45 protein-coding genes (1 of these 45 running past the window's edge) are annotated in these 57,671 nt (G+C 39.5%); 20 read left to right on the top strand and 25 right to left on the bottom strand.

The features are described from left to right. The 5 genes from K1X82_01850 to K1X82_01830 form a co-directional block, all read left to right on the top strand. A protein-coding gene (locus K1X82_01850; GenBank protein ID MBX7180827.1) for a T9SS type A sorting domain-containing protein crosses the window boundary here: on the top strand, positions 1 to 340 show its final stretch. The gene continues 1,589 nt to the left of window position 1, outside the view; only the last 340 of its 1,929 coding nucleotides appear in the window; the start codon falls outside the window, past its left edge; its stop codon occupies positions 338 to 340. Positions 341 to 742: 402 nt separating this feature from the next. Then, positions 743 to 2,512 (top strand): patatin-like phospholipase family protein, encoded by a 1,770-nt coding sequence (locus K1X82_01845; protein ID MBX7180826.1) that lies wholly within the window; start codon positions 743 to 745, stop codon positions 2,510 to 2,512. Positions 2,513 to 2,821: 309 nt separating this feature from the next. Continuing rightward, positions 2,822 to 6,169, top strand: coding sequence for a hypothetical protein (locus K1X82_01840; GenBank protein ID MBX7180825.1), 3,348 nt, complete (start codon positions 2,822 to 2,824; stop codon positions 6,167 to 6,169). A gap of 829 nt (positions 6,170 to 6,998) precedes the next feature. Next, positions 6,999 to 7,760 carry a 1-acyl-sn-glycerol-3-phosphate acyltransferase gene (locus K1X82_01835; GenBank protein MBX7180824.1) on the top strand — a complete coding sequence of 254 codons (762 nt, stop codon included), beginning with the start codon at positions 6,999 to 7,001 and terminating at the stop codon, positions 7,758 to 7,760. Positions 7,761 to 7,765: 5 nt separating this feature from the next. Then, a complete protein-coding gene (locus K1X82_01830) occupies positions 7,766 to 8,680 on the top strand; it encodes an LD-carboxypeptidase (protein MBX7180823.1) in 915 nt (304 codons plus the stop codon). Positions 8,681 to 8,760: 80 nt separating this feature from the next. Here the strand turns inward: K1X82_01830 and K1X82_01825 are convergent, their stop codons facing one another. From K1X82_01825 to K1X82_01805, 5 genes are read right to left on the bottom strand one after another with little or no spacing between them, the layout of a single operon-like run. Then, positions 8,761 to 9,804 carry a histidine kinase gene (locus K1X82_01825; protein MBX7180822.1) on the bottom strand — a complete coding sequence of 348 codons (1,044 nt, stop codon included), beginning with the start codon at positions 9,802 to 9,804 and terminating at the stop codon, positions 8,761 to 8,763. Beyond that, on the bottom strand, positions 9,801 to 10,472 hold the full coding sequence (locus K1X82_01820; GenBank protein MBX7180821.1) for an ABC transporter ATP-binding protein: 672 nt from the start codon (positions 10,470 to 10,472) through the stop codon (positions 9,801 to 9,803). Before K1X82_01820 ends, K1X82_01825 begins: the two co-directional genes overlap by 4 nt. Before the next feature lie 10 nt (positions 10,473 to 10,482). Continuing rightward, entirely contained in the window at positions 10,483 to 11,748 is a 1,266-nt protein-coding gene (locus K1X82_01815) for an ABC transporter permease (GenBank protein ID MBX7180820.1), read from the bottom strand. Between the two features lie 9 nt (positions 11,749 to 11,757). After that, positions 11,758 to 12,855, bottom strand: coding sequence for an efflux RND transporter periplasmic adaptor subunit (locus tag K1X82_01810; GenBank protein ID MBX7180819.1), 1,098 nt, complete (start codon positions 12,853 to 12,855; stop codon positions 11,758 to 11,760). Next, a complete protein-coding gene (locus K1X82_01805) occupies positions 12,852 to 14,168 on the bottom strand; it encodes a TolC family protein (GenBank protein MBX7180818.1) in 1,317 nt (438 codons plus the stop codon). The genes K1X82_01810 and K1X82_01805 overlap by 4 nt, the downstream gene beginning before the upstream one ends. Before the next feature lie 253 nt (positions 14,169 to 14,421). Here K1X82_01805 and K1X82_01800 point away from each other — a divergent pair, with 253 nt between their 5' ends. Beyond that, entirely contained in the window at positions 14,422 to 15,561 is a 1,140-nt protein-coding gene (locus K1X82_01800) for an endonuclease/exonuclease/phosphatase family protein (protein ID MBX7180817.1), read from the top strand. Here K1X82_01800 and K1X82_01795 read toward each other — a convergent pair. Further along, positions 15,558 to 15,980, bottom strand: coding sequence for a hotdog fold thioesterase (locus tag K1X82_01795; GenBank protein ID MBX7180816.1), 423 nt, complete (start codon positions 15,978 to 15,980; stop codon positions 15,558 to 15,560). The genes K1X82_01800 and K1X82_01795 overlap by 4 nt on opposite strands. Before the next feature lie 190 nt (positions 15,981 to 16,170). Between K1X82_01795 and K1X82_01790 the strand changes: the two genes are divergently transcribed. Continuing rightward, positions 16,171 to 18,561: a TonB-dependent receptor gene (locus K1X82_01790; protein ID MBX7180815.1), complete on the top strand. Its 2,391-nt coding sequence runs from the start codon at positions 16,171 to 16,173 to the stop codon at positions 18,559 to 18,561. A 524-nt stretch (positions 18,562 to 19,085) separates the two neighbouring features. On the opposite strand, the gene K1X82_01785 is transcribed toward K1X82_01790, so the two are convergent. The 6 genes from K1X82_01785 to K1X82_01760 all read right to left on the bottom strand — a co-directional run bounded on the left by K1X82_01785 (position 19,086) and on the right by K1X82_01760 (position 25,184). Then, entirely contained in the window at positions 19,086 to 20,285 is a 1,200-nt protein-coding gene (locus tag K1X82_01785; GenBank protein ID MBX7180814.1) for a hypothetical protein, read from the bottom strand. A 142-nt stretch (positions 20,286 to 20,427) separates the two neighbouring features. Continuing rightward, the gene (locus K1X82_01780) at positions 20,428 to 22,026 is read right to left on the bottom strand and encodes a hypothetical protein (GenBank protein ID MBX7180813.1); all 1,599 of its coding nucleotides are present in this window, start codon (positions 22,024 to 22,026) and stop codon (positions 20,428 to 20,430) included. 77 nt (positions 22,027 to 22,103) lie between these two features. Continuing rightward, positions 22,104 to 22,916, bottom strand: coding sequence for an energy transducer TonB (locus tag K1X82_01775; protein ID MBX7180812.1), 813 nt, complete (start codon positions 22,914 to 22,916; stop codon positions 22,104 to 22,106). Positions 22,917 to 22,921: 5 nt separating this feature from the next. Then, a complete protein-coding gene (locus K1X82_01770; GenBank protein ID MBX7180811.1) occupies positions 22,922 to 23,551 on the bottom strand; it encodes a biopolymer transporter ExbD in 630 nt (209 codons plus the stop codon). Between the two features lie 94 nt (positions 23,552 to 23,645). Beyond that, positions 23,646 to 24,266, bottom strand: coding sequence for a biopolymer transporter ExbD (locus K1X82_01765; GenBank protein ID MBX7180810.1), 621 nt, complete (start codon positions 24,264 to 24,266; stop codon positions 23,646 to 23,648). Between the two features lie 90 nt (positions 24,267 to 24,356). Continuing rightward, on the bottom strand, positions 24,357 to 25,184 hold the full coding sequence (locus K1X82_01760) for a MotA/TolQ/ExbB proton channel family protein (protein MBX7180809.1): 828 nt from the start codon (positions 25,182 to 25,184) through the stop codon (positions 24,357 to 24,359). 213 nt (positions 25,185 to 25,397) lie between these two features. Between K1X82_01760 and K1X82_01755 the strand changes: the two genes are divergently transcribed. Then, positions 25,398 to 26,051 (top strand): SprT-like domain-containing protein, encoded by a 654-nt coding sequence (locus K1X82_01755; protein ID MBX7180808.1) that lies wholly within the window; start codon positions 25,398 to 25,400, stop codon positions 26,049 to 26,051. 169 nt (positions 26,052 to 26,220) lie between these two features. Here K1X82_01755 and K1X82_01750 read toward each other — a convergent pair whose 3' ends face one another. The 7 genes from K1X82_01750 to K1X82_01720 all read right to left on the bottom strand — a co-directional run bounded on the left by K1X82_01750 (position 26,221) and on the right by K1X82_01720 (position 37,219). Continuing rightward, positions 26,221 to 26,925, bottom strand: a complete 705-nt coding sequence (locus K1X82_01750) for an ATP-binding cassette domain-containing protein (GenBank protein MBX7180807.1) — start codon at positions 26,923 to 26,925, stop codon at positions 26,221 to 26,223. Further along, positions 26,918 to 27,862 (bottom strand): hypothetical protein, encoded by a 945-nt coding sequence (locus K1X82_01745; protein ID MBX7180806.1) that lies wholly within the window; start codon positions 27,860 to 27,862, stop codon positions 26,918 to 26,920. Before K1X82_01745 ends, K1X82_01750 begins: the two co-directional genes overlap by 8 nt. Then, complete coding sequence (locus tag K1X82_01740) at positions 27,859 to 28,341, bottom strand: GAF domain-containing protein (GenBank protein MBX7180805.1); 483 nt, start codon at positions 28,339 to 28,341, stop codon at positions 27,859 to 27,861. Before K1X82_01740 ends, K1X82_01745 begins: the two co-directional genes overlap by 4 nt. 318 nt (positions 28,342 to 28,659) lie before the next feature. Then, on the bottom strand, positions 28,660 to 33,060 hold the full coding sequence (locus K1X82_01735; GenBank protein MBX7180804.1) for a hypothetical protein: 4,401 nt from the start codon (positions 33,058 to 33,060) through the stop codon (positions 28,660 to 28,662). Between the two features lie 539 nt (positions 33,061 to 33,599). Further along, the gene (locus K1X82_01730; GenBank protein MBX7180803.1) at positions 33,600 to 35,576 is read right to left on the bottom strand and encodes a PAS domain S-box protein; all 1,977 of its coding nucleotides are present in this window, start codon (positions 35,574 to 35,576) and stop codon (positions 33,600 to 33,602) included. 54 nt (positions 35,577 to 35,630) lie between these two features. After that, positions 35,631 to 36,146, bottom strand: a complete 516-nt coding sequence (locus K1X82_01725) for a hypothetical protein (GenBank protein MBX7180802.1) — start codon at positions 36,144 to 36,146, stop codon at positions 35,631 to 35,633. A gap of 332 nt (positions 36,147 to 36,478) precedes the next feature. Further along, positions 36,479 to 37,219, bottom strand: a complete 741-nt coding sequence (locus K1X82_01720; protein ID MBX7180801.1) for a hypothetical protein — start codon at positions 37,217 to 37,219, stop codon at positions 36,479 to 36,481. A 138-nt stretch (positions 37,220 to 37,357) separates the two neighbouring features. Between K1X82_01720 and K1X82_01715 the strand changes: the two genes are divergently transcribed. The 7 genes from K1X82_01715 to K1X82_01685 all read left to right on the top strand — a co-directional run bounded on the left by K1X82_01715 (position 37,358) and on the right by K1X82_01685 (position 43,697). Continuing rightward, positions 37,358 to 37,939 carry a hypothetical protein gene (locus K1X82_01715; protein MBX7180800.1) on the top strand — a complete coding sequence of 194 codons (582 nt, stop codon included), beginning with the start codon at positions 37,358 to 37,360 and terminating at the stop codon, positions 37,937 to 37,939. Between the two features lie 622 nt (positions 37,940 to 38,561). Further along, a complete protein-coding gene (locus K1X82_01710; protein ID MBX7180799.1) occupies positions 38,562 to 39,341 on the top strand; it encodes a helical backbone metal receptor in 780 nt (259 codons plus the stop codon). A 66-nt stretch (positions 39,342 to 39,407) separates the two neighbouring features. Continuing rightward, entirely contained in the window at positions 39,408 to 40,727 is a 1,320-nt protein-coding gene (gene ahcY, locus K1X82_01705) for an adenosylhomocysteinase (protein MBX7180798.1), read from the top strand. Positions 40,728 to 40,799: 72 nt separating this feature from the next. Beyond that, positions 40,800 to 41,546: a type III pantothenate kinase gene (locus tag K1X82_01700; GenBank protein ID MBX7180797.1), complete on the top strand. Its 747-nt coding sequence runs from the start codon at positions 40,800 to 40,802 to the stop codon at positions 41,544 to 41,546. Further along, a complete protein-coding gene (locus tag K1X82_01695; protein MBX7180796.1) occupies positions 41,518 to 42,909 on the top strand; it encodes a hypothetical protein in 1,392 nt (463 codons plus the stop codon). Before K1X82_01700 ends, K1X82_01695 begins: the two co-directional genes overlap by 29 nt. Continuing rightward, positions 42,875 to 43,444: an LPS export ABC transporter periplasmic protein LptC gene (gene lptC / locus K1X82_01690; GenBank protein MBX7180795.1), complete on the top strand. Its 570-nt coding sequence runs from the start codon at positions 42,875 to 42,877 to the stop codon at positions 43,442 to 43,444. Before K1X82_01695 ends, lptC begins: the two co-directional genes overlap by 35 nt. A gap of 22 nt (positions 43,445 to 43,466) precedes the next feature. Beyond that, complete coding sequence (locus tag K1X82_01685) at positions 43,467 to 43,697, top strand: hypothetical protein (protein ID MBX7180794.1); 231 nt, start codon at positions 43,467 to 43,469, stop codon at positions 43,695 to 43,697. Here the strand turns inward: K1X82_01685 and hxpB are convergent. The 6 genes from hxpB to K1X82_01655 all read right to left on the bottom strand — a co-directional run bounded on the left by hxpB (position 43,666) and on the right by K1X82_01655 (position 51,493). Next, positions 43,666 to 44,334, bottom strand: coding sequence for a hexitol phosphatase HxpB (hxpB, locus tag K1X82_01680; protein ID MBX7180793.1), 669 nt, complete (start codon positions 44,332 to 44,334; stop codon positions 43,666 to 43,668). The genes K1X82_01685 and hxpB overlap by 32 nt on opposite strands. A 33-nt stretch (positions 44,335 to 44,367) precedes the next feature. After that, positions 44,368 to 45,450, bottom strand: a complete 1,083-nt coding sequence (locus tag K1X82_01675; protein ID MBX7180792.1) for an acyloxyacyl hydrolase — start codon at positions 45,448 to 45,450, stop codon at positions 44,368 to 44,370. A gap of 1,237 nt (positions 45,451 to 46,687) precedes the next feature. Then, positions 46,688 to 48,670 carry a PAS domain S-box protein gene (locus tag K1X82_01670; protein MBX7180791.1) on the bottom strand — a complete coding sequence of 661 codons (1,983 nt, stop codon included), beginning with the start codon at positions 48,668 to 48,670 and terminating at the stop codon, positions 46,688 to 46,690. 5 nt (positions 48,671 to 48,675) lie between these two features. After that, complete coding sequence (locus K1X82_01665; GenBank protein MBX7180790.1) at positions 48,676 to 49,122, bottom strand: response regulator; 447 nt, start codon at positions 49,120 to 49,122, stop codon at positions 48,676 to 48,678. Continuing rightward, a complete protein-coding gene (locus tag K1X82_01660) occupies positions 49,119 to 50,873 on the bottom strand; it encodes a PAS domain-containing protein (protein ID MBX7180789.1) in 1,755 nt (584 codons plus the stop codon). Before K1X82_01660 ends, K1X82_01665 begins: the two co-directional genes overlap by 4 nt. Before the next feature lie 2 nt (positions 50,874 to 50,875). After that, complete coding sequence (locus K1X82_01655; GenBank protein MBX7180788.1) at positions 50,876 to 51,493, bottom strand: hypothetical protein; 618 nt, start codon at positions 51,491 to 51,493, stop codon at positions 50,876 to 50,878. A gap of 256 nt (positions 51,494 to 51,749) precedes the next feature. On the opposite strand from K1X82_01655, the gene K1X82_01650 reads away from it, so the two are divergent. The 5 genes from K1X82_01650 to K1X82_01630 all read left to right on the top strand — a co-directional run. Then, positions 51,750 to 52,298, top strand: coding sequence for a hypothetical protein (locus K1X82_01650; GenBank protein MBX7180787.1), 549 nt, complete (start codon positions 51,750 to 51,752; stop codon positions 52,296 to 52,298). Between the two features lie 586 nt (positions 52,299 to 52,884). Continuing rightward, entirely contained in the window at positions 52,885 to 54,072 is a 1,188-nt protein-coding gene (locus K1X82_01645; protein ID MBX7180786.1) for an FIST C-terminal domain-containing protein, read from the top strand. 26 nt (positions 54,073 to 54,098) lie between these two features. Beyond that, entirely contained in the window at positions 54,099 to 55,202 is a 1,104-nt protein-coding gene (locus K1X82_01640) for a hypothetical protein (protein ID MBX7180785.1), read from the top strand. 470 nt (positions 55,203 to 55,672) lie between these two features. Then, positions 55,673 to 56,296: a response regulator transcription factor gene (locus K1X82_01635; GenBank protein ID MBX7180784.1), complete on the top strand. Its 624-nt coding sequence runs from the start codon at positions 55,673 to 55,675 to the stop codon at positions 56,294 to 56,296. Next, on the top strand, positions 56,274 to 57,671 hold a 1,398-nt coding region (locus K1X82_01630; GenBank protein ID MBX7180783.1), incomplete at its 3' end, for a 7TM-DISM domain-containing protein. The genes K1X82_01635 and K1X82_01630, both read left to right, overlap by 23 nt.

Raw genomic sequence — 57,671 nt, 5'->3', positions numbered from 1 at the left:
TTCATGCTACCGTTTGCGTGTTAATGTGAGCAGTTCTTCTTTCCGTACCATCGAAAATGCTGATGAAGAATCCATGGATGTGGTTGCTATGGACGAAGTAAGTTTATATCCTAACCCTAACAATGGTAACTTTATTGTAACTATTCTAAGCGATAACGAAAACGATGTGAATATCCGGGTAAACGATATTACCGGAAAAACCATCTATACCGGCCGTTTTAACTCAACTAAAGGGGAAAACAATTTCAACCTGGATTTGCAAGGTCAAGCCAAAGGAATTTACTTTGTTGAAGTAAATCATGGTGAAACCAAAACTATCAAAAAATTGATCGTAGAATAATCTTGCATTTCCTTATCAAAAAAACCCGGTGAAGTCCTTCACCGGGTTTTTTTTTGGGAATTAACCAAAATAAAACCATTTTATTCCGGATTACGCATTAGAAATGCATAAACGAGTAAAGAAGTTGTTATCAATTTGTTTGTCCAAATTGATAACAACTTCTTTCCCGAAATTTATTCGGGAGGGGTAAACCCAACTAAATCAAGTAGTTCGGATTAAAAAGCCTCCAATAGCTTAATTTGGAAATAATCAAATACCATGAGATAAATACCGATACTAAATCTGTATAAAAGGAAGCAAAAAAAAGTACTTGTAAAATGTAACGAAATGGCTAACTTAATGCCCGATTTGCAGACAAAACTCTGCTTTCTTTCTATTAAACCCTATTAATAACCATTAGCTATGTCCGAAACAAACCCTCAACAGCCTGGGAAAAAATTCCAGATTGGATTAACCATGGCCGGTGCCATCAGTGCCGGAGCTTATACCGCAGGAGTAATTGACTATTTATTAGAAACGCTGCAACGCTGGGAAGAAGTGAAGGGCAAACAAGCTGATATGCCTTCACATGAAGTAGAAATCCCGGTAATAACAGGCGCTTCTGCCGGCGGAATGACGGCGGTAATGATAGCAAAGGCATTATATCAGGAAACAAAACCGGTAGAAAGAGAATTAAAACTAGAAGAGAACTCTTCCAATATTTTGTACGACTGTTGGGTAAACCTTACTGAATCGGTTGGTTCTCCGGTGATGTTGGATCAGTTATTGTCATTAAAAGACTTACAGCGATATGAGAAAATTCCATATTACAGCAAGTTGAAGTCATTGTTTAATTCCAGTTTTATTGAGAATATTGCCAATAAGCATATCCCAAATTCGGCAAGCAATCATACACCGGCCGGTTTTGTTCCAAAAGATTTGGAATTGTTGTTAACCTTAACCAATATTCAGGGATTTAAGTTTGTGGAGAAGTTTAATCCTACTTCAACTAGTTCTACCCAAATGTCAGGGGTGTATAAAGTGGTTAAGCATGCTGATTATGGTAATTTTGTAATAGGTAAGAATAGCTATGCCAACGATGGTAGAATACCGATTGATTTTGGGGCACCTGATCCGCAGGATTTAAACACTTTACGGCAATGTGCTATGGCAACCGGTGCTTTTCCTGTGGGTTTGAGCTACCGGGAGGTCAAGCGCAAAGTGCAGTATATCAAGGACAATCCATGGATCAATCTCGACCCTTCAATTCCCCTGGAAGTAGGGAAGGATCAAACTCACAATGCCTTGATGGTAGATGGTGGAGCTATAAATAACGAACCCTATAAAATGGCTATCCGCTTGCTTAATAAACGCCGTTTGGGAAACAAATCGGAGGATTACCTGTCTGAACCACTTCGGAATGCGGCCATACTCATGGTAGATCCTTTTCCAACAGAAGAAGAAAATGAGAGCAAGCCCAATTTTGACCCCGGTTTAATGGGAATAATTCCGGCTTTGGTTAATGCTATGCAAGAGCAACTGCTTTATTCCTCCACCAAGGGAAATGAATTTTATAGAGAAAGTCAGAACAATCGACCACTTTACCTGATTTCTCCAACCCGAAAAGATAAGAATGCCCAAACAATCGTTGGTAACAAAGCCATTGCCTGTGGAAGTTTGGGTGGTTTTGGCGGTTTACTGAGCAGAGATTTCAGGCAGCATGATTTCTTTTTGGGAAGAAGAAATTGCCAGCGCTTTTTGCAAAAGTACTTTGTGGTAGAATGGAAAGATGAGTATCATACGAATCCGAATCTGTTTGAGAATGATTATTATCAACTAGTTTTATCGGGATATAGCGGAAAAAAGGAAGCGGTTGAACGCTATAAAGTGTTTAATGAAGGAAAGTGGTATGTTCCAATAATTCCTGATACCAAATACAGCAGGGCAGAAGAACAAAATAAAATGGAGGTAAAACAACCGGAATGGAAGAAAATTGACTTTTGCAAGGATATTTACCGGATAAAACCACAAATTAAAAAGCGACTGAAAACGGCAACTTACGCGGCTTTTGATCCGGGATTGTTTGTAAAAGTAGCTATTAACCTGGGATTTGGAGTACTTGGTAATACAGTGAGCGATATGGTATTAAAGCATATCAAGAACGAGCTTGAAAGTTGGGAATTATTGGAGTGATAAGCGGCAACAATTGGTTTGAAAGACGGCAGTATGGGTTTGCACCATCGGGCAGGGATAGAGGCAAGTAGCCCACAGAACCCCAACGGCGCTAGCCTTGGGGGGCGAGGACTACAGCCGAAAGCCCGGTGACTTTTGCCCTGGTGGAAAGCTTTGGGGTTCAGCGATTTTTTTTGGGCAAAAGGCAGCCCGCCAAAGCAACAAACCAAAAAACCTGTTAAGAAATCTGAAAACGAGCAAAACCTTGATTGTTCAAACCAACAGCAGGAAAGGCAATTCCAAAATTTATTACCTTAGCCTCCTTTTATCTTGCGTGTGAAACTGCTTGGTCGATTTTTTTATGCTAGTTTATTAGGTTTGCTCAGCCTGCAGGCCAATGCCCAGTTTTACAACGGGTCGCAAATGACTTTTGGTAAGAACCGCCTCCAGTTTAATGAATTTCTCTGGCAATTTTACCGGTACGAACATTACGATATTTACTTCTATTTGGGTGGTAAAGAATTGGCCATTTATACGGCCAAAACCGCCGAAAAATCAATGGTGGAAATTCAAAAACGCTTTGATTATACCATTGACGAACGCTTGCAATTTATTGTTTACAACAAACTCTCCGACCTGAGGCAAAGCAATTTGGGTCTAAATACCGATGTTACCTATAATACCGGCGGCCTCACCCACCTGGTAGACGGTAAAATGGTTCTGTATTTCGATGGGGACCACCGGCATTTGGAAGAACAAATCAGGGCCGGAATTGCTCAGGTAATGATTGGACAAATGATGTATGGTGGCAGTATTAAAGATGTTATCCGAAACTCAGCCTTTTTAAACCTTCCCGAGTGGTATATGAATGGGTTGATATCGTATATTTCAAAAGACTGGAATGCCGATATAGAAAACCAGGTCAAAGACGGAATCGTTTCCGGAAAGTTTAACAAACTGAATCGTTTAAGCGGGGATCAGGCCACCTATGCCGGGCATTCCTTGTGGAGCTTTATTGCCGATAGTTACGGAAAATCGGTTATTTCCGATATCCTTTACATGACCAGAGTGAGCCGGAATGTGGAAAATGGATTTAACTTCGTTTTGGGCGTTCAATTGAAAACCCTGGTAGAACAATGGCAAGAGTATTACAAAAAACAATACATCGAGCCATTAAAAAAATTGGAAACTCCTCAGGGCAACCTGGTTTTGAAACGCTTCAGGAAAGGTAGGGTTTATCAGAATTTGAAATTGAGTCCGGATGGACAAAAAGCGGCGTATGTAGTGAATGACATGGGTTTGTACCGGATTTTCATAAAGAATCTGGATTCTAAAAAACGCCAGAAAAAGTTACTGAAACAAGAATACCGAAGTGTACAAAAAACCGATTACAGCTATCCACTTTTAGCCTGGCATCCAAGTGGACAACTACTAAGCTGGATTACGGAGAAAAAAGGTAAAATTCTGCTTTCGATGTACAATGTTGATACCCGAGAAATTGATACTCGCCCCTTGCATAACTTCGATAAAATACTGGATTACTCCTATTCGGACGATGGTAAAAAGTTTGCCTTTTCGGCTGTTCAATTTGGCCAAAGTGACATATTCATCTACGACATTATTTCCAATACCTATCTCCAGGTTACCAAAGATTCCTGGGATGATTTGTATCCAAGGTTTATCAATAAAAGTCGTGAAGTAGTATTTAGCTCCAACCGGGTGAATGATACTATAAAACCAAAAGATTCGTCTATTGTTCACCGCGATGCCAACCTCGATTTATTCATTTATGACTACAAAACCAAAAGCCAGGTTTTAAAGCGGGTTTCTTCAACCAAATTCGCCGATGAAATAATGCCTATTGCTTACGACACCTCCCACTTTGCCTACATCAGCGATGCCAACGGAATTCAAAACCGCTATTTAGCCCGAATCGACAGCACCATTGCCTTTATAGATACCATAACCCATTACCGTTGGTTCACCACCTCCTACCCTATCACCAATTACCAACGCAACCTCTTGCAAATGGATGCTGCCCCCAAAGCCAATGTGTTGGGTGAAGTATACTTTGAAAACGGTCGCTATAAATTGTTTACCAAACCCATTTCGAGCGATAAAAAAGAAGAAGTAAAACTAAGTTCCAACTTCTTTCGATCCAAGCAAGAAAAAGATTCTAAACGGGAAACCAAGAAAAAAGAAAAGGTTCAAGCCAAACCCACCCCGGTTGAAAAACCCAAAATTGAACCACCCAAAACTAAGTCCAATCCCGATGAAATTGATATAGACAATTACGTTTTTACCAATGAAACCTATGCCCCAAAGAAAAAGGCCGGTGTGGAACTAATCCGCGACTCCATCAATGCCGTTAACCAAACCAATAACCCGGCAGGCAGCGGAGACAGGTTGTCTAAACGCAAAGAAAAAGATAAACAAAAACACGGAGCCTCCGGACTTGCAGAAGATACCATCACCTTTAAATTAGCTAAACAACGCCCCTATGAAATCCGGTTCTCAACCGACTATGTGGTAACCCAATTAGACAATTCTTTTACCTCCAGCTCCTATCAGCGTTACACCGGTGGAGGCGCCGTTTATTTTAATCCGGGAATCAACGGATTGTTTAAGTTAGGTGCAAGCGACCTGTTCGAAGACTATAAAATTGTTGGTGGTTTTAGACTGGCCGCCAATCTAAATTCCAATGAATTTTTTCTAAGTTGGCAAAATCTCAAAAAACGCCTCGATAAACAGGTGTTTTTCCATCGCCAGGCCTTTTCAAACCCCGCAGCCAATTACCCTAACAAGGTTCAGTCTCACACCCTAAGCTATATCTTGCGTTACCCATTTACTGAGAATTCGGCAGTTAAAGCCACCATTCTGGGTCGCCACGACAGGGTTGCCTACCTGAGTGTAGATGAAGCCAATTTGCGCAAACCGAACGACAATAGCTATTTGGGTGGTGTAAAACTGGAATATATTTTCGATAATACCATTTCAAGAGGCCTAAACCTTTACCAAGGGGCACGTTACAAAATTTTTGGGGAGTTCTATCACCACCTCAACAATACCAATTATTTCGCTGTGGTTGGTGCCGATTTCAGACACTATACCCGCATTCACCGAGATTTGATTTGGGCTAACCGGGTAGCCGGAAGTTCAAGCCTGGGAAATGAAAAACTGCTGTATTACCTGGGCGGAGTAGACAATTGGTTAGGTACCAAGTATGACAATTCTATTCCGGTGTCCCAAACCGAAAATTACCAATACCAGGCCATTGCTACCAATATGAGAGGTTTCTACCAAAATATTCGAAATGGAACCAATTTTGCAGTTATCAATTCCGAAATTCGCTGGCCAATTTTCCGTTATTTGGTTAATAGGCCTATCAAATCCGACTTCATCAACAATTTTCAATTGATTGGGTTTGGCGATGTTGGAACGGCTTGGAACGGATTAACCCCCTACTCTGATCGAAATACCTTTAATACCAAAATTATTCAGGACGGATCACTCACCATTAAGTTAAAAAACACGACCGACCCCTTGGTTTATGGCTTTGGTTTCGGTGCACGAACTAAAATTTTAGGCTACTTTATTCGAGCCGATTATGCCTGGGGTGCAGTGGATGGCATTATTCTAAAACCCATATTTTACCTTTCTCTTAGTATGGATTTTTAGTCTGAAACAACACAAATTCGCTCACTTTATTTTTCTTTAATTGTATGTTGGCGGGCCCCCTTCACGCCTACCAACTACCTGCACAACCAATGTACAGGCAAATGGCGTTCGGGTCACGCTTTCGGCTGTAGTCCTCGTCCCCCTAGGCTATCGCCGTAGGTGTCCTGTGGGCTACTTGCCTCAATCGTTGCCCGGGGTGCAAACCCAACCGGTGTAACTATGAAATGGGCTTGGGATGGTGAATGAACGTGGTTTTTTGGGGGAGGTTTACTTCCACTTGGCCTTGTTTGCAGCGGTGGCAATGGAGAAAGGCGTTTTTTAATGCCAATCGGAGATTTCAATTGCTGCGAAAGCTATTAGAAAGCACCATGCTAATTACCTGCACCACCACGTATAGCTTGCACCCGGGTTAGGGATTGCAGTGGAAATCCTTTTTGTCGAGGCACGAGCAAAAAGATTGGAACGGAAAGCCCGACCCGTTAGGGGAACCCCCCAAAAAAGCACCAACTTGAACCTGCCATAATTTGAATGTAAACATCGGATCCGGTGGGTTTTGAAAAAAATAGACTTAAGGCTTAATTACCCACCTGATTGTGCTGAATTTGGATTTAATACCGATTGCCAATCTGCAATAGGCCAATGATGCATGCCAAAACTGCCAAACAGCTATTGCATCGGCATTTACCACTGTAATTTTCAAACTAGTTCTTGGAATATTTTTCAAATAACATTGGTAAACAGGAGTATAAAAAGCAAATTACTTATTCTTACTCCTGAAGCAAGGCTGTATGGTATGACTGAATTTATGTATTATTGCTAGATAATAGTTATGCAACCAGTAAAGAATTTTCTTCGTTTCCTGTATACCTTTTGGGGTCTTTTCATATTTATTGCCTTTGTAGCTACCTCCTACCCGCTGGCATTGGTGGCATATTGGATTTATGGGAAACGTAGTTTTTTTAAGCTTTTTCCATGGTACCAGGCTTGGAGCAATGCCTGGATTTTTTTGATGGGGATGAAACTGAAAGTGGAAGGATTGGAGTATTTTAAACAACGCAAAGATTATATAGTGGTAGGAAATCATTCCTCGTCCTTGGATATTTTTGCGATGGCATCCGGCATACCAATACCGTTTAAAGCGATGGCTAAGAAGGAGTTAAGTAATATACCGGTGATGGGTTTTTTGTTTAAGGTAGGCTGTGTCAATGTGGATAGAAACGATGCAGAAAGTCGTAAAAAAAGCGTGGAACAGGTAAAGCGAGAACTTCAACAAGGGTTTTCCATATTAATTATGCCCGAAGGAACCCGAAATACCGGACCTAATCCCCTGGGACCTTTTAAAGAAGGGGCTTTTAGGATTGCAATAGAAATGCAGGTTCCTTTGTTGCCGGTGGTACTATTTAATGTTCGCACCCTGATGCCACACCCCACCTTGCTTATTCAAGGTCCGGGTACTATTCATGTTAAATTTTTGGAACCTATTTCGGTGCTAGGTTTAACCGAAGCTGATGTACCGATTTTGAAACAAAGGGTTTATGCTCAACTAGAACAAGAGCTTTTAACCAATGATCCGTATTTTAAACAGCCCTGACTACCATGTACCATTTGATACCTTCCCTAAAAAAAGGGGATAAAATTGGCATTTGTTGCACTGCTCGATTTGTTACTAAGGAAGCCATTCAACCCTGCTTGAATACCTTGGAAGAATGGGGTTTTGAGGTAGTATTGGGCAAGTATATTTTTGAAAAAGACCGTCAGTTTGGAGGCAATGACACCCAACGAACCCATGATTTACAGGCTTTCCTGGATGACCCGGAAATAAAAGCGGTGTTGTTTGCAAAAGGTGGATACGGCACTGTGCGAATAGTAGATGGATTGAGTTGGGATGGATTTAAAAACAATCCCAAATGGTTATGTGGCTTTAGCGATATTACTGTATTACATGCCCATGTTCATCAACAAGTTGGATTACCTAGTTTACATTCGCCAATGTCGCTGAATTTTCAGCCCAATTCGGTAGATGTAGAGGCATTACAACGATTAAAAGATTTTTGGGAAGGTAAAGGATTGGAAGCGATGATAGCTAAACCCCATTCCAACAACCGGTTTGGAAGTTCAGAAGGGGTATTGGTTGGCGGGAATTTGTCAATACTTTATTCCATTTCGGGATCCGATTCAGAATTGGACCTGGATGGAAAAATTCTATTCCTGGAAGATCTGGATGAGTACCTGTATCATATTGATCGTATGCTTTGGCAACTGAAACGGGCAGGGAAATTGAAAGGGTTGGCAGGACTGGTAGTTGGAGGGATGAGTGAGATGAAGGACAATGCAGAGCCATTTGGGCGAACGGTTGAAGAGATTGTTCGGGAAGCTGTGGGCGAGTATGGTTATCCGGTGGCATTTGGTTTGGAGGCCGGACATATATTCCGGAATTTGCCATTAGCACTGGGTTTGCCTGTACAATTAACTGTAAACGAAGCGATTACAACCCTGAAGTGGAAAAACTAAAACCAAAAACAATCAATTGAAATGCGAATTGATTGGAAATACTTCCAGTGAATTTGTGAACTTGTTGTCAGGCGCGCAAATCAAAACGGAATTTTTACTTCGAAATTCTGATTACTTTCATCAATTTGAATGGTGGCATCCGGCACCAGATAGGAATACAATTCTCGCAATTGGTTAAGACCTACTCCATTGCTATCGGTCAAACCTTGTCTCTTCTGTTTATTGTTACGAACCGATAAATAGGATTCGTTAGCTTGAATTTCAATACGTAACGGATACTCTTTGTGGATTTCGTTATGCTTAATAGCATTATCTATTAGCATTTGCAAGGTAACCGGAGCGATGAGTTTATCGAGGCAAGAAGGAGGAATATCAAATTGAATTTGCAGGGCTAAGCCATACCGAATATGGAGTAAGGAAACATAATGTTCAACGAATTCCAATTCGGTCTGAAGGCTTACCTGGTTATTGGAGCTATTTTGCAGAACATAGCGATACACCTTGGAAAGATGTCCCAGGAATTGGGTAGCTAATTGGGGGTTATTATGAATTAGGCTATCGAGCGAAGCCAATGCATTGAAAAGAAAATGTGGATTTACTTGATTTTGCAGGTGGTGAAATTGCATTTCGGATTTTTCCACTGCGAGGGCATGTGCTTGTAATTTCAGTCGGGTTTTTTCTTCAGTAGCCGCTTGCCAATGGGTAAAGAATTCGAAAGCATAAAAAGCGAAATTCATCAGAAGCAGCATCATGAAAACGAGGGTCAGACCCAGAATATACAATGGAGGGGTAATTTCTACCGGAGCATAGGGTTTGGTTAGTTGTGCGCTAACAATGAAAATAGGCATAAACAAGGTGGTAGATACAACCACTTGAGTTAAAACTCTCATCACTGGGCGATTCTCGAAAGGTAATATTCGAGATAGCTGTTTGTTGATCCATTGAACCACATTCCAAATCACAGACATAACTACAAATTGTATGGGCAAGCCAATCAACATGATATAAGCCGGGAAGCGACTAAAAATAGGGTAATGCAAAAAAATTGCAATCCGAATTAAAGTTACCATCAGGCAGAGCAAGAAAATTCCGATGTAGGGGTAATATTTACGGTCTAATTTCATTGGCGAATAATCAAACCATCACTCATTTCGATAATGCGGTGGCCTTTTTCAGCAAACTCATTGTCGTGGGTAACGGCAATGATGGTTTGATTGTTATTTTGGGTCAATTCCATAAAGATATCAAAAACCTTGGTTGAATTTTTTTTATCCAGATTTCCGGTTGGTTCATCAGCCATGATAATGGTTGGGTTATTGATAAGAGCCCTGGCAATGGCTACCCGTTGTTGTTGTCCGCCGGAGAGTTTACTGGATTGTTTCAATGCAAATTCGTCCATGCCCACCATTCGCAGTTTTTCGATGGCTTGTGATTCAATTTCTTCCGTGCTAAACTTTCCGAGTTTTAGGGCAGGAATCATGACATTTTTAAGTGCGGAGAATTCGGGTAACAGGTAATGAAATTGGAAAACGAATCCCAGGTGTTGGTTTCGAAATCGGGAAAGTTCGTTTTGACTAAGTCCGGTAACTACTTTTCCATTAATTTCTAATTGTCCTTGGTAATCGGTGTCCATGGTAGACAGGATATAGAGTAGCGTTGACTTACCGCATCCTGATTTACCGACTATGGAGGTAAAGGTTCCTTTTTCGATACCGAACGAAATACCTTTTAGTACCTGGAAGTCTTCCGGTTCATGGAAGTATTTGATGATAGAGTTAGCTTGAAGTACCATGGTAAATAGGTTAACCTCTTAAGATTTCAACCGGATCGATTTTGCTTGCCTTGATGGAAGGGAAGTAACCGGCAAAGAGGGTTGTAAGGAATCCAAAAAATACGCCTGCTGCATAAAACATGGGGTCGAAATTAACCGGGAAGGTTTCAATTTTCAGAATACTGCCTTCCGGGAAAGGAGTAATGGAGATGAGGTAGCAAAAGAAGTAGCCGATACTAATACCAAGAATTCCACCCAACACACCGATGATGATCGATTGGAGTAAAAATATGGTAACTATGTCGCGTCCTTCGAAACCGGTAGCTTTTAAAATGGCAATATCTTTCATTTTATTGATGATATGCATATTCATGATGTTGTAGATACCGAAACCGGCAACTACCAGGAGGGTAATAGAAACTACAGCGGTCATAACATTTCGAATCTTATCACCGGCAAAGAAAGCAGCGTTGGCTGTTTCCCAATCTTCTGCTTTGTACCCAAACATATTTTCGAGTTGTTTGGCAAAAGGTTTGGCTTGGGTATAATCTTTCATTTTTAAGTGAATATCGGTCACATAACCCGGATCGCGTTGCAGGATTTTTTGCACAGTAGCGAGGGAAGCATAACTTCGGGTATCGTCAACCGTGGCAATTCCAAAACTAAATGTTCCAACAACCTTTAGGAGCAAGGTGTTTCCGAAAGGAGTGGTGATGCTAATGCGGTCACCAATTTTTGCATTTACTTTTTTTGCCAGTCCGGTTCCTAAAATGATTCCTTCCGGATTGAAGAGTAGTCCTTCGATGGATCCGGTTTCCATTTTATTGGTTAGGTTATAGAGTTTGTTTTCTTTAAGGATATCGGTACCACAGATCATTCCGGATATCTGAATAGGACCGTTGTTATAGAAAACCTGGGTTGTTACCTGTGGAGAAACGCCATACACATTGGGCATTTTTTCAATGATTTTGGCAATTTGAATACCCTTATAGATTTTAGGTAATTCGTTCTTGGGTCGTTGATGATGAACCACTACCAATTCATTGGTTTTACCTTGTTTTCTCTGAAGCTCTTCCAAAATTGCCACCCTATCGGTTTTTACAGGGTTGTAAAGTCGAATATGCGGAGAGCCGTCCAAGGCTAAATCGTTTAAAAAGTGGTTTACTCCGGTCATGAAGCTAATCATTACCAGGAACATAGAAATCCCAAAGGTTACACCCAGCATAGCCACAATGCTTTGCTTTTTACGGGCAAGCAGGTGGGTTTTGGCAATCGAAAAGGATAGGGCTAAGCTCATATTTTCCTGTTATTGATTAATCACCACATCGGTTTCCGGACTAAGGCCTTCGAGTATTTGAACAAACTCCATGTTTTCCAGTCCTTTTTTAATTTTCACCATTTTTTTCTCTTTGCCTTGAAGAACCAGTACCGAATCGCCGGGAAGTATGGCTTTCTTGGGTAAGGTTAGAACCTTTTCAGCCTGATTAACAACAATGTTGGCTTCCAGGTTGAGCCCATAAATTTTTACCGGCAAGGGGTCAATAAATACCACATCCACCCGAAAGGATTGTTCTACTTTGTTCAGTTTAGGAAAGATTTTATTCACTTTGGCTTGATACACCTTCCCCGGAAAGGCATCGAGGGAGATGAAAGCTGTTTGACCAATTTTAATTTTTTCGAAATCACTTTCATCCACACTTAATTTGGCCATAAACTTATCTTTTTCACCAACCAATGCGATAGGTTCGTTGGGTTTAATGGCATCTCCAACTTGTTTATAGATTTCGAATACCAAACCATGGATAAAGCTTTTTACTTGTTCATCGCCTTGTTGAAGGCTTATAACTTTGTAATTGCTTTCAGCTTGTTGAAGTTCAAGGAAGGTAGAATTTTTCAAACGAGCCCATTGTTCTTTTAAGGAATTTAAATCGTTTGAGGAGGCTTTGAATTGGAGTTCTATTCGTTCGAATTCAGCTTTGGAAATGGCATTTTGGGCCAGGAGGTTTTTATAGCGAAGGTATTGAACACTATCGTTGGATAGTTTTGTTTTAGCTGTTTGAATTTTATATTTCAAATCCATAAATACCGGAGCGTTTTCCTTGGCGTTTTCTTGGGTAATTCGGTAAATATTGGCTGAAGCATTTTGTTGCGCATCACGGGTATGGGAACTCAATTTAAACAAGGTTTGTCCTTTGGAGATGCTATCCCCTTCCACCACAAAGGCTTGTTCGAGGTAGCCGTCAATATTGGCCAGCACTTTGTATTCATGTTCCGGATACAGTGCGCCGGAGGCATACACCGCTTCGGTTAAAGGTTGAAATTGAGGGCGAATGGTTTGGTTTTTGTTTTTGCAAGCAGCAAGTCCGAGAAAGGACAACCAAATCAGATGGTATTTAGTATTCATTGGTTTTCGAATGAATTAAGTTGTAACAAATTGGAGTAAAGTATTCCGTTGTAATGGTTTTGCCAAAAGTTAATTCGGGCAGTTGAATTTTCATAAAATATATTGAAGTATTCATCAATTCCCATTAAGCCTTCTTGGTATCGAACGAGGGCAATTCGAAGGTTCTCTGCCGCCAGTTCCATTTTCTTTTTCAGAATACCTTCTTTTTCAATGGCCTGTTTAAGTTCATTGGACCAATCTTGATGCTCCTTTTGCAATTGGTCGTAAGCTATTTCTTTTTCTAATTCTGCACTTCGTATTTGCCATTTTGCCGCTTGTCCACTCAGGTGTATAGCCCCACCTTGAAAAATCGGGAAATCAAGTTTCAAACCGATGGTACTATAATCGAAAGAAACGGTGCTGTTGGAAAAGAACTTACTATCTTGAGCCTGGTAAACATATCTACCGCCGATTGAAAGCCTAGGCAGTCTGGCAAGTTGTCGCTCCAGGTATTGACTTTTCGAAACTTCGTAAGCCACGGTTTTCAATTTAAGCAATGGGCGATCGGCATCTTTTCCCAGGCTTTCCGTAGCTTGTAAAGTTTGAATCTCCTTGCCTGGCTTTTGCTGGAATACTGAATCAGAAGCCGGAATATGAAGCAGCAATTTAAATGCTTCATAATTGTTGCCCAGTGCAAAGCGATTGGCTATCAAGGCTTCTTCGATGCCAAGTACCAGAACAGAAGATCTATTAAATTCGGAAGGATTGCTTACATCGTTTTTGAATTTGGATTCCGCAGCATTTTTCAATTCGTTGGCAATAGTTTGATTCTCTAGGTTTAGATCCATTAGTTGTTGAATCATTTCGGTTTGGTACCAAAGCCGAATCAGACTGATTTTTACATTTTCCCAGGCCAAATCAGCATTATTAGCTGCCTGTTTGCGTTTTAGAGCGGTTGTTTTTAAAGCGGCCCATTTATCAGCTTGAAACAATGGCCAGGAATAATCTAAACTGCCTGAGGCTACATAAGGCAATCCAAATGCCACTTTCGTATAACCCTCTCCGCCTCCAAAAAGCTTATTTGGAATAACCTGTGCAGGCATTTTGGTATAGTAATCGAAGGAACCTCCCGCACTCAGACGAGGCATCACTTGTGAAATGGAAAGAAGTTGGTCTACCTTGGCCAATTGTTCACTAATTTGAGCCGACTGTAAGTTCAGATTGTTTTGTTTAGCTAAGTCCAAAGTTTGTTTCAGGCTGATGAGCCGGGTTTGTGCGACTCCTGAAAAGGTAGTAAGTAGTAGCGTCCAAATAAGCAAAATCCAATGTTTCATGTATGGAAATTTTCTGCAAAGGAAAGTCCGTGGCTTGGATTGAAAAATGATTTAACAACGAAGCGGAAATACCAGTCATGGAAACGGAATCCTTCTACTTTGGGTAAATCAAGACTCTTAGATTAAGGTTGGTGGAGAATAAATTCAAGGGGAATTAATTTAGAATTCCCAACAGAAACAAGGTTGACAGAAAGTTTTAATTCGAAAAAGTTGTTTTCTACAAATAAACTATGTTTGTTGCCTGAAAGCAGGTATGTCAGAAAACCCCGGGAAACGTAAGCTATCCTTATTCAACAAAATTATGATGGTTATCAGTGTGCTGATTTCCACTGCATTGTTGTTGACCATGGCATCTTCCTATATCAGTCCTTTAAGTTTTTGGCCCGCCTGGTTTTTGGCTACCGCATTTTCGATTCTGGCAGGTTTGGAGTTGGTGGTATTGCTTTATTGGCTAATTGTATTGCGTTGGCCATTATTAATTCCTATTCTTTGCTTATCGATTAGTTTAATTCATTTCAATCGATTAATCCAATTCAGGCTGCCGCCAACCGAAGAGGAGATTCTGGCTGCACCCGGAATTAATGTCTTATCGTATAATGTGCATTTGTTTGATTGGTATAATTGGCGCAACCCCTGGGAAAAGCGAAACAAAATACTTGATCAGATAAAATCGGCAAAACCTGATATCATTTGTTTTCAGGAGTTCTTTAATAGCCCCAAAGACAAATTTATCACCTTAGATTCGATTATGAAGCAAAATGGGCTCAAGCATTTCTACTTTGAGAAGTATGTATTAAAACAGCCTTTTACCGGATATGGAATGATGGTTTTCAGTCGATGGCCTATTGTTAACAAAGGTCGATTCGAGTTTGAAGATTCGAGAGGGAATGCGGCTTGCTTTGCGGATTTACTAATTAATGAAGACACCATTCGGGTTTATAACCTTCACCTGGAAAGCAATCGATTGAAAAAAGAGGATTACGAATTTATCAGTGATGTTGGCAATGGAAAATCTGATGTAAAATCCAATGGCTGGAAGAATTTAGCCAGGAGATTAAGAAATGCTGCCAAGGTTAGAGCAAGGGAAGCAGATACTGTTGCCAGCCACATAGCTCAAAGTCCGCATCCGGTAATTGTTTGCGGAGATTTTAACGATTCCCCAACCACCTATACTTACAACAGGCTATCGACTGGTTTAAAAGATGCTTTTATTCAAAAAGGGGTAGGTATAGGACAAACCTATGTTGGCACAGCTCCATCGTTTCGGATTGATTTCATTTTACATGACCCTCAATTTGAAACTACTGTTTTTGAAACCCATCCGGAAGAACTAAGTGACCACCACGCCATTTCGGCCAAAATAAATTTGAAAACCAAACCGGAATCAGACTAAGCAATTGGTAAAATGGCCATAGTTATTCGCGAGGTACAAACCAATTTGCCTTCTTCGTTTTTTATTTCTATTGCCCATACATGAGTTGATTTGCCAAGATGGACGGGTTTGGCTGTACCATGTACAAAACCTTCCTTTACCGATCGGATATGATTAGCATTGATTTCAAGTCCGACACACCGAAATTTCAATGGATCCACCACCAGTCCGGCTCCGGTACTTCCCAAAGTTTCAGCTAAAACAACAGATGCCCCTCCGTGCAATATACCAAAAGGCTGACGAGTTCGGTGATCAACCGGCATCTTGGCTGAAATTGAATCCGGAGTTAATTCAGTAAACTCAATTCCCAGGTGGGTATTCATATCCTCCGCCTTAAATTGTTTAATCATTTCAATGGTATAGTTGTCAAACCAAATCATATGTTCCAAATTTTGACAAAAATAAACGGAAGGTTCGCATGACCATTCAATTTGGGAACAATTATGAAATAGAGAAACTTGCCGGTATTTCAGGAACACCATCCTCCATGTGAATCCTGCAACAAGGTAGAAAAAGCTGTTGAGATAATTCTTGCAACTGAAAGGATAGCCCAAACTTTAACAAGACTGATTGGAAAACCCGTTTATCTTTGCCGACTTATTGCAAAAGAACGTGTTGCGCAAACTAGCCTTTTTACTCTCTTTCTTAGTTCTTTCCTTGATTGGATGGGCTCAAAATACCGGAACCATCCGAGGTATTGTTTATGAAAAAAGCACCAACGAAACTTACATTGGTGCTGCAGTTCAAATTCAAGGAACTGCTATTTATTCTGTAACCGATAACTATGGTAACTTTAGTATCAATAAGTTAGCTCCTGGCAAATACACCTTGGTGCTAAAGGTGATGGGATTCGAAGACATCGTTCAGGAGATTGAACTAAAGGCAGGTGAATTGAAAACAGTCAAATTGTATTTAGTTGTTAAATCCAAAGAATTAGGAGAAATTAGGGTAAGTGCTGAAAAGCAGGATGCCAAAATTCTGACCCAGGTTTCGGTTACTAAAATCACTCCAAAAGAAATTTCCAAAGTGCCTTCTGTTGGCGGAGAACCTGAATTTGCTCAGTATTTACAAATTCTTCCGGGGGTTACCTTTACTGGTGATCAGGGCGGACAACTGTATATCCGGGGAGGTTCACCTGTTCAGAATAAGGTTCTGCTGGATGGTATGATTATATACAACCCGTTTCACAGCATAGGTTTGTTTTCTGTGTTTGATGCGGATATCATTCGCAATGCCGATGTATACACGGGAGGTTTTGCAGCCAATTACGGAGGTAGGATTTCTTCCATTATGGATATTACCACCCGGAATGGTAATAGCAAACACCTAAGTGGGAAGATTTCAGTGAATACCTTTGGCTCCAAATTATTGTTTGAAGGCCCTTTTAAAAAACAAAAAGAAGGTAGCGGATTTAGCTCTTTTTTACTTTCTGCTAAAACCTCTTACCTCGATCAAACCTCTAAGTTTTTGTACCAATACAATTTTAATGATACCAAGGCAAAACCTTTTAACTTAGGTAAAGACACCACCGGTTTGGGTATTCCCTATAGTTTCAATGATTTCTATGCCAAAATTTCTACCCAAAGTAACAATGGTTCCAGGTTCAATGTCTATGGATTTTCTTTTAACGATAAGGTTAATTACAGCGCAGTAACCAATTTTAAATGGAATTCCTATGGTGCAGGAACAGACTTTTTAGTGATTCCGGCAGCGGCACCGGTGTTGATTAGCGGAAATATTTCGTATTCAAATTACAAAATTAACCTAACAGAAACCACCCTGCAAAATCGATCCAGCCAAATAAGTGGATTTAATGTAGGTTTGAATTTTACCCAAATTAAACGGGCTAGCGAAATTAAATATGGCTTGGAAGTGGTAGGATTTAATACCGATTTCAACTATTTCACTCCGGCAAACCGTTTCATTCAGCAAAAGGAAAGTACCACCGAAATTGCAGCCTTTGTTAAATACAGAATCAATATTCGTAAACTGGTTTTAGACCCAAGTTTCCGTTTCCATTATTATGCCTCCCTCGGAAATGCTTCTTTGGAACCCAGACTTAGCGCCAAATACAATATCACCGATTGGTTAAGGGTTAAATATGCAGGCGGCTTTTATTCTCAAAACTTAATCAGCGCCAACAGCGATAGAGATGTAGTGAATTTGTTTTATGGCTTCTTAAGCGGTAGTGATAACTTGCCCTCCGAATACAGAGGAAGAGAAATTAAATCAAGGCTGCAAAAAGCTATTCACAACATTTTCGGATTTGAAGTTGATCTGGGTGAACGAGTTAGCTTAAATATCGAAGGCTATTACAAACTCTTTACCCAACTTACCAGTTTAAACCGTGACAAACAATTTGACGATACCGAAGTATATGCTGACGAACCGGATGTATTGAAAAAAGACTTTATCATTGAAACCGGTAAGGCCTATGGTTTAGACGTATTATTCAAATACGAGTATAAACGCTTGTATGTTTGGTTAGGTTATAGCCTAAGCCGTGTTACACGAAGCGATGAATTCCGTACCGATTACAACCCCTTTTTCGACCGCAGACACAACGTAAACTTTGTTACTTCCTATAACTTTGGTAAAGATCTGGCCTGGGAAATCGATTTTCGCTGGAACCTGGGTTCAGGTTTTCCAACAACTCCTACTCAGGGTTATTTTGAAAATTTGAACTCCGGCAACGGCATCAATACCAATTTCAATACCTCCAATGGTTCAATGGGTATACTTTACGGGGAATTAAATACTAAAAGACTTCCTTGGTACCACCGATTAGACTTTAACATTAAACGTCGCTTTGTCTTCAAAAACGACTCCCAACTTGGTATTACCTTGGGTTGCACCAACTTGTATAACCGGGAAAACATCTTTTATTTCGATCGAATTCGGTACAAACGTGTGAACCAATTGCCTATCCTTCCTACCTTAGGTATTACTTATAGTTTTTAATTCGAAAGAGTCTTTTTCCTTAACCCACCGGGTAGTCCTATCCAAGTCAACAAAAGCCGGGTTCATAGCTTGACTAGGTTATTCCGCTTAAGTCTTTGGTAAGGATTGTTTATTTTTTAAAATTCCTAGTATGCGGGCCCCCTCCGCCTAACTACCATTTTGCAAATTTATAACCACCCTGCACAGGCGTTCGGGTCACGCTATCGGCTGTAGTCCTCGGCCCACTTGGCTAGCGCCGCGTGAGCCTGTGGGCTACTTGCCTCTATCGTTGCCCGAGGCGCAACCTCAACCATTCTATTCTTTATCAATCGTATCTTTTGACTATTACAGATTTGCAATCGGTATAAATTATGCCTATTGGACCTAAGGTAGAGTCCAATTTTTTTTCAATAAAATTTAAGAATAAAATTAATACATAAAATTGGACTAAACATAATGTCCATTCGGTATTAAATAACATTGGTAATAAAAGCGGGAACTGCGTTTTAACACAGTTCCCGCTTTCGGTTATATATGTCCGGGGTTTACCTTTTAACTTTGGTGTTGTTGGTTCTACCTCCGGTTGGTTCGGTTGGTGTTGCTGTTTGCATTTTGGTAGCACCGCTTCTTCCCGGTTGAGTCCTTGGCTGTTCGGTTCTTACCGCTTGGCTTGGTTGTTGTCTTTGAACAGTGCTTGGAGCCTGGTAACCCGCATTTCTGGAGTTGCTTGGTTTACGTGTTTCTTGCACATTCGATCTTTCCAGGTTTTGGGTGTTTTGAGGACGTTGGTAGTTATTTTCCATTCTTCCTTGTGGAGCTGCACCTTGAACCGGTTGTTGAGTTCTGGATTGTGCAGGTAAAGCAAGGGTATTTTGTTGGTTAGCTTCTCTTACTCCTATGCTACCCGGAGTAGCACTGCGGCTACCTTGGTAATTTACCACACTGCTTGGGCGAGTTTGGGTTGGGGCTTTGGCAACGGTTGGTCTATAGATACTCACCTGGTTTTGAGAAACATTGCTACGACCGGGTTGGGTACTTTCCCTTACACTAACTGTGTTGATACGAGCTCCACTAGCTCTTTCCACTTCCATTTTTGGAGGTCCAACCGGTGTTGAACGGTGACCATAATAGGTGTTGTTAGTATTGTTGTTATAGTAGTTGTTGTTAAGAATGGTAATGTTGGTTACATTGTTAACAGTAACATTGTTGCCCATATAGATGGAGTTTCCATTTCCTACATAGTGGTGGTGGTTATGCCAATGTCTTTGTCCGATATAACGTGTAGGAACAAAACACCAGTAGTTTACCGGAGGACAATAATTGGTTGCGTATCCATAATTAGGACCCATGGGTGCCCAACCATAATTGCCACCATAGCTTCCCCAGGCTACCCAAGCCGGAGCCCAATCATAACCTGGAATCCATAACCAACCGTAATAGTTGTCGTAGGTCCAGCTACCATAGTGGAAGGTTGCCCAACCCCAGTTATAATTTGAATTCCAGAACCATCCGGTTTCGGTATACATCCAATATCCTTCTGAATAATAGGGTCTAAAGTTTTGTCCGGCCTGTGGCATCCAAACATACCCATAACTTGGGTGAGGCATCCAATAGCCATAAGGTGATAATTGGTCATAAAACACTTGAAAATTGATGCTGTATTGAGCTTGAGTTTTTTCAACCTGACACCAACTAAGTATTCCGGTAAGGATGGTAACCAATGCTAAAAGTCTAAATCGTTTCATGATTTCTAAGTTTTGAAATGACTTAGCCAATTCGCGTGCCAAACTTTATTTCATGCTGTTAAAACCCATACGATTTTTGCTAAAAATATGCGCTGAATGTCTTGCTATAAAAGGAGTGCAGCGAATTAACAAATAATTTTAATCAGAAATCCTGTACCAGGTTATACAAGCTGGTTTGAATGCCTGCATAGAAATACTGGATTTTGGAATTTGTAGAGCCATAGCTTTCCCAGCGGTTATTAATTCCAACTTGAATGTTAAGGTTATAGGCCGGATTAATAATAAATCCAATTCTGAAATCGGCATAGGCCAGACTTGCCTTTTGTCCTTGAAACCAAGCCTTTCCAACTTTTCCACCCTGGTCTCCATCAAAAATGCTACGTCCAAAACTAATTCCGGCAATACTATCTCTACCATATTGGCAATATAAACCTTTGGCTTCCACCCAGAATCGGCCATAGCGATAAGATAAAAAGCTGAGCACTTCTCTAAAATTTGCCCCTGTCGGATGAGTCAAACTTTGATTGTAATGGCTCCAAACATTGCCTGCCCGATTGGAGGAATAGGTATACGGAGCACATTGATTAAATTCTACCTGCCAGAAGAAATTGCGAATAAAGAGGAAGTCATACATTTTTAAGCCGCCCTGAAAAGCAAATTTGGGAGAGCTTGGTATCGTATCTTGTTGGGTACTACCGCCTAAATCATCCAACATAAACTGACCATACAGATGGGTACGGTTAAATACCTTTAATTTTACATTTAAGCCTAAATTGGTATTGTTTCGACCAGCCAATCCATTTTGTGCCCAAGAAGAAAACAGGATTGGATTAGCGAAGTTGTAACTGACTTTGGCTAAACTCTTTCCTTCCCAAATGGTTCCTTCAAAAATTCCTATCTGAATACGCTTTCCCAAATTGAAACCCAGGTAATGAACACTTAAGAATTTTTTTGCAAAGGGTTGTTGAGGATCGGCTTGTGTAATTCCATCTTGCAATTGGGCCATTAATACATAATATTTGAGCTTCCAAAGGTTGGCAGTAAATTTTAAGAAGGGGTAGTTAAATGAATTGTCACTTAATAAAAAGGAGCGGTAACCTTCTCCTATGAAGTTCTTGTCATTTCCAAACTGGATATTTAGTTTGGGAATAGGAGACCAACTCACATATCCGGAGGCTATACCATAATCGTAACCATTGGTTTTAAAAGGCTTGTATCGTCCAAAATTAGGAACCACCTGGTATTTTTTAACATAATCGGCCAGGTAAGGGAACAGTTGAGACTGGGTTTCGAGATAAGCAGCGTAGAAAGCAACCGTTTTTCCTATGGTACCTTGCACCATCAATCCTCGAGTGTTGATGGTATAGGTTTGAGCAGGATTAACCGCCAGATCCTTTCCATATTGCAAGTTAACCAAGGGAGAAACCGCCAAACTGAACTTGGCAGAATCCAATTGCAAAAGATGTTTGTGAAGCAATTTACGGCCGATAAAAGTTTTACCGAATCGGGATTGTTTATACCGTCGTCTCAGGATGGAATCGGTATCCATTACCCGATTCATATCTGCTATTCGATAGGGTTTGATTGCAGTAAAAAATTGCTTAGAACTATCGTTTATCAGGTTTAGGTATTCTTCGGTACGGTAATACAGTTGGTGATTAAGTGGCAGAAACAATTCCTGGGCACTTGCTGTAAGGCTACAACAGAGCAAAACAATACCAAGAAGCAAACGTGTATTCACAGAGGCGAAGGTAACGAGTTTGATTAAAAGAAAAAAGCCCCCGAAGTTCGGAGGCTTTTCTCGATATCAGTTACGAATTAGTTAAGTACGAAACGGATAGGTAAGGTAAACTGCACCCTAACCGCTTTACCGGTTTGGCGACCGGGAGTCCATTTAGGAAGTGATTTAATTACACGTACAGCTTCGGTATCCAAGTCTTTGGATTGGGCACCACGTGCTACGCGAACATCAACAACTTCACCATTTTGGTCAACCACAAATTCTACGTACACGGTACCTGTAATTCCATTTTCTTTAGCGATTGGAGGATACTTAATTGACTTCATGATGTATTTCATCAATTCTGCATCACCGCCTGGAAATACCGGTGGTTGTTCAACGATTTTAAAGGTTTCTACAGGTGCCGGTTCTTCTACTACTTCATTGCCTTTCCCTGTTTCCAAGAGGCTCAAATCAACCCCGGTTTCATCACCTTCCTGAGTGGTAGTTCCGGCATCCACTTCCTTCATTTCTTCCTGTGTGGGAGGAGTTTCTTCTTCAGGAACTTCTTCAACAATTACCGGAGGGGTAAATTGTACAGTGGATTTAAGGGGAGGTGGTGGTTCGGCCGGTGGTGGTGGTGGTTCTTCTTTATCCAAGGGTGGTGGCTCTTCCAGGGTAGTAACCTCGGTCATTTTTAAATCCTGCTTTTCAGGAATAATGCCGGAGATAACCCGAATAATAACAGGCAAGCTCACTACAAAAGTGAAGAACAAGATGGCTAAAAGTAAGGCTAGGCCTGTAATTTTACCATTTTTCTTACGGATTTCATAAGCACCGTAAGCCTGGTTGCGGTCTTCAAAGACGATATCAACCCAGTTGTCGGAAAATATTGAATTTTTTGATGCCATGGTGCTTAATTTTGAGTTGGTACTGCTGCATCAACAGCTTGTTTTTCAATATCATTTAACTCAACCACTGCAAAAACCCCAATATCACAGATCTGCATTTCATCGAGAATGTCAATCATGTTTTTGTAAATCGATTTATCGGAAGGTTTAATTAAAACCAGTGGACCGGATTTATCACCTTTTGCTTCTTTGATACCTTTTTTGTATTCCTCTTCATTGATTTTACCTTCCTGGAAATCTTTCCTCAAGGTTGTACAAGCATCATGAATCTTTCTGTTCTTTTCCAATAGAACCTTACGGATTCCATCTTTTCCAAAGTTGGTTGTTTCAAAGGTAAGATTATCAGGTAAACCGGAATAATAGAAAATATTTCCTTGGGGACCAAGAATCAAGGTTAAGGCCCTATCTTTTGGAAATTTGGTTGTTTCTTCTTCTGTCAATGGTTTATCCGGTTTTACCGGCATGTTAATCTCCATTGTTTTAGGCTTACTCATGGAAGTGGTAAGCATAAAAAACGTAATCAGAAGAAATCCAAGGTCCACCATGGGCGTAAAGTCCACCCGGGTGCTCATTTTCTTGCCACGGGGTTTGCCACCTTTCTTGTGACCACCGCCGCCGCCGTCTATTTCTGCCATGGGATTTAGATTTTAAATGTTATTAAACTATTTTTACTTGAGATGCTTGTTGAAATTGATTTCCATAAATCAACGTAACAAAATCTCTAAAATTTTATTCGCTTCCGGTTTTACGTGGATCAGCTTCCATGCTGGTAATAAAGTTGAAACGGTTCACTTTCTTATCCTGCACTACTTCAATGATGCGTTTGATAACAGGATATTGGGTGTCCATATCGCCTTTAATTGCTACACGGATATTGTTATTGGTTAACCTGGCTTGCCAAATCCAATCGCCCAATTCATTGTTAAGGGAATCCATTGGGATACCCGGACTAGTTTTATTGAATTTAGAACGTTGATCGGCATTCAAAGCCAAGTATTGTTTTAGCTGATTAAATGGAACTCCAAATTGGTCCACAAGAGAAAACTGTTTAATTTCCTCCGGAGTAAAACTTACTCCGCGTTGTGCTGCCATTTTTTGGATAAGTCCTTCCCGGTTGTATTGTCCGTCGATCCCAAAGAATACCCTACCATTTCCATCTACCGAAAGTATCATTACATCCTGTTCAGGAAGTACGATTTCGGAGACTGAAGATGGGGTATCCACAATGATGGGCTCGTCGGGCTTAAACTTGGTGGCCAACATGAAGAAGGTCAATAGCAGGAACGCTACGTCCGTCATCGCTGTCATGTCCACCGAAGTGCTCTTACGAGGTACTTTTACTTTTGGCATTTTTGCTTGGTTTAAAACCCTTTCTTCAAAGGTTTATAAGTAATTAATTGGAAAAATGGCCGGCCACCGCTGCGGATGGCCGGTAAACAATTACTTGTTGTGCGAAGCTTCAAATGTTTGTACAATGCTGAAACCTGCCTCGTCGATGGTATAAGTAATAACGTCGATTTTACTGGTAAATACGTTGTACATAATAATCGCTACAGCCGAATTGGCAATACCAAGAGCCGTATTGATAAGGGCCTCAGAGATACCATTTGCAAGAGCTACTGAGTCAGGAGAACCTGCAGTTGCCAGAGCCGAGAACGCACGAATCATACCTAATACCGTTCCCAAAAGAGCGATAAGAGTTGATACCGATGCCATCGTAGCAATGATGCTTAAGTTTTTCTCTAATCCCGGCAATTCCAATGAAGTTGCTTCTTCAACCTCTTGCTTAATAGCCGTTACTTTTTGCTCTTTGTCCATGGTGGTATCTTTCTCTACTTCTTTGTAACGAAGCAAGCTGGATTTAATAACATTGGCCAAAGAACCTTTTTGCAAATCACATGCAGCAATGGCTTGATCAATTTGTCCACCGTGTAACAAAGATTTTACTTTGTGTACAAATGCTTCAGATGATTGTTTACCTCCCGCTAAAGCAATCGCAATAAAACGCTCAATAGAAAAAGTTATGTTCATCAAAATCAAAGATAACAAAATCGGTACGATGGTACCACCTTTGTAAATCAATCCCAAAACGTGACCAACTCCATCTGGAACCGGATGTTTAGTAGGATCATTGTCCTCAAAGTTGGACGGATTTCCCATCACAAACATGTAAATTAAAATACCTGTTAATACAGCCAAAGGAATAACCAGCGTTGAAAAAATTGAGCTGAATGAACCTTTCTTTTGTGGAGTTGCAGCGTTAGCCATTTTTTTTAAAATTTAGATTAAAGTTAAAGCAGATTTAAAAAAGGACGGCAATAATACAATTTCCTTTCAATGTATCGGAGTTTGTGGAAAAATTTCACATGGAAAAATTTCATTTCTAATACAATTTTATGAATTTTGCCCGTCCTCATCGCTGTGGTAAACGCCACTTTGTTGCATTTATTTTGTGGAACCTAACTTTGTTGATTTACCTCCATGGATTGGAAAGAAAACAGTCGGAAAATATTAATAAAACATGTTCCAGAACCCGCATTGGACTTGATTATCCTCCTGCAAGAGAAACATGGCTTCAGTCTGCTAATTACTAATCCGCGAACCACTAAATATGGCGATTACCGTTCGCCTTTTGGCAAAGCAAATTACCACCGAATTTCAGTAAATGGCAATCTAAATTCCTACCAATTTTTAATTACACTTTTGCACGAAATTGCACACCTCCTTACCTGGGAAAAACACAAAAACAAGGTTTTACCTCATGGAGAACAGTGGAAAAAAGCCTTCGCCGAGGTGTCAAAACCTTTCCTTAACACCGAAATTTTCCCCGACGATGTGTTGCAAGCCTTTCAACTTTATCTCCAGAATCCGAGCGCAAGCAGTTGCAACGACGATACCCTGCATGCCGTTTTGATGCGGTATGATGCCAAAATTGTTCGCACCGTTGAAATGGTCAACCAAGGGGAATTGTTCGGAATGCCACCCAGAATTTTTCGAAAAGGGGCCCTGATGCGCAAACGTTTTAAATGCCTGGAAGTGGTTTCTAATAAATGGTATATGGTTCATCCTCAGGCCGAAGCTCATCTGTTGCCACCGGATATTCTTGAAAAAGTGAAACACCTCGGACTATTTTGATCTTTATTTTTTTACCGAATGTCTCCTTTGCAACGAAAGGCCAAGGCGATTTTTCAACTAAGTAGGGTCTGCCGAAATACACCCAATCTATCCATTATTAGTTATTTAAGCAATTATTTGAATCCTATTGGTGCAAGGCTTCCTTTTTTTGCTGTATAATAATGTATAGCTACCGGCCTGCTCCGGATCCAAAAACAATTTCCAAGTCGTGTTTTACCTGACCCTGAACCTGGGTTATAAAATCTTGCTTCATTTTGCCGTATTCTTCCGGTGTATACGATTGCAGAATAACCCCATCTGAACAGGTATGGATGGTATCGCAATTGTCAATAAGGGTGTCTAAAATGTGGGAAGTAATTAGGATGGTTTTTCCTTGTTTGCGCAATTCGCCCAAAATCAGATTAAATACCATAACGCTTTCCAAATCTAAACCATTGAAGGGTTCATCTAAAAGCAGCAAGGTTTTGTGTTGGGCTAGTACCGCTAAAATAGCTAGTTTTTTGCGCATCCCGGTGGAAAGGTCTTCGGTAAATTCTTCGCCGGTTAAAGAAAACAGGTTTAACCATGGTGCTGCATCAAATCCTGTATTTCCTATGGCAAATAATTCCAAGGTTTCGCGGGTGGTTAGGCGGTGGTAGAAGTAGTTGGATGCTTCTAAAAAGGAGGTGATGTTTTTTGATACCGGTTGGCCTTGAAATTGAACCTCTCCCGAATCGGGTGTAAGTAAGCCGTAAATTAACTGAAGGAGGGTTGTTTTTCCACTTCCGTTTAATCCGGCAATTCCATGAATTTTCCCGGTTTCTAATTCCAGGTTAATGCCTTTTAATACTGTATGTTCGCCATAAGCAAACTGTAAAGATTGCACACTAAGCATCGAAATAGATTTGTAGGTTGGAAAGGGTTTTTCGGTAGAACCGAATGGACATGATAAAAGGTAAAGGCAAAAACGGTGGAAACAAAAGGGAAATTAATCCGATGCTTACCCAAATTTGATTAGGCGATTGCACCCGATTGGGTTGATAAAAGGCATACTTGCAAACCAAGCCATAAAACAGGTTAAAGGCCAACAAGGCCGTAAATACTAAACTAACCCAGTAATACTCGGAGTTAAGGATTGAAAACAAAAGCAAGGAAGGAAGGTTTACAACCAGAATAGTGGAGAAATGAAGCAGGAATTTTTTAAAAACCAAGGCGGAAGGACTTTGATAGTCCAGTTGAACCATGCGCCAATCTTCACATTCTTTGTACAAGGAGGTAAGGATTAATAGTTCCAGAACCCAGGCAAGTATAGGAAAGGCAGGATGTACCACCATCAGAAAGGGTACGACCAAAACCAATAACCAAGAAATGGGGTTTTGCCTTAATCCGGATTTCCATTCGAAAAAGGCATTTGGAACCCATTGCATACCGGGCAAGTGAAATCGGGTGCGAAGGTTGGGGAGTGGCGGTATAAAAGGGAGTAAACCGGCTAAGACAAGCAAAATTAACGCCCCGGGTAGGTAATAAACCAAGTTAATTATGGCAAACGGTAGTGAAAGTAAGAGGTATTCCGCAAGTAAAATTTTACATTTGAATGGATGAAAATTGATTTGAAGAAAGCGGTGGTCGGAACGAGAAAAATGCAAGGAAAGCAATATTAAGCCCGGAAGTAGGGCATAATGCCAGGCCTCTTGTAATTTTTGAGTGTACCAATAAAATCCACCAAGGGTTAAAACCAAAGCTAAGATTATTCCCAAGCCTCCGGTGGCTTGCAATTCGCGGAGGCCTTGTTTAAACCTTAGCCTAAGAAAAATGCTTATGCTGTTTCTCATTCCGGAAATTTGGATGCTATTAGCTCGCCTATTTTTTCGAGCCAAAGGGCGTCGATGTGGTCGTAGGCAGCTAGTTCGGCACTGTCAACATCCAGCACAGCAACCACCCGGTTGTTTTTAAAAACAGGAACCACTATTTCCGATTTGCTCAAGCTGCTACAAGCAATGTGGCCGGGGAATTCATCTACATTGGGAACCAGGATGGTTTCGCCACGTTTCCAGGCAGAGCCGCAAACACCTTTTCCGAAATTAATTCGGGTGCAAGCAATTGGCCCTTGAAAGGGTCCTAGCACCAATTGGTTATCGTGAACCAGGTACCAACCGGTCCACCAATTAGGAAAAGCTTGGTGAAGAGCTGCTGCCACATTGGCTAGGTTAGCCACCAGGTTGGTTTCGGGCTCAATTAGGTGTTGTATTTGGGGTAAAAGTTCCCGGTAACGGCTTTCTTTATCGGTTTGGGTTAGGAGTAATTCTTCCATGGAAAAGCGAGCATACACTTGGGGCTAAATTCCAGTTTTTTTTAAATCGGGAAACAGAATTAGCAAGAATTGGGAAAAAGAAGCTAGGGCTGGGACTGCAATTGATGCCGATTATTTGAAAGCAAACAGAAATTAAGCTAAACCCGGTAGAGCCAAATAGCTTTGCCGACCCATAAAAAAATGAAATACCAATTCACCTTTACGGCAAACTATGGGCGATAACGGGGCAGGAGATTCTTCAGGGGATGAACGATTGTTTTCAAAAAACAAAAAAGGGGAACATCCTTTCGAATGCCCCCTTTACCAACCGCACGACAGCTATTGAATGATGGTGATGGGAGTTAGGGCTTTCCAGCATTTGAACTCGGGTGTGTAGTACAAATACGCCGAGGAAGCCGGGGCCAAAAATGTGCCGGGAAATTCGGTTTTTAGGTCTAGGTTAAAGGATTTTGACTCGTTAGGTTTCATTTGGCGATAGTATAAAAACAGCTTATTTCCTTTTATTTCATAGTAGTCGAAGCTTTGCTTTTCCATCAGCTCTTTTAATTGCCAGGGTTGAGCCGACAAACCGGCTGGCAGACCAATAATAGCCATGGTACTGGGTTGACCCTGGTTGGTAAGATTACTCAACTCGATGTGCATACGACAGGTTTGCCCCATGGAAATTTGTTTGGCATCGAGGGATGTTTCGATACCGATAACACATTGGTCGCTACTGGCCGGAAGCGAGGAGTGGTAGGTAATTGCGAGAGAATATGGCAAGGCATTTTTTACACCTTTGTACTTGATTTTAAACTTGGTTTTACCTTGTTTAATTTCCTTTTCCAGATTTTTGAATTGGATAGGATCTTTGGTATTTTTGGTATAGGCTTGTTCGGCGATTTTGCGGCCGTCGGCAAAGAGTTCGATGGTACCGTCTTCGCCGGCTTTTTTATTGAATTTGGCGTATTGGGTAAGCGCTTTTAGAGAAAGTATGGTTGCCTGGCTGCTTCCGTAACCACCGTAGGCATTTCGGTTATTGATAAGAAACTCCACGGCTTTGTTTATTTCGCCGTTGAAGCCTTGGTCGTAGGCGAGAAGTGCCATGATTGCTAGGGAAGTAGTTTCGATGCGCAGGCCTAATCCGCCGCTACGGGTGATGCTGTGTTTTTTTGCATTCCAGCTACCGTCTTTTTCCTGGGAGTTAACAAGCAATTTAGCGAGTTTATCGGCATTGGTACGGTCGTTGGATTGTACGGCAGCCATGGTCATCATACCCATGAGGTAAGGGTCTTTGGAGGTGATGGCATGTTCTACATTTTTTTGGTATTCGAGTTTTAGTTGGTTGGCGAAGCCTGCTTCGGACAGGGCGTACACGATGTAGGCGTCGGTAATATCCTGGTCTGCGGCGCCAAATTGATCGAGTGCCTGGGCATTGCGCATAAAACCACCTTTACCGTTGCGTTTAGCCAGGAGCCAATTTGCAGTACGGTCAACCATGCTGTTATCGACCGAGGCATACACATTTTTCATGTCGTTAAATTGCATAAGTCCGTAAGCGGTAAGGGCTTCGTGGCCGGGAGAGGAGCCAAACCATTCGTAGCCTTTTTGTTTGGTTTCGAAGCTGATGAGGCGTTTATAGCCTTGGTCGAGCAATTGGTTTGCACGTTGAAGGATTTTTTCGTCGTGGGAATCAATGGTTTTCAGGTAATCGAGCACCATGGCATTGGGGTAGCTGCTCATACTGGTTTGTTCGAAGCATCCGGAAGGTTCGTTGAGGATGCTTTCCACCCCTTTCATCAGGTCAGAAACAACGGAAGGGAAGGCGGTGAGGTTTACTTGCAAGCTACCCGAAACGATGTTGGAGAGGGCGAACTCGTGTTCAGCTTCCAGTTGTTTGCCGGAGAAAGCTAAGCTCATTGGGAAACCTTTGGCTTCGGTTTTTATGGCTTGGCAAAGTTGGTCGCTATGGGAGGCAGAGTGGAAGGAGATTCGGATGCTATCGGTTTGTGCGGTGCCGCTTACTTCGTAGTTAAGGTAAATTGTTTTGGCTTGGTTTGCGTCAAGGGTTTGCGTCAGGGCCGGTTCATGCTTTATGTTAAAGCCTTTGGGTGCAGAAATGCTGAGTTTGCCTGACAAGCCGGTGTTGGAATTGTTTTTAATGGTAACCGGGATAGCTACCACATCGCCCAGGATGCAGCTAGTGGGGATTTTGGCTGAAATGCTGAGAGGTAGCTGGGTGAATAAGGTTTGTTCGGTTCGTCCGGGCAATCCGTTTTCGCCGATACCTTCGGCGGTAATCCGGAAGGAAGTGATTTCATCGGAGGTATAGAATTCGATTGTTTTTTTGCCGCTTCGGTCGGTTTCAAGCATACCATCGAAGAAAAGGGTGGAACGGAAATCGGTTCTTACATCGGATGGTTGAAGCGGTTCGGGTTTGGAAACCGGGAATTGGCGGGCCCTGACAAAGTGGGATTCCGGTTGTTGAGGAATAGGTGGCTCCTCTTGCGGTAAGAACCATTTTCCCATGTCCTTCATATCCTCGTTTTGAAATTCCTTTTTAGCTTTATTTTTGGCCAGAGCATCCCCTTTTCGGAAAATTATTGAATCGGCTTGTGCTCTTTTAGGTGCTGGTTTAGCCCTGGCGGGTTGTCTTTCTTTATTTGGAACTTTGGCTAATTGCTTTTCCTCTACCACATCCCAGTTAAAATCTGCAAAACCTGCATCTACTTCATCCTGCTTTACCAAAGCCATAGGTACATTAGCACATGCTTCAACCATTTTAATTAAAGCAACAGGGCGATTTGAGTTCAGGTACAAAACACCCTGGTCGTTCAGATGGGTAAGGTTTGCAGTAAGCACCTGGTAATCAGTCATTCGTATTTCAAGCTGGTTAAAGGAGGAGATATCGGCTTTTTTGATTCGGAAGGTTCCATTTTCATCGCTTCGGGTAGTGGTTTTAGTTCCTACCAGTTTTACAAAGGCGGCCTGAATGGGTTTACCGGTATAAGCATCCAAGATTTTACCATAGATTTCTGCTTTTTCCCCTTCAAACCCAAATTGAGGAACTGTTTCAGTTCTAATTTCTTTCCACGAGAATCGCCTCCAACCGCTGGTTAGAAGGAGGTAATCCAAGGCACGAAGGCTTTTTGATTCTTTGGTATCGAAGAAGAAATTAGGCTCTTCAATGGGTTCTTTAATATCATATTGAAGGCAGAGTGATGCCAGCAAATGCTGTTGTTTGTCGTCGGCGAAAGCGAGCAATTGGTCGTTTACCACCGATATACCCAGTTGGGAGGCAACCGGTAGTCCACTAGCGTCGGTAGTGGAGATGGTCATTTTCACTTTTTCACGGGGGAGGTATTTTTCCTTATCGGTTTGTATATGCAGGCGAAGCTGTTTGTCGCGGTTAACAAAGGCCAGGCGTTCACAACGTTCAATTCCATTTGCATCGAACAAGGTTATTTGAGCAACCCCCATCGGGAATTGATCAAGGGGCATGATAACCTGGTTGTTTCCGGAGGCAAGAGCTACTTCAGTTGCCCAATATATTTTTCCTCTTACGGTAGCCACGAGGGATGCTTTGGTTGGAATGGTACTTAGGATTTGGATAGGAAGATCCAGGTTTTGGGCCTCCCCGGTTTTTAAAACAAAACCTTGAGACAAAGCGGAAGGCAATTCTACCCGGTCATCGCATGCCGGCGAGGTAATTTGGGCAAAATAAGTTCTACCGGGTTCAGGAATAAGGTTAAAATGTCCCAAACCTTTGGCAAAACTGGTGAAAGAGGTGATTTCCTTACCGTTTTGGTCAACCACCCTACCTTTAATATCGGTGGGTTTTCCTCGATGGTTTCTGGCCCGGAAGGCCACACGGCTTTCGAGGTTTTGGATAAGGTCACCACCTTCTGGAAATAGTTCCAGTTTTACTTGGTTCAGGACAATAGGTATGCTTCGGCTAATGCTTTCTGATTGGCCTTCGTAGTCGAGGGAGACTAGGAGCAAACCATCTCCGGTTTTTAGTTTAGCGGGCAAATGAAAGCGAATGAACATTTCCCCATTGTTTCCGGTAGAGGATAGGTTGTTCATGAATTCTTTGCCACCGAGCGAAACGCTAAACCGGAAGGAGTGATTAGACAGGGCTTTATTTTCGTTGGATTCAAGGATAAGTTTAGCAACTACTTCTTCGCCGGGGGCAAATCCTTCTCGTTCGAAATCTAGTTTCATTTTGAGTCGAGGAAGAACCAATTCCTGAACCGTAATTTTCTTTTCGAAAAAAGAGGAGTCGTTTTTCATCCAATTGGAAAAAGCTTTGAGGGTATAGATGCCGCCGGGTAGTTCTTCTTCAATAAGCAAATCGCCACGGCTTTGGCCGTTGATAGCAATAAGATCCAGTTTTTTTGCTACTGCACCTGCAGGGTTTAAAAATTCAAGGTGGATCACTTCACTTTTATCGGAAGCACTAAAGTCGGATCCTTTTCGAAGGAAGGCGGAGAACCAGATGGTTTCGCCCGGACTATAAAATGTTTTATCTGTTTGCAGGTAAAGGCGGTCTTCCGGATGAGTTTGATTCAAACGATTGAGTTTTTCCCTCAAGGTTCGAATCAATTCATTTTCAACTGCCGGAAACAGGTGTCGAATGGAAGTTGGATTAAAGATAGAATTGGCATTTAAAGCCAGAATAAGTGCCACTGCCAAAACGAATAGGCCAATGGGCAAGAAGGATTTTCCAAATCGTTGCATGATAAAGAAGGTTTTGGTTTCAGTATTTAGATGCCTAGTTGGACGGATTCCATAACGGATGGAATAATTTTTTTTTTGGATTGTATTAAAATTAGGTTCCCGGTTTGGGTAAACCCAATGAAATCAAGGGGATTGGCAGGGTTTAATATTCCCGTTTTAAGCCCAATTGATTGGTATAACAGGTTTGTTAGTTAGCAATGCGGTATTTACATTGAACCTGACTTGGAGTATATAGAAAGGGGATTGGCCATGTTAGTTTATCATTTTGCATTTCTAACTTTATACCCGAACATCATTAATGTAAATAGAGGTTGAGAACAAAGTATTGGCAGGAGATTTGAAACAGACCTTTTTAAGATAAATGCCAAGAACAATATACCCAAAGGTAGAGGTTCCGTTCGGGCAGGGATAGAGCATGCTACCCCGCAACCCGAATACTTTCGGGTGAGGAGTAGCGGCGATAGCCCGGCCATGAGCCTTACGAACTATCGGACGAAGTGAAATTGTTGTGCGAATGGGCCCGCCAAATACTTAAAAAACTAAGTTGAAGGCAAAGTGATACCGATTACCAACACATCGTCAGTTTGTTCCAAGTCACCTTTCCATTCATCAAATAGTTCACGAATAAAACGGTATTTCTGAGGCATCGGCATATCAAATTCTAATTCGTTCAGTAAGTGTTGTCGTTTTAATTTTTTTCCGAATTTTCCTCCAAATTGACTGGTAATTCCATCTGAATGCATAAAGAGCTGGTCATTAGGCATGTAAGAAATAGTTTGAAGTGAAAATACATGGTTTTTTTCGGGTTCGCCAAGCGATATTTTATCGCCATGAAGGACTGTAATTTGGTTGTTGGTTTTGAAATAAATGGGTCGATTTGCTCCTGAGAATAGGATTTTCCTGCAATTGGGATTGATTGCACAAAGGGCGATGTCAAGGCCATCCGACAATAGATCTTCAGTGTTATTAAGTAGGTTTAAAAGGCGTTTATTTACGAATTCAAGGATTTTGGAAGGATTGTTTATTTCTTGTTTAAGAACTGCCTCATCAAGAAGAATGGTTGCAACCACCGAAAGCAAGGCACCAGGAACACCATGGCCTGTGCAATCGGCTGCTGCAATAAACTTGGTATTGCCCACCTGTTGAAACCAAGCAAAGTCGCCGCCAATTACATCTTTGGGGAGGTTAAGAATAAAGGAATTTGGAAATATTTCATCCAAGTTTCTGGGATGGGAAGTTAAGGCATCGTGAATTCTTTTTGCGTAATGAATACTGTCTTGTATTTCTTTATTGCGGCTGGTTAGTAAAGATATAGCCTTTTTAAGCTCTTTAGTTTTAAGATCTACCCGAATTTCCAGATTTTTATTAAAGTTTTGAATTTTTATTTCTTGGATTTTTTTTTCGGTAATATTCCGGATTGAGCCATTAATTCGGCAATCTTTATGGTTGAAGATTGCTTTAATATTTACCCATTTTGATGGGTTGGAGAAAATTTCAATATCTTGATCGAAAAGTGAATTTTTCAATTTTTTTCCATTGTTTTTTACCAGGTTTTTCACCCAGAGATAGAACCCGGAAGGTACGATGGAATGAAGGTTAGAGATTGAGATGGGTTGGGGAGCTAGATCAAGTATTTCAAAGCAATGGTTTGAAAGGTAAAATTGTTTGTTTTTAATATTAAGGTCAATGATACCATCTGAAGTTGCAGCAATTGCAAGTGCGTATCGTTTTTCGCTTTCAATAAGTTTGCTTTGGATTTCTTCTTTTTCGGTAATATCCTTTAAAAAGGCATGAGATCCAATAAGATAATTCCCAATGTAACGAGGGACGGCTAATCCTTCCATTTTTCTCAATTGGCCGTCTTTGGCAATCATTTCTAGTTTCATATCTTCCACTTTTTCGCCTTTCATTAATCGTTGGAATTTGATTTCGCAGGATCTTTTGGAAGAATCTGCAATAAATTCGAAGATGTTTCGGTTGATGACTTCGGAACTGGAGTATCCAAGAAAGCGTTTCCATGATTGGTTTACAAAATTCAGGTTACCTTGTAAATCAGCGCTATGGATTAGTTCGGTGGTTGAATACAATAAGTCGCGGTATCTGGTTTCGCTTTCAATAATTTGATTGATGTATTCATCTCTCTCTTTTAAGAGTTGGTTTTTAAGAAGTAAAGTATCAATAACTTTTGGTAAACGGTCAATACGATTTTTTACAATATAGTCATCTATCCCATTTCTTAGTGCTTCGGCAGCGAAGTCTTCTGAAACGGTATCTGTAATTAGTATAAAAGGGCAATTGTGCCAAGAGTCTTTGAAAATTTGAAAAATTTCTTTAGAGGTAAAGCCATTTAATTGATGGTCGGATAGTATTACGTCTGGTTCAAAAGATGGGATTGAAGTTTTGAGTTCTTCTAATGATTGTACTCGAAGGTATTCTAAATGAGTATATGTACTTGCGAGTTTTCTTTGAATGAAAAGGGCGTCGCTGGCATCGTCTTCGATATGTAAAATCCTCATATTTAGATAACGTAAAAATTTATATTGGTTTAGTGTTGTTTGAATTATTTATTTTTAATTACTGGAAGGTATGCAGGAGTATGGTAAAGTGAAAGAAAATTCAGAACCTTCTTCTAGTATTGATTGAGCCCATATTCGACCTCCCAATTTGGAAATGGCATTTTTGCAATAGACGAGTCCTAAGCCATCTCCTTGATATTCGTTACCGGATTGAAGTCGTTTGAAAGTGCCAAAGAGTTTATCATATTCAGCCATATCAAATCCAACACCATTGTCTTTGATTGAAATTCGTATTTCAGCGCTTGAAAGAAAACTTGAAATTTTAATTTTTGGATATTCTCTTTTGGAAGAGAATTTTATTGCGTTTTCTATCAGCTTAAATAGAACATGATGCAGTAAGATTGGATCTGTATTAATTGGTGGCAAACTATCTATTGTGCAATGCAAATTTGGATTGGGATAAGGTTTGTTTTCTTCTAAAACCTGAAGTGCCAACTGATGCAAATCGACCAATTTTATATTAAGCCTACCTATTTCTAGTTTTGAAAGGTGTAATAACGATTCTATCATTTGAGCCATATGGAGAGCGTTATGTAACAGCGGTGCTGATTATTTAGCAAAAAGCATGTTAATGGAAATTACTAGGTTATAAGGTTATTTGGTGAATTATTCTGGGTTTAAGGTCACGGGGATTTAAGTAGAATGATGTTTTTGCATAGGTTATAGGAAGTTAAGGATTTTTAGTTGGTTTTGCCTAACTTGGCATTGGGTTATTTATTTTTTACAGCTTATTATGAAGGTTTGGGTATATGGATTTATTCTCTTATTAATTTGTTTTGTTAATTGATTTATATTTGATGATTTATATTAAATATTAAACTATAATTAAAATTATTTGTATTTTATATTTCGTAGTAATTGTGAATTATTTTTCTATATTTTTTTTCAATTGATAGACATATACCTGACATTTTGTGTTTTGCTATAACTTTGATTTTTAAAATGGTATTTGGAGAATTTAGTAATAGAGATAGGTCTTTTAGGTAAACGGGTTTAGGCCTTAAATCAATTGGTGCAAAATCAATTTTTCGGACAATCATGTTTAAAATTCCAACTTTTCTTTTCCTCATAGATTGTATCTCCATTCCATCTTCTTCAAGGATTAGGCGATAGGTAATATTATCATTGATTATTTCAGCTTCGGTTTTTATGCCAATTGAATCTTGCTGTTTGGAAAGGTTTACTATGGAAATGCATAGGTGGTCAATTGAACTTTCTCCTAAAACGAGGTAAGGTTTTTGAATTAAAATTTTTGGTCTAAATTTTAATAATAATAATAGAAAAAGTAAAAGAGGAGAGCCCACTAAAAGAAAGGGTAAGATCTCCGATGAAATAAGCCCGGAGTCCAGTAATGAAAAGTCGCTAATTGAGTTTAAGTGATTGATAACAAACTCTTTAATTATATTTTTTTGTTGATTTTGACCCTCGGAGAGAGCTTTGTTGGATTGAACTAAGTGTAAAAATGACACTAACTCTTTTTGACCATGCAAAAAATTTAATTTAAGACCAATACTGTCAAGTGGAATATGGCAAAATGATAGTTGGTCGATAATTTGAGTATTTTGGTTGAAAATATTACACATTTGCCCCCCCGGATTTGGTACAAAGAGATTCTATTTTCTTTTTCTATCAATCTATCAAAAAAATCAAAAAGGTCATAAAGTTCTTTTAGGTCGTTAAATTATAAACAACAAAAAAATATACTAAAATCGCCTTCTACCATGAACATCAAAAGGCTTAAAAAAAACATTGAACTGAAATTGGGATACACCATACGGTATCCAAAGGACTGCGAAACTATTTCCAAGGATTTAAGGGAGGGATACAACTGTAATATAAGTTCCAGTACCCTTAAACGTCTTTTTGGATTTAGCACTCCCTCAGCCAAACCGCATCTTTATACTTTGGATCTTCTATCTAATGTTTTGGGTTATACCTCATGGGATAACTTTTGCCAAGAAGGTCAGGAGGTTGGAAGTTGCAATCCGAATGAAATTTGCTTTCTCAATTTGAATGAACTAAGGGAAGGTCAAAAGTTAATCCTTGAATTTTTACCTGAGAAAAAGCTTCTTTTGGAATACCTAAACAATAGTACTTTTTTGGTTTTGGAATCCATTATAAGTGCTAAAATTAAAGCAGGATTCACGTTAGAGATTAAAAACATTGTAAAATGTTTTCCTTTGGTTTGTCATAAAATTTTCTGTCCTGAAGGAACTCCGCTAGGGTCAACTGTTATTGGTAAAGTGGGAGGGATTAAGAGGATAAATATTCTTAGAGAGGATTTTGTTCCTCAAGGCATTTAATTGCAATTTCTCTTTAAAATTTATTGAGGGGGGGGGGAGATTTTGATTATCAAAATTTCAGTGGTAATCTTTTGTCCATTTCTTTCCTGAACGAAGTTTGAAGCTTGGGCAATTAACTTGGTTGTTAGATTTAGATAGGATGATTGAGAATGGAATAGAAACTTAGTAAAACTAACCTACCAATTCACCGGAATAGCTGTTTGTTTAAGGTTAAAATTAATTGATACCGCTTTGCTTCTGCCTAGGGGCTTGCTTAGGGTATAATAAAAATCACTCATCCGATTGATAATTATTTAGGATCTGCTGAAAAAGTCAGAAATGCAGTAGATGCAAGGCGCCAAGGTGAAGCTGTATACTTAAATAATGCGAACCGCAGGCAACGAAGCAGATGCTGTATTTCTGACTAACAATCCAAAGTAATCTTCAAAAAATATGGATGCAAGGAAATCTAGAAAATCTAATTCAAAATCTTGCACCAATGTGATTCAAATAATTATTTAAATGGCTTATAATGAATCGATTGAATGTGTATTAGCAAACCCTATTTAACCAATTTTGATAGTCTGGTTAAAACAGCCATTGTATCCGCACTTTCCATGGAATAACTGACTATTTTTGCTTTATGGAGTTTACTGACCAATTGGGTCGAACAATAAACCTGAGCAAGCCGCCAAAACGAATTGTTAGTTTAGTTCCATCTCAAACTGAACTATTGGTTGATTTGGGGTTGGAGCAGGAATTGGTTGGCATCACGAAATTTTGTATTCATCCCCGGCATTTACTAAGCAACAAGAAATTAGTTGGAGGCACTAAACAGCTCAAATTAGATGTAATTGCACAATTGAATCCTGATTTAATTTTAGCGAACAAGGAAGAGAATAAGGAAGAAGACATACTGGAATTGTCTCAATCTTTTCCGGTTTGGGTAACAGACATTAACACGGTGGAATCGGGATTGGCAATGATACAACAGGTTGGACAACTAACCGGCAAAACCGGGGAGGCCGGAGAACTGGTAAGCAAGATAGCACGTTCAATGGAGCAATTGCCCGGGACTACAAATCATAGTTCGGTTTATCTAATTTGGGACAAGCCTATGATGGGGGCGGGCAATGAAACTTACATCAACGATTGTATGAGAAGGGCCGGATTTAGAAATAGTTTGAGTCATTTGCGACGGTATCCGGAATTAAGTTTAGAAGCGATACATGATTTGAAGCCGGATTTTATTTTTTTATCCTCTGAACCTTATCCGTTTGGAATTAAGCATGTAAGGCAATATCAGGAGAGATTTAAGCAATCCAAGGTGGTTTTAGTGGATGGAGAAATGTTTTCGTGGTATGGTTCAAGAATGCTGAAAGCTGCGAATTACTTTAAAAAGTTAAGAGAAGAAATCCTTTAATTTTTGTCAAAATTTTATTAGTATCTTTGCCGCCCAGAAAACAACAACAACAACAAATTATTTTTTATGTCAACATTAACACAAACAGAAGTGCTTCCTTACAAAGTAAAAGACATTAGCTTAGCTGCCTGGGGTCGTAAAGAGATCCGTTTAGCCGAAGCTGAAATGCCAGGATTAATGGCTATTCGTGCAGAATACGGTCCTAAAAAACCATTGACCGGTGCTCGTATTGCAGGTTGCTTACACATGACTATTCAAACTGCGGTATTAATTGAAACCTTAGTAGAATTAGGTGCCGATGTAACCTGGTCGTCATGTAACATTTTTTCAACTCAGGATCATGCTGCTGCGGCAATAGCTGCTGCCGGAATTCCGGTTTATGCATGGAAAGGTCAAACTGCCGAAGAATTTGATTGGTGCATTGAACAAACTTTATTTGCTTTTAAAGGCGGAAAAAGTTTGAACATGATTTTAGATGATGGTGGAGACTTAACCAACATGGTATTAGACAAATATCCGGAGTTGATTAAGGATATCAAAGGTTTGAGCGAAGAAACCACTACCGGCGTTCACCGTTTGTATGAGCGTATGAAAAATGGAACTTTACCAATTCCTGCCATCAACGTAAACGACAGCGTTACCAAATCTAAATTTGATAACAAATATGGTTGTAAAGAATCCTTGGTAGATGCTATTCGTCGTGCAACCGATGTAATGATGGCCGGTAAAGTGGCTGTTGTTGCCGGATACGGTGACGTAGGAAAAGGTTCAGCGGAATCATTGCGCGGTTCAGGGGCTCGTGTTATCGTAACCGAGATTGACCCAATTTGTGCCTTGCAAGCGGCTATGGACGGATTCGAAGTTAAACGCATGATTGATGCCGTTAAAGAGGCGGATATCGTTGTTACTGCTACCGGAAATAAGGACATTATTACCGAGAAACATTTCCGTTCTATGAAGGATAAAACCATCGTTTGTAACATTGGCCACTTCGACATTGAAATTGATATGGCTTGGTTAAACGACAATTATGGATCTACTAAAGATACCATTAAGCCTCAAGTTGACTTGTACAACGTGGATGGTAAGGATATTATCATCTTGGCTGAAGGTCGTTTGGTAAATTTAGGTTGTGCTACCGGTCACCCTTCCTTTGTTATGAGTAACTCCTTTTCAAACCAAACTTTAGCTCAGTTGGAGTTGTGGACAAACGGTTCTGCCTACGAGAACAAAGTTTACACCCTTCCAAAACATTTGGATGAAAAAGTAGCTCGTTTGCACCTTTCTAAAATTGGAGTACAATTGGAAGAATTGAGCGAAGAACAAGCTTCCTACATTGGAGTAACTGTTGCAGGTCCTTACAAACCAGAATACTACCGTTACTAATCCAACAAGAACTATTCAAAAATCCCTGCCGTTTTGGTGGGGATTTTTTTTGAAATATTCTTCCCTTTCAGCATGGCTAATCTAATTATAGACCGAGGCAATACCTTTACCAAATGGGCGGTATTTGAAGATGGTCAGTTAAAAAGACAAGGCCGAACCGAGAGTCCTAACCTGGAAGATTTGCTCCTGGATCTTTCCCCGTTTCAAACGTCGGAAGCTATTTTGGTATCGTCGGTTAAAAAGCCTTGGTTGGAATTGGATGAATGGGTAAAACAAGCCCCGGTTTGGATACATTTTTCCCACCTAACCCAAACCCCTTTAGTGAATACTTATTCCACACCCCAAACCTTGGGTTTAGACAGGTTGGCCGGTACGGTTGGGGCTTGGAGTTTGTTTCCAAACCAAAATTCCTTGGTAATTGATATGGGAACATGCATCAAATTTGATTTTGTTGATCGGGATGGAAGGTATTTGGGAGGTAACATTTCACCCGGAATGACCATGCGTTTTCAAGCCTTGAACCGATATACAGACCAACTTCCTTTGCTTGGCTTCAAAGATTTTAATGCCATTTATGGTAACAGCACCGAGTCAGCCATTGTTTTGGGGGTAGTTCAAGGAATAGAACAAGAAATTTTAGGGACCATTTCCTTGTTTGAAAAGCAGTTTGGAAAAATTAACACAGTATTGACCGGCGGGGACTCCACAATTTTTGAAAAACGACTTAAAGTTCCCATCTTTGCATCGCCCAATTTAGTGCTACAAGGCTTGAATGCCATTTTAGATTACAATGCAGGAAATAAACAAGGAATTGCCTAAACATCCAACTTCAATAAGCTTTAATGTTCAACCCTATTTGTGGTTGGCCGTATTCATGCTTTTGAGTAGTGGAAATATTATGGCCCAGAATGGAAGCTTATCTCCACTTACCAGGTATGGAATTGGAGAAATTGATTATCCGGGACAAGCTAGGAACATAGGTATGGGTGGAACAACACTCAGTCAAAACAACGATGGTGCTGAACCTAACCGTTCCATTAATTTTGCAAACCCGGCTGCCTTGTCTTCCATCGGTTACATGCATTCTGCCATTGATTTGGGTACCAGTTTTAAGTGGTATAATATTGCTAATCCTTCGGCATCCAATACCCAGTTTCAAGCTAATTTGGACTATTTTGCTATAGGTTTTAATCTAATCTCTAAAAAACGATTGAATAACACACCCAGCAATGTGATGGGAATGGCATTTGGTTACAAGGCTTTGAGCAGGGTAGGATATAACATAGTTACTTCAGATACCACTTCGAAAGACACCACCGTATTTAAAGGAACCGGAGGCGGAAATTCAGCTTTCCTTTCTTTTGGAGTTCGACCTTGGAAATGTATTTCCATCGGAGTAAGTGCCTCTTACATTTGGGGTGATTTAGATCGAAACCAGGTCTTTATTCCTAATTTAGATTCGTCGCTTCTTAAAATAACCAATCAGGTGCTGGATAATTTCACCGGATTTCAGTTTAAAGGAGGGATTTTGGGTGAAATTCCGGTAGGAACGAATACCTCCATCAAACTGGGTGGAATTTTTGAACTAGCTTCCAGACTTAACAATGCTCACACCCATTACCTTTTCAATTACCGACTCACCTCCGACCAATTGGAAGTGGTAAGAGATACCATCCTATACGAACGCAATAACAAATCCAGCATCGAATTGCCGATGGCTTATGGTGGCGGTATTAGTTTTGTAAACAAAGGAAAATACCAATTTGCCTTTGATTATTATACTCAAAGCTGGTCCAAAGTATCATCCAGTTACCAAGGCAACTTACGCGATTATACCCGGTATTCTTTTGGTGCTGAATATACACCGGACATTTCCAAATACAATGATCCCAATTTAGGTAAAGTCCTTTTATATGCGACTTCCTACCGTATTGGAGCTTATTATTCTTTTAACAATACCATGGTTAATGGAATCAGTGTGGCACAATATGGAGTAACCTTAGGCTTAGGTATTCGACTAAAACCACCTTTTAAAACCATTCCTCCTTCCATCCTAAACATTGGATTGGACCTTTCAGAACGAGGTAGCATGAACCAATTAGGCATAAGAGAACGTTTTGCCAAGGTGTATTTGAATGTTACCATCAATGACCTTTGGTTCAAAAAGCGTAAATTTGATTAAAGCAATGCCTTGGCGTTTACTTACTGCTTGCCTGCTCTTGTTAAGTGCATGCAAGAACCGTATGGATGAAGTAAATAAAATTGCCCGACGCAGCGATGAACCATCTGAAATAGCCCGAAATATTACGATTACCCACACCGATTCTGGAAAAGTAACGATGAAACTGGAATCGCCTGTTATTTATACTTACCCCGGATTTAATGCCCGGAAAGTTTTACCCAAGGGGGTCCATGTTAGTTTTTTAGGTCCCGATGGTAAACCGGAGACCGAAATGACCTCCGGATATGCTGTAAACTATGAAGGAAAGGGTAAAATGGAAGCCAGAATTAATGTGGTGGTGGTGAATAACAAGGGAGAAACCTTAAAAACCGAACACCTCATTTGGGAAGAACAAACCAAACGAATTTATACCAACGAGTTTGTTACCATTACTACCAAGGACGAAATTTTATACGGTGATGGACTAGAGTCTAACCAAGAATTTACCAAATACCGAATAAAAAACATCAAAGGAACCATAGCTGTAAAAGAATGATTCCAAACAAAAACCAAAAGCCATGTTAAAATTGATGCGAATTAGTGAAATCATGTGGGTCATAGTAGCCATCGGATGCTTGATTTTAGGAACCTATGAATCCTCCCGAACAGGTATAGAACGGAATTGGTACCTGTTTGTGTTTACTTTTATTGCAGGAGTAATGTATGCTGTTCGGAAAAAGCAAAGACAAAATGCTGAAAAAAGTTTGGGCAACCAAGCTAAGAAGGACGAATCCCATAAAGCCGGCTAGCTGTTTCTTCCAATTGATTCAAATTTTGGAGAATAGCATCAGCAAGGCAAAACCTGGGGTCGGCTGCCATTTCACGGTCAGGAACAGCAAACACCTTCATTCGGGCTGCTTTACCTGCAATAACGCCATTTACACTATCTTCCAATACCAAACAGTTGGAAGGTAAAACCCCAAGTTGTTTGGCTGCAGTTAAAAAAATACCGGGGTGAGGTTTGCCATAAGGCTCAAATTCAGCCGAACAAATGGTTTCGAACTTGGAACGTATTCCCACCTTTTTAAGCAGTTGTTGAATAATACGAAGGGAAGAGGAAGAAGCTACAGCTCGTTTCAATCCCATTTTTTCTACCCACTCCAATGAATTGGCAACCCCGGGTAATAATTCAGCCCTGGTTTCAATTAACCAAAGCAATTCCTCTATTACCTCATTCTCCACTGCTTTTAAGTCCTTTCCATCCCAGGGAAATTGCTGATACCAGTACTTTACAACTTCGTCTAAGCGTTGACCCATTACCTGGCGGCAAAGTTCGCGAGTTAAGGGAACCCCAATTGCATTAAAAACTTTTATTTCCGACTCTTGCCACAATGGTTCGGTATCGGCAATAAGCCCATCCATATCGTATAAAACCGCTTCAACCATGCACAAAGAAACAAAAAAGCATGGTCGAACACTTTAAAATTTCCAGCCCAATCCCCATTCAATGTATTCAGCAACTGCAAAATGGGTTTTTAGTGTAAGGTTAAACAGCAGGTGCTTACTAACCTGGTATCGTAATCCAATTCGATGATACATGAAACCAACCGATTTGTTTTTAGAATAGGCATAAAAACCAAACTCAATCGGAACCATCAAGCGGTGCATGTTAAATTGATAAAACACCTTTCCACCCACCTGAATATTCTCCAGGGGACTGCCTACCTGAACCGAATCGCGGCGGAATTTTTCCCGGTTGCCTTCGAAATACATTAAATCCAAACCTGCACCAAAGCTGGATTTAACGGTTGGTCTAAAATCATAAAAAGTTTGCAGGGAGGCAGCGCCATACGTACTTCCCCCAGGTTTAGAAAGCTGGGCAAATCCACCGCTGAGTATCATAAACACTCTATGCTTTTGAAAAATATACCGGCTGGTATCTTTCTTTACTTCCTTTCCATGTCCTACTTCATATACCAAACTTAAATTCACCGTTGGAACATTAATCCCCCGATTAGGTTTCTTGCTACCACCGTTCGAAAAATGGGATAAGCCTAATCCGAAGTCAAGAACCAAGCTTTTGTAAAGACGTATGTAGCTGCTTAGGCGTAAATTGATATAGGCATTTAAATGAGAGCCTATGGCAGTGGCTTTGTTGTTTTGGTTTATTTCAAAAATTTTTTCCACATATCCTAAACCGGCTCCGGTTCTAAAATGCAACTGATAAAATTTGCCACCGGCCAATGGAAATTTAATAAATGGATACAAAGCAATACCAGTTCCCAGGTAATCCGGACTACCCAGGTTAAAAATGGTTAGACTGGCTCCATACTGAGGAAAACGATACAAATGATGCCAATTTTTTTTCCCATCGCAGCGAAAGCCCAGTTCCAGTTCCATGGCCTTAATGTGCGAAGTTGCCATACCTCGCATATTTTTATGGTGATAGAGTAAAAATCCCCAATGGCCACCTGCTGCCAGCGACAAATTAGAATAGGTTTGACCGTGGAGCATATTCGCCCAAACCAAACCCAAAAGCAGAATAAGCAGCTTACTTTTCATTGCCGTGCGAATATACTTTAAACCCTGTTTCAATCGGTTATTTCTAACGGGTAACGAATGGGATTTATGAATTGGAAATGGAATAAAGGTGAACAAGTAGCATAACCAATGGAACAGGTGCCATGATGCACCCTAAAAGCCACTAATCAGTAAGGGTAGAGGTATATCGTTTATATACTCTTGGTTTAAGTTTCAAAATCTGCTAGTTTGGCTGTTTATCTTATTTCCGAATAAGGTTTAATCCTGTTTTTTTTGGGGGTTCCCCTAACGGGTCGGGCTTTCCGTTCCAATCTTTTTGCTCGTAACCTCGACAAAAAGGATTTCCACTGCAATCCCTAACCCGGGTGCAAGCTATACGTGGCGGTGCAGGTAATTAGCATGGTGCTTTCTAATAGCTTTCGCAGCAATTGAAATCTCCGCAACACCAGGTATTCCTAATTTTCCTCAATGGATTGGGATAAATCAAGTTGGAATAGCAGCGTTAAAAGGTTCATGTGGTAAAGATGCGAAAATGTTTGTTTTATCTTTAATTGTCCAATTTTACATGGCAATAATTGGCCTAAACAGCTTTTGCATAGGCGTTTACTACGATAATTTTCAAAATAGGTTTTGGACTATTTCAAATATCATTGGAATAATAGGTTTAAATTCAAACTTGTTAATCGAGTCGTTGCGGTGAGGTTAGAATTACTGGCTAAGCTTTCTAGTGCTTTCATAACTTGGTTCAAATGCTACCATTTCAAGAAATGATTAAGTTAAAAATTAGGGGTCGGTGAAACCAATAACAAATACCTAAAGGAATTTGCCAAAGGCTTTATTAAGTGGTGGTATTCGAAATTAGTGGTATTGCTGGTCGGGAGAAATTTTGCAAAATTGCAGAGGAATTCATTTTTCCAAAATAGTCAGACTGACCAAGTGGTAATAGCTAGTGTGATTAGAAGAATGAATAGTCGTTGATGGAAATGAATTCGGCCAAGTAAGCTGCCGAATGGTTTAAAATGGGTTGCGAGGGAATGTATTTTCGCTTGATAATTAAGGACTTTACATGGAAATTTCTGGAAAAATCAGCCATGACAATATAGCATTTTGGCAAGGAAAATGTGTAATATTGAAACGGCTATTTCATTCGACACTGATTACAATGCCAAAGATTAGGGGTGTATTTTCCACAAATGATAGATAGGGGTGAATGTAAACGGTTCATGCTTGTTAACCATCGACAAAGACACTACTCCTATCATATTACCGCTTTGTTAAGTTTTATACCCAGAATGAGCACATCATCAGTTTGTTCCATATCGCCTTTCCATTTCTCAAAAAAATCCGTTATTAATTCTTGCTTGTTTGGTTTGCCTGAAATACTTTCCAGCTCTTCCATAAACTGTTGCCTCCTGATTTTTTTGCCTTCCGGACCACCAAACTGACTGGTTATTCCATCTGAAAACAAATACAACATATCACCGGGCAAATACTTTATTTCCTGCACTGCAAATGATTTTTGTGTTTCAGTTTGGCCCAACGAAATTTTATCTCCTAATCGCTTGGTAATAACCCCGTTCGATTCCTGATAAATGGGTCTTTGAGCACCAGAAAATAGCACCAGATTTTCCTTTTCACAGATAGTACAGAGGGCAATATCCATACCATCCGAAATAACTTCGGCTGAGTTTCTGAATAGGATGTTTAGTCGATTGTTAACAAAGCCCAGAATCTCGGACGGGTTGATAATTTTTTGTTTAATTACAGCTTCATCCAAAAGAATGGTGGCCACAACCGACAATAAGGCACCGGGAACACCATGTCCGGTGCAATCTACTGCAGCAACAAATTTACAATCATCTAATTGTTGATACCAAGCAAAATCCCCACCAATAAGCTCTTTAGGCTGGTTGATTATAAATGAATTAGGAAATAGTTCACTAAAGTCTACCGGAATGGTTAATAAGGCATTGTGGATTCGTTTTGCATAAACAATACTATCCTGAATTTCCTTGTTTTTATGGGTTAATAACTTAATGGCGGATTTTAATTCCAAGGTTCTTATTTCAACCTTTTGTTCAAGTTCTTTATTCAGGTTTTGAATTTCGATTTCCTGAATTTTTTTGTCCGTAATGTCCCTTATAGAGCCATTTATTCGAAAGTCTGAAGGGTTAAATCCGGCTTTGATGTTAATCCATTTGTCCGAATTTATGTTTAATTGTATATCCTGATCGAAACTTAATTTTTTTTGTAAATTATTATCGGATTCCAAAAGACCTTTAATCCATTGGTAAAAGGAAGGCGGAATAATTTCTGACAAATTCGAAAGTGAGATTTGTCTGTTGTTTTGATTTAATATGTCAAAACTATGAACCGACAAGTAAAAACTATTTTCCTTGATATTGAAATCAATTATTCCATCGGCAGTTGCATCAATGGCCAGGGCATAGCGCTTTTCACTTTTTTCCAGTTCAGACTGAATATTTTCTTTTTCGGTGACGTCTTTAAAAAATGCATGGGATCCAATAACGTTATTTCCAAGCAAGCGTGGCACTCCCATTCCTTCCAAAATTTTCACCGATCCATCCTTGGAAATCATCTTTAATCTCATATTTTCGACCTTTTCCCCCTTCATGATGCGCTGAAATTTGCTAAGGCAAGAAATTTTCGAGTTGTTTTCAAGAAAGTCAAAGATGTTCTTTGCTAACACCTCCCTTAATGTATAGCCTAATACTCGTTTCCAACTTTCGTTCACAAATAGAATATTGCCATTTTCATCGGCACTGTGAATTAACTCCGAAGTAGAATGAAGTAAATCCTTGTACCGAATTTCACTTTCAATAATTTGCTTGATATATTCATCTTTTTCTGCAACCCATTGGTATTTTGCTAATAGATTTTCAATGGATTTTGGTAAACGTTCCAAACGGTCCTTTAGAATATAATCGTCTACTCCGTTACGCAAGGTTTCTACCGCAAACTCCTCCGATATAGCATTGGTAACCAGTATAAATGGACATTTTTGCCAGCTGTCTTTAAAAGCAACATAAACTTCTTTGGAGGTAAATCCCTTTAATTTATGATCGGAAATAACAACATCGGGTTGGAAATCATTAAGACTTGTTTTAAATTCATCCAGGTCTTCAACAAGTTTGTAATCCAAATCACTAAAGTGTACAGCGAGCAAACGTTTTATGAAAAAGGAATCAGATTCGTTATCTTCAATATGCAATACCTTCATAATTCTTAATTTGGCTTTTGGTTATAGTTTACCCAATACACGCCTATTTGAGAAATAATTTGCATAAATTCTTTAAATTCAACGGGTTTAACAATATAGGAGTTAACACCAAGTTCATAGCAGCGTTTGAGGTCCGGGTCTTCTTTGGATGAGGTTAATACAACAATTGGAATTTTCTTTAATTCATTATCTTTTTTAAGGATTTCCAAAACCTGAAGTCCATCGATTTTGGGCATCTTTAAATCAAGTAAAATTACTTTCGGTAGTATGGAATGGTGGTAGGTATTTGGTTGATTCTGTCTAAGATTAAAATAATCAAGCACTTGTTCACCATCTTCTAGGTGAACTAATTTTCTGGATGGAAAGTTTTTTTTCAAAACTCTTAGTGCCAGTTCTGCATCATTAAAATTATCTTCTACTAGCAGAATATCTATGGTTTCAATTTGATTCATTGTTGTTGTTTTTGAGGTAGTGTAAAATGAAATACGGCGCCATTTCCGGGCTCGGATGTTGCCCAGATTCTTCCTCCGTGTTTGGTAATAATTTTTTGGGTAAGTGCCAGTCCAACACCTGTGCCTTGAAACTCTTTGTCGGAGTGCAGGCGTTGAAATACACCGAATAATTTATCGTAATAATCCATATTGAAACCGGCCCCATTGTCTTTTACAATAACTTCAAGTTCATCGCCATTCGCAATGCTCTTGATTTCGACTGTTGGTTTTTCTTTCTTGGATGAATATTTTAATGCATTGCTGATCAAATTTGTCAATACCTGTCTCAATAAATCCGGGTCTGCATAAGCATTTCCTAAGGGTTCAATTTGTAAAACTGAATTTGGGTTGGGAAATGGCTTTTCCTCCTCCACCATTGAACTTACCAATTCGTCTAAACTGAAAATTACCTTATGTACTTCTTTTTTACCTAATCGTGAAAAGGACAAAAGAGAATCAATTAAATGGGTCATTCGATCCGCATTTTTTATTACTTCTTCCAAAAAGCGGTGCCCTTCTGTATCAATGAATTGTTTGTATTCTTCATTTAAAATGTTGGCATACCCCTGAATAGCCCGAAGTGGTGATTTTAAGTCATGTGAAACGGAATAGGAAAAGGATTCCATTTCCTTATTGGCAATCTGCAATTCCCGGGTCCTTTCAATAACCTTTTGTTCCAAACTGTTGTTCAGTTCTTTTATTTTTTGTTCATTTTCCTTCAAATGGGCTTGTATCTCATACAATTCTGTAACGTCAATACCGAACCCCATCACATAATCTTCCTGATATTCCGGTTTTAAGAAAGGGGTAAAGCGACGTTTTAGTGTCTTTTGTTTCCCATTTGCATCTACCAGTCGGTCATCAAATTCAACATAGCTTCTCTTTTGTATGGCCTCCTGAAAAATTGCTTCTCTTTCAATGGCTTTCTCAACGCTGCGATTTGTAGCCTGAAAGTATTCAAAATCCGTTTTTCCAATTATTAATTGCCTTAATTCGGGATTCTTAACGGCTTTAGAGTTCAAATAAATATACCGATGGTCCTTTGTAAATAGTGCAACATCAGCCGGTATATTCTCCAGTATACTTTCATAGAATTCCTTTTGCCCTTCAACTTGTAAGCGTAAGTTTTTGTCACTTGTAATGTCCATGATGGAGTAAACCAGGTTTTTACTTTCCGGATTATCGGTATTTAAGCGTAATTGGAAATGCTTTTCACCACTTTCTGAAGTAAATTCGAGACTTTGATCATTTTTTAGTGTTTCAAATGGATTAATTGCTAACCCAATTCTTCTTGCTAATGAAGTAATGTCTAGGCCTACAACTTGATGAATTTCCAGTCCGAACTGCTTTTTAATTGAAGGACTTACGAATTTTATAATTCCACTTTCATTGGTTGATATTACAACGGAATCAATGGCTGAAAAAACAGCTAGCAATTGAGTTTTTGATTCTTCCAGGTTATTCCTTGAAGTTCTTATTTCATGGATGTTCCTGTCAATTTCGAGCTCTTGTTCAAGCAGTACTCGTTTTAATTCTGAGTTCGTTCTCAGTAACTCCTTTTGATTAACCTCCAGAATATTTTCTAATAACCGTATTCTTTCTTCAAATGAATTATAGGTTTTATTTACCTCCGAAATAAAATCCGGAGGTGTGTTATTTTCCGATAAATTATACTTTTTGTATTGTCTAAATAATAGTTTGTGGAAATCCATAATTAAACTTCCTGATAATTATATAAAATTCTACGATAATTCTTTTTAATAATTCGTTTAAGACCACTTAAACTATGCTCACAATATACTATTATTCTTAAAATTGAGTTTGGAGAATTAATTATATATGAATAATCTTTTAGTGATGTAGATATGTCACTATTCCTGTTTTTATATTCAATTATACCTTCAACATTTATTATATATTGATATTCATCCGTACTTAATGATTTTATAGATTTAATAAAATTGTTATCTAATTTTAAATCAAATTTTTGATTTTCATATAATATATATCCCTCAATTTTAATATTTTTTAAAGAATAGTATAGAGATTTGTTTACAATTGGCACAATTATTTTATCTAATAATCCTTCTTTTAATACCACACATGGTCGTTGGATTTTTAAACTGGGTTGTAAAATCCAGTTTAAAACAAAAAAAAGCAAGCCGGCAATAAGTACTCCTGCCACAAAACTAATTGATGAAAATAGAAGCTCTTTCGGGTTTAAATATAATATGGAAATTATATCATAATACGGACCATTCGTCGAAATTGCATGCAGCTCATCGATATGAGTGGCAACATTTTCTATGTTCGACATTTGTTCATAATACATTGAAAATTATGTTGTTATGTTGTTTTCAGTTTGAAATTGTTTAAACCATGGTAATGGTAAAGGGTTTTTCCAATTTTCGGTTTTGTTTTTCTTCCGGTAAAAAGAATTTTAAAATAAAGTAATACCTTTATCGAGTATTATTTTTAAGCAAAGAGAGTTTAAAATCAGTCTTGTAGGCACAGGCAAAAAATTCAAAAAATTCTTTTTTTAGCTGTTAGCATTCAATTTTTTTTTTATAATATGTTCGCCTCCTGCCATGATTATTGAAAAACTTAAAAAACTTATTGAATCCCGAGTTGGGTACCCTTTGCGGTATCCTAAAGATTGTGATTTTCTCTCAAAAGATTTAAGGGAGAATTATAATTGTAATATTAGTTCAAGCACTCTTAAACGCCTTTTTGGCTTTAGTTCACCTTCTGCCAGACCACATCTGTACACGCTTGATCAGCTTTCTCGGCTTTTGGGTTACCCGTCATGGGATGAGTTTTGTTACCAGGAGCAAGGGCCGAACAATAGTCCTGATGAAATCTCATTCCTTGACTTGGAAGACCTTAAAGAAGGTCAAAAATTCATCCTTGAGTTCCCTTCATCCAAGTCCCTACTCTTGCAAAATTTGAAAAATGGCCATTTTTTGGTTCTTGAATCGGTGGGCGGAAAAATTCAATCCGGTTTCAAATTGGAGATTCATAATATCGTTAGATTTTACCCCTTGGTTTGTCATAAAATTTTTTCACCTCAAGATGTCTTTTTGGGTTCGGCTATTATCGGTAAGATTGGAGGAATTAGGAAAATTAGCATCCTATAAGGATTAAACCTGTGTTTTATATATTTTGTTTAGAATGCTTCTAAATAGCATCATCTGTTTACTGCTTGTTTATTCATCTTGTATTGATTTATTGGTCTTGATTAATTGAATTACTAATAGGTAATAGGATGGTTGAAGCTTTTTATTTTCTCTTATTATTATTTGTTACGATTGGTAATAAAAATCAAAAGTTCATGGTTCATTTTTTGCTCTAGGTTAATTTAGCATCCTATAGCGATTTTCTATCGATTAATTTTTGCTGTTAATCGAAGATGTCCCATTCTGTTTTTTTAAGTCCTTCTTGTTTGTGTTTTCATTGGTCGTTCTGTTTTGTCAGACCTGGTCTTGTTTTGAGATATATTTTTGGTAATTTTTCTGTTTTAGGTTTTAAAATAAGCCTGTTTTATTTTTAGATAAAGATTAGTTTTTTCTTGGTGGTTTGGATTTCAAGTTGGCAATATTCGTCGAATGACTTGATTAACATGACTATGTTCTTATTTATAATTAAAATGTTTGTGTATGTTTGCACGAATCAAAGATTCGAAATGTGATAATTAATTCTGTATTGACATTTAAAATAATCTAAATGAATAAATTTTTTTCTTCAAGTATTCGAGCTGTTAATGCCAAACGAGGCATTACTGAATGTATGGAATCGGCCTTAGGTGACCATTTTTCTGATTGTACTTTGGTGATAATTCATGCATCAATCGGGCATAATTTTCAGGAATTAGTCGATCAGGCCCATGAATTAGCTCCCAATGCAAAAATTGTTGCCTCTTCCTGTTGCGGTATCGTTGGTCGTGAAGGAGTGAGCGAATCTATGAAAGATATCGCTATTATGGCTGTAACAGGCGAAGCACCTAAAGTGGCTGGTGTCGATGGTATTTATAGTCATAATTCCTATGAGAAGTGTCTCGAAATGGCTTCCAAACTAAAAGCCGAAGACCCCGGAGTTAGAATTTTGTATTTCCTCGCTTCAGGCATAGATATTAATAATAGCGAATGTTTGCGGGCTTTGATTGAAGTCTTCGGAAATGAGGTTTCTATTTTTGGTGCTACTTCTTCCGATAATATGAAAGGTGTTATAAGCTATCAATCCTTTGATGGGAAAGTTTATACCAACGCAGCCTACCTCGTTGGGTTTTCTGACCCAGAACTGGGCGTTGAAACTCAGGCAACCCACGGCTTTGTAGCTGTTGGTGAGCCCTTAATTGTTACCAAATCCCATGGAAATAAAATTCTGGAACTTAATGGTAAGCCTGCCTGGAGCCATTACCTGAACCGATTGGGTTTACATGAAAATGCAAGCTGCGGTGAGTCAATTCCTATCGGTGCCCTGGCCGAAGAATTACCATCCGCCCTGGCCCAAGAGTACGGCAATAACCATATCTTATCCGTTGTCACCAAACAAGAGGGTGATACCATGTATTACGCCAAATCTATTCCCGAAGGAACTAAACTCTGGTTAACAGCACGAGATGAAAACAGGATCTTTGAACAAATGGAAGTCATGACCAACCAAATGTGCGAACGACTAAAAGGTAAAGAAATTGTGGCCGTTTTCCATGCCGATTGCCTCGCCAGAGGAAGATACCTATTCAATAAAGTCCTAAAAGAAGAATTGGTAAACCGTATGCAATTCCCCTTCCTTAAAAACGGCGAATGCCCACCCTGGCTTGGTATGTACGGCTTCGGAGAATTCGCCCGACTCGGAAACCAAAATACCTACCACAACTATACCACAGCCCTTTACATACTTTATAAAAACTAATAACCAACACCGAAAACAACAATTTTATGGTAGGAAAAGAAAAAAAACTAACCTATGATGAACTCCTTATCCGCTACCGTGATCTGGAGTTGCGTGTCACACGATTTTTTGCCATCGAACAAAAGTTAATCAATATCAGGCATAAACTGGATAATGAAATCGTGCGCCATAAACGGATGCACAGCCTTAACCAAAAAGCTCAGGAAGACCTCGACGATCAGGAGTATTGCAACCTAATGGCCGAAGCTATTGTCGACGTGTTTGAAGTGGAATATGGAATCCTGATTTACCGTATCAAAGACGAAAATTCATACCAAAGTTGGATCGGAACCGAAGGTATCGACTCCATCGACCCGGATCTTATTTTTGAAAGGCTGGTTCCTCTCTGTATAAAAACCGGCCAAGAAAACCTCCTCAATTTTCACGAAAATGACCTGGCTTCCTTAAATAGTGTGCTTCCCCTGAAACAAGCCTACGGAAAATTTATTGACGACCCCCAACACAACCTGGAATTGTTCCTCCTCGCAGGTATCTCCGAAAAAGGAGCATCCATCTATGAACCGCTCGAAAAGGAAAGTGATGCAATTTTTAGCCTATTCACCCAACAAGTGTATGTAAATATTAAAAACAGGCTGAAACGCAGAACCATCAAAAACCAGATAAAAAAGATGGAAAGCTATGGTCATAACCTGGAGGTGATTTCTCAATGCTTTCTAAACCTTCTGAAAAATCAGGAATGCAGCATCGAATCCTTTCTTAAAAAGGGAAAAGAAATTCTCCGGGCCGATCTGGCCGTTTATGTTAGAGGCCAAAAGGCAATTTATTCCAACCCCATCGAACCTAACGAGCTTAATAACAGTGATTGTAACATTTGCTATAAATTGGAAGGAAGCAATTGCCAATGTATTTTCGAAAATGCCCAAACCACATCCGAAATTAAGCCCTGCCAGTTGAAATGGAATAAGTCTCTCTCAGAAGAACTCCTGCCCCTCGCCGGCCACCCCCCGGGTTGGTTAGGTGTTTATTACCAATCAAATACCCAAATGGATGAAAATGATTTGCAGATTTTTAAAATAATCTCTGCCATTGTTTCTGCCGAAGAACAACGAAAAATAGCCATTAAAAACTGAATTAAAGTTGCCAATTGGGCTGAAATATTAAAGTTTTTCTTTTTATCTGGCGGGCGCCATGCCACCCCTGCCCGTTTTCATGCCTAAGAATGAACTAACCGGTAAAGGCCTAAGTTCCCACTCAGCATTTACCACGGGGCAGCATGGTCACGCTTTCAGCAGTGCTCCTTGCCCTTGGTCCACTATGTTAAGCAAGGCCTGTGGGGTACTTGCTTCTTTCGTTGACTGGGGGGCTATTCCGATGTTGGCAAAAATCCGGAAGTCAGTAGTTTTACTTAATCATTAATTTCATCCAAATTCAAAAGTGGTTTTGTACCATTTCATTACCTGATTTAATCAAACAGGTATACTTACCAATAGGCCGAAAATCGAAGCCAAATAAAAAGTTCAAATAAGTCAAAAAAATCAAGTAGCTATGCTGCTCTTGATGTTTGAAATAGGAAAAAAATTGTATATAATTTGCACCACTTATGAAAATGGACGGTAATCATTCAGGTAAAATTTTGCTTTGTGATGATCATGTTTTGTTTTGTGAAGGTTTGAGCGAAATAATTTCAAAATATTTTCCCAAATTCGAAATCAATGTTTGTTACGAAATAAAAGAGGCAGAGCATTTGCTTGCTACAAATGAATTTCAGGTTTTTATCTGTGATGTTTTTGTAAAAGATGGAAATGGAATTGAACTTTTGGCAAGAAACCGAAAAAGCTGTCAAAGCACAATAACAATTGTGTTAACCGGCCATTTTGATGCTTACATTATTGGTAAAGCTCAGCGAGCCGGAGTTGATTATTTTCTTAAAAAGGAAGTAGAGCTCGAAATACTTTTATCCGCGATTCGGGGCGAATATGAGGGGCATTTGAAAAAATGGGAAAAACCCTTATTGAAAGGGGCTCAAACGGTTCAGTTATCCAAGCAGGAGCGTGAAATTTTGAAATTAGTCCGGGATGGTTTTTTAAGTAAGGAAATTGCTGACAAACTTTATATCAGCAAAACTACAGTCGACACCCACCGGCGAAATATTCACCGCAAACTTCGGACAACCAGTTCAAATGAAATTTTAAAGATGATATATGAGGGTCGGATTGGCTTATAAATTAACCCTGTTTCTCTTTTTAGTAGGTCCTTTTTTTGTATTATCAAGAGGTATTGAATTCTACTATGCCATTGATAGCAATTCAAGTCATAGGATAGATAATCTGGCCGATTTACACTGGAAGTCTTATTCACCTGGTAATGCTATAAACATGGGATATAATATCAATTCCACCATTTGGTGCAAATTGGAATACGATGTTTTGGCAATTGGAAACAAAACTATTTGGATTTTTGATAATATTCATCTGGATAGCATTTCTGTTTATTTCCGAAATAAACCCTGGTCCGTTTTAGGTGACAGAACCCGCAATCACAGCGCCTTTTTCAATATACAAGCCATTCCTTTACCATCCATTCAGGATACTGAAAGGGTGGTACTCTTTGCAGCTGTAAAAAAACAATGGACACATATTGATTTTCAAATGGATTTGGCAAATTCCGAGGTGCTTCAAAAAAACTCTAACAGTGAATTAGCATTAAGTTTTACCTTTCTTGGATTTGCAATTCTTTGGCTTATTTTAATTGCCTACTTATTCCTGAAAACCAAAAAAAAATGGTACTGGCATTATTTGGTTTACTCAGTTGCAGGAATAATTTATGTTTTTACCAACATGGGCATCCTTCGAGATTTTGTGTTTCCCGGCTTTTTATATTTCAGTGAAATTCGCATTTATTCCAGCTGTTACTGGTTTTTATTAATGGGTGCTTTCCTATCCCATACCATTCAACATGCATTAATTAGTCCTGTAAATTATCGCATTTTTACTGCTAATCAATATGTCATTTTAGGACTTTCCTTTCTTACCATTTTTTTATTGTTTACAGGGCATTTTCAGCTTTTATCGGCTGCCACCAAAGCCATTTATGTTTTATTCTTGATGAATATTATTGGCTTTATAGTTGCTTTAATCAAGGCCTTAAAATTAAAGCAGCCAATGGCTTTTTATGTTTTTTTTTCTTTTATCCCGCATATTGCCTGGGGACTTTATATTGTATTTCATGCTGCCGGTTTATTTCCTTTTCCCTTGTCATTAGGAAATATCAATCTTGTAATTATGTACGAAATGGCGTTCTTTGGATGGTTAATCATAAAGGATTATATAGAAGCCTTTCGGAAAAACAAAATGCTGCAGGAAAAGATATTAGCCGATGAAAAGGAAACACTACACTTTATAGAATTGGCAAGGATAAAGGAAAGGAGGCAGGTTTCGGAATTATTGCACGACAAAATTGGTGTTGATATTGCCAGAACTATTCATTCTCTTGAATTAGGGAATGGATTAGTTGCCAAATCTTATCTGGCGGAATTAGGCAGAGATATTCGTAATTTATCCCACACCATTTTGCCGCGTGAACTGGAAGACGGAGCCTTT

It is taken from the genome of Bacteroidia bacterium, assembly GCA_019695265.1.
GTDB lineage: Bacteria > Bacteroidota > Bacteroidia > JAIBAJ01 > JAIBAJ01 > JAIBAJ01.
The sequence above is the reverse complement of the archived record's forward strand: the minus strand, read 5'-3'. Positions and strand labels throughout refer to the sequence as shown.

Coding starts and splice junctions, on each gene's coding strand:
- K1X82_01725 (MBX7180802.1), bottom strand. CDS start 36,146: ATGATAGAATCGTTATTACACCTTTCAAAACTAGAAATAGGTAGGCTT.
- K1X82_01730 (MBX7180803.1), bottom strand. CDS start 35,576: ATGAGGATTTTACATATCGAAGACGATGCCAGCGACGCCCTTTTCATT.
- K1X82_01770 (MBX7180811.1), bottom strand. CDS start 23,551: ATGGCAGAAATAGACGGCGGCGGCGGTGGTCACAAGAAAGGTGGCAAA.
- K1X82_01675 (MBX7180792.1), bottom strand. CDS start 45,450: ATGAAAAGTAAGCTGCTTATTCTGCTTTTGGGTTTGGTTTGGGCGAAT.
- K1X82_01695 (MBX7180796.1), top strand. CDS start 41,518: ATGCAGGAAATAAACAAGGAATTGCCTAAACATCCAACTTCAATAAGC.
- K1X82_01765 (MBX7180810.1), bottom strand. CDS start 24,266: ATGCCAAAAGTAAAAGTACCTCGTAAGAGCACTTCGGTGGACATGACA.
- K1X82_01785 (MBX7180814.1), bottom strand. CDS start 20,285: ATGAAACGATTTAGACTTTTAGCATTGGTTACCATCCTTACCGGAATA.
- K1X82_01670 (MBX7180791.1), bottom strand. CDS start 48,670: ATGAAGGTATTGCATATTGAAGATAACGAATCTGATTCCTTTTTCATA.
- K1X82_01760 (MBX7180809.1), bottom strand. CDS start 25,184: ATGGCTAACGCTGCAACTCCACAAAAGAAAGGTTCATTCAGCTCAATT.
- K1X82_01665 (MBX7180790.1), bottom strand. CDS start 49,122: ATGAATCAAATTGAAACCATAGATATTCTGCTAGTAGAAGATAATTTT.
- K1X82_01655 (MBX7180788.1), bottom strand. CDS start 51,493: ATGTATTATGAACAAATGTCGAACATAGAAAATGTTGCCACTCATATC.
- K1X82_01640 (MBX7180785.1), top strand. CDS start 54,099: ATGGTAGGAAAAGAAAAAAAACTAACCTATGATGAACTCCTTATCCGC.
- K1X82_01635 (MBX7180784.1), top strand. CDS start 55,673: ATGAAAATGGACGGTAATCATTCAGGTAAAATTTTGCTTTGTGATGAT.
- K1X82_01745 (MBX7180806.1), bottom strand. CDS start 27,862: ATGAGAAACAGCATAAGCATTTTTCTTAGGCTAAGGTTTAAACAAGGC.
- K1X82_01830 (MBX7180823.1), top strand. CDS start 7,766: ATGTACCATTTGATACCTTCCCTAAAAAAAGGGGATAAAATTGGCATT.
- K1X82_01775 (MBX7180812.1), bottom strand. CDS start 22,916: ATGGCATCAAAAAATTCAATATTTTCCGACAACTGGGTTGATATCGTC.
- K1X82_01650 (MBX7180787.1), top strand. CDS start 51,750: ATGATTATTGAAAAACTTAAAAAACTTATTGAATCCCGAGTTGGGTAC.
- K1X82_01755 (MBX7180808.1), top strand. CDS start 25,398: ATGGATTGGAAAGAAAACAGTCGGAAAATATTAATAAAACATGTTCCA.
- K1X82_01820 (MBX7180821.1), bottom strand. CDS start 10,472: ATGGTACTTCAAGCTAACTCTATCATCAAATACTTCCATGAACCGGAA.
- hxpB (MBX7180793.1), bottom strand. CDS start 44,334: ATGGTTGAAGCGGTTTTATACGATATGGATGGGCTTATTGCCGATACC.
- ahcY (MBX7180798.1), top strand. CDS start 39,408: ATGTCAACATTAACACAAACAGAAGTGCTTCCTTACAAAGTAAAAGAC.
- K1X82_01710 (MBX7180799.1), top strand. CDS start 38,562: ATGGAGTTTACTGACCAATTGGGTCGAACAATAAACCTGAGCAAGCCG.
- K1X82_01700 (MBX7180797.1), top strand. CDS start 40,800: ATGGCTAATCTAATTATAGACCGAGGCAATACCTTTACCAAATGGGCG.
- K1X82_01805 (MBX7180818.1), bottom strand. CDS start 14,168: ATGAAACATTGGATTTTGCTTATTTGGACGCTACTACTTACTACCTTT.
- K1X82_01720 (MBX7180801.1), bottom strand. CDS start 37,219: ATGTGTAATATTTTCAACCAAAATACTCAAATTATCGACCAACTATCA.
- K1X82_01800 (MBX7180817.1), top strand. CDS start 14,422: ATGTCAGAAAACCCCGGGAAACGTAAGCTATCCTTATTCAACAAAATT.
- K1X82_01810 (MBX7180819.1), bottom strand. CDS start 12,855: ATGAATACTAAATACCATCTGATTTGGTTGTCCTTTCTCGGACTTGCT.
- lptC (MBX7180795.1), top strand. CDS start 42,875: ATGACCTTTGGTTCAAAAAGCGTAAATTTGATTAAAGCAATGCCTTGG.
- K1X82_01735 (MBX7180804.1), bottom strand. CDS start 33,060: ATGCAACGATTTGGAAAATCCTTCTTGCCCATTGGCCTATTCGTTTTG.
- K1X82_01825 (MBX7180822.1), bottom strand. CDS start 9,804: ATGAAATTAGACCGTAAATATTACCCCTACATCGGAATTTTCTTGCTC.
- K1X82_01815 (MBX7180820.1), bottom strand. CDS start 11,748: ATGAGCTTAGCCCTATCCTTTTCGATTGCCAAAACCCACCTGCTTGCC.
- K1X82_01835 (MBX7180824.1), top strand. CDS start 6,999: ATGCAACCAGTAAAGAATTTTCTTCGTTTCCTGTATACCTTTTGGGGT.
- K1X82_01645 (MBX7180786.1), top strand. CDS start 52,885: ATGAATAAATTTTTTTCTTCAAGTATTCGAGCTGTTAATGCCAAACGA.
- K1X82_01750 (MBX7180807.1), bottom strand. CDS start 26,925: ATGCTTAGTGTGCAATCTTTACAGTTTGCTTATGGCGAACATACAGTA.
- K1X82_01795 (MBX7180816.1), bottom strand. CDS start 15,980: ATGATTTGGTTTGACAACTATACCATTGAAATGATTAAACAATTTAAG.
- K1X82_01845 (MBX7180826.1), top strand. CDS start 743: ATGTCCGAAACAAACCCTCAACAGCCTGGGAAAAAATTCCAGATTGGA.
- K1X82_01715 (MBX7180800.1), top strand. CDS start 37,358: ATGAACATCAAAAGGCTTAAAAAAAACATTGAACTGAAATTGGGATAC.
- K1X82_01660 (MBX7180789.1), bottom strand. CDS start 50,873: ATGGATTTCCACAAACTATTATTTAGACAATACAAAAAGTATAATTTA.
- K1X82_01685 (MBX7180794.1), top strand. CDS start 43,467: ATGTTAAAATTGATGCGAATTAGTGAAATCATGTGGGTCATAGTAGCC.
- K1X82_01740 (MBX7180805.1), bottom strand. CDS start 28,341: ATGGAAGAATTACTCCTAACCCAAACCGATAAAGAAAGCCGTTACCGG.